Source organism: Geodermatophilus sp. SYSU D00079 (assembly GCF_054050635.1).
Genome location: NZ_JBJGZS010000005.1, coordinates 57,672 through 113,331 on the forward strand (window position 1 = coordinate 57,672; position 55,660 = coordinate 113,331).

General features: G+C 72.9%; 57 protein-coding genes, 2 tRNA genes and 1 other RNA gene (2 of these 60 only partly in view). 24 read left to right on the forward strand and 36 right to left on the reverse strand.

The features are described from left to right. Positions 1–922: the start of a DNA polymerase III subunit gamma and tau gene (locus tag ACI79E_RS06560; protein WP_456931720.1), read on the reverse strand. The gene continues 1,475 nt to the left of window position 1, outside the view; 922 of the gene's 2,397 nt are visible here — the first part of the coding sequence; it begins with the start codon at positions 920–922; the stop codon falls past the left edge of the window. A gap of 73 nt (positions 923–995) precedes the next feature. Further along, positions 996–1,091, reverse strand: an RNA gene (gene ffs, locus ACI79E_RS06565) — signal recognition particle sRNA small type. A gap of 203 nt (positions 1,092–1,294) precedes the next feature. On the opposite strand from ffs, the gene ACI79E_RS06570 reads away from it, so the two are divergent. Further along, on the forward strand, positions 1,295–2,251 hold the full coding sequence (locus tag ACI79E_RS06570; protein ID WP_456931721.1) for a DMT family transporter: 957 nt from the start codon (positions 1,295–1,297) through the stop codon (positions 2,249–2,251). 47 nt (positions 2,252–2,298) lie between these two features. On the opposite strand, the gene ACI79E_RS06575 is transcribed toward ACI79E_RS06570, so the two are convergent. Continuing rightward, positions 2,299–2,383 (reverse strand) — tRNA-Ser (locus tag ACI79E_RS06575). A gap of 163 nt (positions 2,384–2,546) precedes the next feature. On the opposite strand from ACI79E_RS06575, the gene ACI79E_RS06580 reads away from it, so the two are divergent. Together ACI79E_RS06580 and ACI79E_RS06585 are read left to right on the forward strand one after the other, a co-directional pair. Continuing rightward, the gene (locus ACI79E_RS06580) at positions 2,547–2,894 is read left to right on the forward strand and encodes a hypothetical protein (RefSeq protein ID WP_456931722.1); all 348 of its coding nucleotides are present in this window, start codon (positions 2,547–2,549) and stop codon (positions 2,892–2,894) included. Between the two features lie 41 nt (positions 2,895–2,935). Then, positions 2,936–4,585, forward strand: a complete 1,650-nt coding sequence (locus ACI79E_RS06585; RefSeq protein ID WP_456931723.1) for a serine/threonine-protein kinase — start codon at positions 2,936–2,938, stop codon at positions 4,583–4,585. Between the two features lie 133 nt (positions 4,586–4,718). Here the strand turns inward: ACI79E_RS06585 and ACI79E_RS06590 are convergent, their stop codons facing one another. After that, positions 4,719–6,350, reverse strand: coding sequence for an ABC transporter substrate-binding protein (locus ACI79E_RS06590; protein WP_456931724.1), 1,632 nt, complete (start codon positions 6,348–6,350; stop codon positions 4,719–4,721). A 229-nt stretch (positions 6,351–6,579) separates the two neighbouring features. On the opposite strand from ACI79E_RS06590, the gene ACI79E_RS06595 reads away from it, so the two are divergent. Beyond that, a complete protein-coding gene (locus tag ACI79E_RS06595; RefSeq protein WP_456931725.1) occupies positions 6,580–7,386 on the forward strand; it encodes an SDR family NAD(P)-dependent oxidoreductase in 807 nt (268 codons plus the stop codon). Next, on the forward strand, positions 7,383–9,191 hold the full coding sequence (locus ACI79E_RS06600; RefSeq protein ID WP_456931726.1) for a flavin-containing monooxygenase: 1,809 nt from the start codon (positions 7,383–7,385) through the stop codon (positions 9,189–9,191). Before ACI79E_RS06595 ends, ACI79E_RS06600 begins: the two co-directional genes overlap by 4 nt. A 734-nt stretch (positions 9,192–9,925) precedes the next feature. On the opposite strand, the gene ACI79E_RS06605 is transcribed toward ACI79E_RS06600, so the two are convergent. The 6 genes from ACI79E_RS06605 to ACI79E_RS06630 all read right to left on the reverse strand — a co-directional run bounded on the left by ACI79E_RS06605 (position 9,926) and on the right by ACI79E_RS06630 (position 14,803). Beyond that, positions 9,926–10,267, reverse strand: a complete 342-nt coding sequence (locus ACI79E_RS06605) for a hypothetical protein (protein WP_456931727.1) — start codon at positions 10,265–10,267, stop codon at positions 9,926–9,928. A 198-nt stretch (positions 10,268–10,465) separates the two neighbouring features. Beyond that, positions 10,466–11,338: a hypothetical protein gene (locus tag ACI79E_RS06610; protein WP_456931728.1), complete on the reverse strand. Its 873-nt coding sequence runs from the start codon at positions 11,336–11,338 to the stop codon at positions 10,466–10,468. Next, positions 11,338–11,907 (reverse strand): hypothetical protein, encoded by a 570-nt coding sequence (locus tag ACI79E_RS06615; RefSeq protein ID WP_456931729.1) that lies wholly within the window; start codon positions 11,905–11,907, stop codon positions 11,338–11,340. The genes ACI79E_RS06610 and ACI79E_RS06615 overlap by 1 nt, the downstream gene beginning before the upstream one ends. Before the next feature lie 17 nt (positions 11,908–11,924). Further along, positions 11,925–12,281 carry a hypothetical protein gene (locus ACI79E_RS06620; protein ID WP_456931730.1) on the reverse strand — a complete coding sequence of 119 codons (357 nt, stop codon included), beginning with the start codon at positions 12,279–12,281 and terminating at the stop codon, positions 11,925–11,927. A gap of 1,212 nt (positions 12,282–13,493) precedes the next feature. Further along, positions 13,494–13,889: a hypothetical protein gene (locus ACI79E_RS06625; protein ID WP_456931731.1), complete on the reverse strand. Its 396-nt coding sequence runs from the start codon at positions 13,887–13,889 to the stop codon at positions 13,494–13,496. A gap of 632 nt (positions 13,890–14,521) precedes the next feature. Continuing rightward, entirely contained in the window at positions 14,522–14,803 is a 282-nt protein-coding gene (locus ACI79E_RS06630; RefSeq protein ID WP_456931732.1) for a hypothetical protein, read from the reverse strand. A 250-nt stretch (positions 14,804–15,053) separates the two neighbouring features. On the opposite strand from ACI79E_RS06630, the gene ACI79E_RS06635 reads away from it, so the two are divergent. Beyond that, positions 15,054–15,395, forward strand: a complete 342-nt coding sequence (locus ACI79E_RS06635; RefSeq protein WP_456931733.1) for a hypothetical protein — start codon at positions 15,054–15,056, stop codon at positions 15,393–15,395. A 27-nt stretch (positions 15,396–15,422) separates the two neighbouring features. Here the strand turns inward: ACI79E_RS06635 and ACI79E_RS06640 are convergent, their stop codons facing one another. Genes ACI79E_RS06640 through ACI79E_RS06650 form a run of 3 tightly spaced genes read right to left on the reverse strand, consistent with a single transcriptional unit; the run spans position 15,423 to position 19,386 of the window. Beyond that, positions 15,423–16,793, reverse strand: a complete 1,371-nt coding sequence (locus ACI79E_RS06640) for a 5-methylcytosine restriction system specificity protein McrC (protein WP_456931734.1) — start codon at positions 16,791–16,793, stop codon at positions 15,423–15,425. After that, entirely contained in the window at positions 16,790–18,538 is a 1,749-nt protein-coding gene (locus ACI79E_RS06645; RefSeq protein WP_456931735.1) for an McrB family protein, read from the reverse strand. The genes ACI79E_RS06640 and ACI79E_RS06645 overlap by 4 nt, the downstream gene beginning before the upstream one ends. Further along, positions 18,535–19,386: a DNA adenine methylase gene (locus ACI79E_RS06650; protein ID WP_456931873.1), complete on the reverse strand. Its 852-nt coding sequence runs from the start codon at positions 19,384–19,386 to the stop codon at positions 18,535–18,537. The genes ACI79E_RS06645 and ACI79E_RS06650 overlap by 4 nt, the downstream gene beginning before the upstream one ends. Before the next feature lie 151 nt (positions 19,387–19,537). Between ACI79E_RS06650 and ACI79E_RS06655 the strand changes: the two genes are divergently transcribed. Both ACI79E_RS06655 and ACI79E_RS06660 read left to right on the forward strand, forming a co-directional pair. Next, positions 19,538–20,779, forward strand: a complete 1,242-nt coding sequence (locus ACI79E_RS06655; RefSeq protein ID WP_456931736.1) for a site-specific DNA-methyltransferase — start codon at positions 19,538–19,540, stop codon at positions 20,777–20,779. Positions 20,780–20,939: 160 nt separating this feature from the next. Further along, positions 20,940–21,167, forward strand: coding sequence for a helix-turn-helix domain-containing protein (locus ACI79E_RS06660; protein ID WP_456931737.1), 228 nt, complete (start codon positions 20,940–20,942; stop codon positions 21,165–21,167). A 193-nt stretch (positions 21,168–21,360) separates the two neighbouring features. Here the strand turns inward: ACI79E_RS06660 and ACI79E_RS06665 are convergent. The 9 genes from ACI79E_RS06665 to ACI79E_RS06705 all read right to left on the reverse strand — a co-directional run bounded on the left by ACI79E_RS06665 (position 21,361) and on the right by ACI79E_RS06705 (position 29,185). After that, positions 21,361–21,448 (reverse strand) — tRNA-Ser (locus ACI79E_RS06665). A gap of 10 nt (positions 21,449–21,458) precedes the next feature. Continuing rightward, positions 21,459–21,923: a nucleoside deaminase gene (locus ACI79E_RS06670; protein ID WP_456931738.1), complete on the reverse strand. Its 465-nt coding sequence runs from the start codon at positions 21,921–21,923 to the stop codon at positions 21,459–21,461. A 321-nt stretch (positions 21,924–22,244) separates the two neighbouring features. Continuing rightward, entirely contained in the window at positions 22,245–23,906 is a 1,662-nt protein-coding gene (locus ACI79E_RS06675; RefSeq protein ID WP_456931739.1) for a catalase, read from the reverse strand. Continuing rightward, positions 23,903–24,376, reverse strand: a complete 474-nt coding sequence (locus tag ACI79E_RS06680; protein WP_456931740.1) for a Fur family transcriptional regulator — start codon at positions 24,374–24,376, stop codon at positions 23,903–23,905. Before ACI79E_RS06680 ends, ACI79E_RS06675 begins: the two co-directional genes overlap by 4 nt. A gap of 136 nt (positions 24,377–24,512) precedes the next feature. Then, complete coding sequence (purU, locus tag ACI79E_RS06685) at positions 24,513–25,409, reverse strand: formyltetrahydrofolate deformylase (protein ID WP_456931741.1); 897 nt, start codon at positions 25,407–25,409, stop codon at positions 24,513–24,515. A 72-nt stretch (positions 25,410–25,481) separates the two neighbouring features. Then, a complete protein-coding gene (gene ligD / locus ACI79E_RS06690; RefSeq protein ID WP_456931742.1) occupies positions 25,482–26,402 on the reverse strand; it encodes a non-homologous end-joining DNA ligase in 921 nt (306 codons plus the stop codon). A gap of 25 nt (positions 26,403–26,427) precedes the next feature. Next, complete coding sequence (gene ligD, locus ACI79E_RS06695) at positions 26,428–27,366, reverse strand: non-homologous end-joining DNA ligase (RefSeq protein WP_456931743.1); 939 nt, start codon at positions 27,364–27,366, stop codon at positions 26,428–26,430. A gap of 31 nt (positions 27,367–27,397) precedes the next feature. Then, positions 27,398–28,492 carry a non-homologous end joining protein Ku gene (gene ku / locus ACI79E_RS06700; protein ID WP_456931744.1) on the reverse strand — a complete coding sequence of 365 codons (1,095 nt, stop codon included), beginning with the start codon at positions 28,490–28,492 and terminating at the stop codon, positions 27,398–27,400. Positions 28,493–28,621: 129 nt separating this feature from the next. Beyond that, positions 28,622–29,185, reverse strand: a complete 564-nt coding sequence (locus tag ACI79E_RS06705) for a DUF1360 domain-containing protein (protein WP_456931745.1) — start codon at positions 29,183–29,185, stop codon at positions 28,622–28,624. Positions 29,186–29,357: 172 nt separating this feature from the next. Between ACI79E_RS06705 and ACI79E_RS06710 the strand changes: the two genes are divergently transcribed. After that, on the forward strand, positions 29,358–29,768 hold the full coding sequence (locus ACI79E_RS06710; RefSeq protein WP_456931746.1) for a hypothetical protein: 411 nt from the start codon (positions 29,358–29,360) through the stop codon (positions 29,766–29,768). Between the two features lie 34 nt (positions 29,769–29,802). Here the strand turns inward: ACI79E_RS06710 and ACI79E_RS06715 are convergent, their stop codons facing one another. Next, positions 29,803–30,738, reverse strand: a complete 936-nt coding sequence (locus ACI79E_RS06715) for a hypothetical protein (RefSeq protein WP_456931747.1) — start codon at positions 30,736–30,738, stop codon at positions 29,803–29,805. 336 nt (positions 30,739–31,074) lie between these two features. On the opposite strand from ACI79E_RS06715, the gene ACI79E_RS06720 reads away from it, so the two are divergent. Then, on the forward strand, positions 31,075–31,473 hold the full coding sequence (locus tag ACI79E_RS06720; protein ID WP_456931748.1) for an STAS domain-containing protein: 399 nt from the start codon (positions 31,075–31,077) through the stop codon (positions 31,471–31,473). Between the two features lie 71 nt (positions 31,474–31,544). On the opposite strand, the gene ACI79E_RS06725 is transcribed toward ACI79E_RS06720, so the two are convergent. Together ACI79E_RS06725 and ACI79E_RS06730 are read right to left on the reverse strand one after the other, a co-directional pair. Beyond that, positions 31,545–32,567 carry a DNA topoisomerase IB gene (locus ACI79E_RS06725; protein ID WP_456931749.1) on the reverse strand — a complete coding sequence of 341 codons (1,023 nt, stop codon included), beginning with the start codon at positions 32,565–32,567 and terminating at the stop codon, positions 31,545–31,547. 58 nt (positions 32,568–32,625) lie between these two features. After that, positions 32,626–34,494, reverse strand: coding sequence for a SpoIIE family protein phosphatase (locus ACI79E_RS06730; RefSeq protein ID WP_456931750.1), 1,869 nt, complete (start codon positions 34,492–34,494; stop codon positions 32,626–32,628). Positions 34,495–34,717: 223 nt separating this feature from the next. Between ACI79E_RS06730 and ACI79E_RS06735 the strand changes: the two genes are divergently transcribed. Further along, positions 34,718–35,215 (forward strand): ATP-binding protein, encoded by a 498-nt coding sequence (locus ACI79E_RS06735; RefSeq protein ID WP_456931751.1) that lies wholly within the window; start codon positions 34,718–34,720, stop codon positions 35,213–35,215. Further along, positions 35,212–36,195 (forward strand): RNA polymerase sigma factor SigF, encoded by a 984-nt coding sequence (locus tag ACI79E_RS06740; RefSeq protein ID WP_456931752.1) that lies wholly within the window; start codon positions 35,212–35,214, stop codon positions 36,193–36,195. The genes ACI79E_RS06735 and ACI79E_RS06740 overlap by 4 nt, the downstream gene beginning before the upstream one ends. A 101-nt stretch (positions 36,196–36,296) precedes the next feature. Here the strand turns inward: ACI79E_RS06740 and ACI79E_RS06745 are convergent, their stop codons facing one another. Continuing rightward, on the reverse strand, positions 36,297–37,517 hold the full coding sequence (locus tag ACI79E_RS06745; RefSeq protein WP_456931753.1) for an SPFH domain-containing protein: 1,221 nt from the start codon (positions 37,515–37,517) through the stop codon (positions 36,297–36,299). A gap of 45 nt (positions 37,518–37,562) precedes the next feature. Next, complete coding sequence (locus ACI79E_RS06750; RefSeq protein ID WP_456931754.1) at positions 37,563–38,006, reverse strand: NfeD family protein; 444 nt, start codon at positions 38,004–38,006, stop codon at positions 37,563–37,565. Positions 38,007–38,092: 86 nt separating this feature from the next. On the opposite strand from ACI79E_RS06750, the gene ACI79E_RS06755 reads away from it, so the two are divergent. Next, entirely contained in the window at positions 38,093–38,830 is a 738-nt protein-coding gene (locus tag ACI79E_RS06755; protein WP_456931755.1) for a hypothetical protein, read from the forward strand. Positions 38,831–38,847: 17 nt separating this feature from the next. Here ACI79E_RS06755 and ACI79E_RS06760 read toward each other — a convergent pair whose 3' ends face one another. The 4 genes from ACI79E_RS06760 to ACI79E_RS06775 all read right to left on the reverse strand — a co-directional run bounded on the left by ACI79E_RS06760 (position 38,848) and on the right by ACI79E_RS06775 (position 42,434). Next, positions 38,848–39,975: a ferrochelatase gene (locus tag ACI79E_RS06760; protein ID WP_456931756.1), complete on the reverse strand. Its 1,128-nt coding sequence runs from the start codon at positions 39,973–39,975 to the stop codon at positions 38,848–38,850. Between the two features lie 40 nt (positions 39,976–40,015). Further along, complete coding sequence (fabI, locus tag ACI79E_RS06765; protein ID WP_456931757.1) at positions 40,016–40,789, reverse strand: enoyl-ACP reductase FabI; 774 nt, start codon at positions 40,787–40,789, stop codon at positions 40,016–40,018. After that, a complete protein-coding gene (fabG, locus tag ACI79E_RS06770; protein WP_456931758.1) occupies positions 40,789–41,475 on the reverse strand; it encodes a 3-oxoacyl-ACP reductase FabG in 687 nt (228 codons plus the stop codon). Before fabG ends, fabI begins: the two co-directional genes overlap by 1 nt. A gap of 188 nt (positions 41,476–41,663) precedes the next feature. Next, entirely contained in the window at positions 41,664–42,434 is a 771-nt protein-coding gene (locus ACI79E_RS06775; RefSeq protein WP_456931759.1) for a hypothetical protein, read from the reverse strand. A gap of 343 nt (positions 42,435–42,777) precedes the next feature. Here ACI79E_RS06775 and ACI79E_RS06780 point away from each other — a divergent pair, with 343 nt between their 5' ends. Continuing rightward, positions 42,778–43,218 carry a MarR family winged helix-turn-helix transcriptional regulator gene (locus tag ACI79E_RS06780; RefSeq protein ID WP_456931760.1) on the forward strand — a complete coding sequence of 147 codons (441 nt, stop codon included), beginning with the start codon at positions 42,778–42,780 and terminating at the stop codon, positions 43,216–43,218. Between the two features lie 69 nt (positions 43,219–43,287). Here the strand turns inward: ACI79E_RS06780 and ACI79E_RS06785 are convergent, their stop codons facing one another. After that, positions 43,288–44,688 (reverse strand): alpha/beta hydrolase family protein, encoded by a 1,401-nt coding sequence (locus ACI79E_RS06785; protein ID WP_456931761.1) that lies wholly within the window; start codon positions 44,686–44,688, stop codon positions 43,288–43,290. A gap of 187 nt (positions 44,689–44,875) precedes the next feature. On the opposite strand from ACI79E_RS06785, the gene ACI79E_RS06790 reads away from it, so the two are divergent. From ACI79E_RS06790 to ACI79E_RS06805, 4 genes are read left to right on the forward strand one after another with little or no spacing between them, the layout of a single operon-like run. Further along, complete coding sequence (locus ACI79E_RS06790) at positions 44,876–45,370, forward strand: DUF2975 domain-containing protein (protein WP_456931762.1); 495 nt, start codon at positions 44,876–44,878, stop codon at positions 45,368–45,370. Further along, positions 45,370–45,606: a helix-turn-helix domain-containing protein gene (locus ACI79E_RS06795; RefSeq protein WP_456931763.1), complete on the forward strand. Its 237-nt coding sequence runs from the start codon at positions 45,370–45,372 to the stop codon at positions 45,604–45,606. Before ACI79E_RS06790 ends, ACI79E_RS06795 begins: the two co-directional genes overlap by 1 nt. Next, positions 45,603–46,541 (forward strand): ATP-binding cassette domain-containing protein, encoded by a 939-nt coding sequence (locus tag ACI79E_RS06800; protein ID WP_456931764.1) that lies wholly within the window; start codon positions 45,603–45,605, stop codon positions 46,539–46,541. Before ACI79E_RS06795 ends, ACI79E_RS06800 begins: the two co-directional genes overlap by 4 nt. Next, the gene (locus tag ACI79E_RS06805) at positions 46,538–47,332 is read left to right on the forward strand and encodes a hypothetical protein (protein WP_456931765.1); all 795 of its coding nucleotides are present in this window, start codon (positions 46,538–46,540) and stop codon (positions 47,330–47,332) included. Before ACI79E_RS06800 ends, ACI79E_RS06805 begins: the two co-directional genes overlap by 4 nt. 13 nt (positions 47,333–47,345) lie before the next feature. Here ACI79E_RS06805 and ACI79E_RS06810 read toward each other — a convergent pair whose 3' ends face one another. After that, the gene (locus tag ACI79E_RS06810; protein ID WP_456931766.1) at positions 47,346–48,170 is read right to left on the reverse strand and encodes a class I SAM-dependent methyltransferase; all 825 of its coding nucleotides are present in this window, start codon (positions 48,168–48,170) and stop codon (positions 47,346–47,348) included. A gap of 221 nt (positions 48,171–48,391) precedes the next feature. Between ACI79E_RS06810 and ACI79E_RS06815 the strand changes: the two genes are divergently transcribed. From ACI79E_RS06815 to msrA, 4 genes are all read left to right on the forward strand, one after another. Then, positions 48,392–48,904, forward strand: coding sequence for a DinB family protein (locus ACI79E_RS06815; protein WP_456931767.1), 513 nt, complete (start codon positions 48,392–48,394; stop codon positions 48,902–48,904). An 87-nt stretch (positions 48,905–48,991) separates the two neighbouring features. Continuing rightward, on the forward strand, positions 48,992–49,795 hold the full coding sequence (locus ACI79E_RS06820; RefSeq protein ID WP_456931768.1) for an MBL fold metallo-hydrolase: 804 nt from the start codon (positions 48,992–48,994) through the stop codon (positions 49,793–49,795). Between the two features lie 215 nt (positions 49,796–50,010). Next, positions 50,011–50,928, forward strand: coding sequence for a hypothetical protein (locus ACI79E_RS06825; RefSeq protein WP_456931769.1), 918 nt, complete (start codon positions 50,011–50,013; stop codon positions 50,926–50,928). A gap of 178 nt (positions 50,929–51,106) precedes the next feature. Then, positions 51,107–51,622 carry a peptide-methionine (S)-S-oxide reductase MsrA gene (msrA, locus tag ACI79E_RS06830; RefSeq protein WP_456931770.1) on the forward strand — a complete coding sequence of 172 codons (516 nt, stop codon included), beginning with the start codon at positions 51,107–51,109 and terminating at the stop codon, positions 51,620–51,622. 110 nt (positions 51,623–51,732) lie between these two features. On the opposite strand, the gene ACI79E_RS06835 is transcribed toward msrA, so the two are convergent. Next, positions 51,733–52,557, reverse strand: a complete 825-nt coding sequence (locus ACI79E_RS06835; RefSeq protein ID WP_456931771.1) for an alpha/beta fold hydrolase — start codon at positions 52,555–52,557, stop codon at positions 51,733–51,735. 228 nt (positions 52,558–52,785) lie between these two features. On the opposite strand from ACI79E_RS06835, the gene ACI79E_RS06840 reads away from it, so the two are divergent. Further along, positions 52,786–53,409, forward strand: a complete 624-nt coding sequence (locus tag ACI79E_RS06840) for a hypothetical protein (protein WP_456931772.1) — start codon at positions 52,786–52,788, stop codon at positions 53,407–53,409. 9 nt (positions 53,410–53,418) lie between these two features. Then, on the forward strand, positions 53,419–54,390 hold the full coding sequence (locus ACI79E_RS06845; protein ID WP_456931773.1) for a quinone oxidoreductase family protein: 972 nt from the start codon (positions 53,419–53,421) through the stop codon (positions 54,388–54,390). 43 nt (positions 54,391–54,433) lie between these two features. On the opposite strand, the gene ACI79E_RS06850 is transcribed toward ACI79E_RS06845, so the two are convergent. Then, positions 54,434–55,390: a VWA domain-containing protein gene (locus ACI79E_RS06850; protein WP_456931774.1), complete on the reverse strand. Its 957-nt coding sequence runs from the start codon at positions 55,388–55,390 to the stop codon at positions 54,434–54,436. Beyond that, positions 55,387–55,660, reverse strand: the end of a protein-coding gene (locus ACI79E_RS06855) for a DUF58 domain-containing protein (RefSeq protein ID WP_456931775.1). Its footprint extends 740 nt past the window's final position; 274 of the gene's 1,014 nt are visible here — the last part of the coding sequence; its start codon lies beyond the right edge, outside the window — the gene reads right to left on this strand; it ends in the stop codon at positions 55,387–55,389. Before ACI79E_RS06855 ends, ACI79E_RS06850 begins: the two co-directional genes overlap by 4 nt.

Below are 55,660 nucleotides of genomic sequence, written 5' to 3' on the forward strand. Positions count from 1 at the left end.
ACCCGCTGCCGCCGGCGTCGGGGACGGCGTCGAGCACGATCAGGTCGCGCAGCCGGTCGAGCAGGTCGGTGGCGAAGCGGCGCGGGTCGTGCCCGGCCTCGACCACCCGGTCGACCGCGCGGAAGACGCCGGGCGCGTCGTGCGCGGCGAGGGCGTCGATCGTCTCGTCGAGCAGGGCGTCGTCGGTGACGCCGAGCAGCCCGACGGCGCTCTTGTAGGTGACCCCCTCGGGCCCGGCCCCGGCCAGCAGCTGGTCGAGGATCGACAGCGAGTCGCGCACCGAGCCACCCCCCGCGCGCACCACCAGCGGGAACACCGTGGGCTCGACCTGCACGCCCTCGGCGGCACAGGTCTTCTCCAGCAGGCCGCGCAGCGTCGTCGGCGGCACCAGCCGGAACGGGTAGTGGTGGGTGCGCGAGCGGATGGTGGGGAGCACCTTGTCCGGCTCGGTGGTGGCGAAGACGAAGACCAGGAACTCCGGCGGCTCCTCGACCACCTTGAGCAGGGCGTTGAAGCCCTGCGTGGTCACCATGTGCGCCTCGTCGACGATGTAGACCTTGTAGCGGCTGCTCACCGGCGCGAAGAAGGCCCGCTCGCGCAGGTCGCGCGCGTCGTCGACACCACCGTGGCTGGCCGCGTCGATCTCGATGACGTCGAGCGAGCCGGGGCCGTCGGGGGCCAGCGCGACACAGGAGGCGCACACCCCGCAGGGCGTGGACGTCGGCCCCTGCTCGCAGTTCAGCGACCGGGCGAGGATCCGCGCCGAGGAGGTCTTGCCGCACCCGCGAGGGCCGCTGAACAGGTAGGCGTGGTTGATCCGCCCGCCGTCGACGGCGTTGACCAGCGGGGTGGTCACGTGCTCCTGGCCCACCACCTCGGCGAAGGTCGCCGGGCGGTACTTCCGGTAGAGCGCCAGTGCCACGGGGCGAGGTTACGTGGGACGGGCGACGGATCGGCGCACCACCGGTGTGACCCCGTCGCGGCCGGGCCGGCAACGAAGGGACCCCCCGCGCACCCGCCAGAGCCCGCTTATCCTTGCTGCCTTCCGGCCCTGGGGAGGTTCACAGGATGACGCCACGCGAGGGGTCGCCTCCCACTGTAGGTCACAACTCGCGGGACGCCGTCGCAGCCCCCCACTACTCTTCGTCGGCATGACGCCCCGGCGCGCCCTCGTCCTGCCCCCGCCCCGCTCCTGACCCGGAGCACCGCGGGCTGACCCCGCCCGGCACCGCGCCGGGCACCTGCGCCGTGCTCCGGACCGCCTCCCCGATCCGGACCAGCGACCAGGAGCGTCATGTCCACCCCCACCCGCGCCGCGACCAGCGGCTCCCCGGCCGCGCCTGCGACCGGCGGTTTCCTCTTCGTCGTCCTCGCCGCCCTGTGCTGGGGGACGGCCGGTGTGAGCGGCCGCGTCGTCGCCGACCGCACCGACCTCGGTCCCCTCGACATCGCCTGGCACCGCATGGCGATCGGCGCCGTCGTGCTGCTCGCCGCGCACGTCCTCACCCGGCGCCGGCGCGCCGGCGCGGCCGTCCCGCTCACCCGCCCGGTCGCCGTGCGGCTCGCGCTGGTCGCCGCCGGGCTGGCCGCCTACCAGCTGGCCTACTTCGCCGCCGTCGCGGGGGCCGGGGTGAGCGTGGCCACCCTCGTCGCGCTCGGCCTGGCACCGCTGCTGATCGCCCTGGGCGCGGCCCTGCTGGGCCACGGCCGGCCGGACCGGGCGACGCTGCTGGCACTCGGCACCGCGCTCACCGGGCTGGGCCTGCTGGTGGGGCTCACCGCCGGCGCCTCGGCCGGGACGGCGGTGCTGCTGGGCGCCCTGCTCGCGGTCGGCTCCGCCCTCGGCTACGCCGTGGTGACCCTGGCCAGCGGGGCGGTGCCGGCCGGCGTCCCGGTGACGCTGGCCGGCTTTGCCGGTGGGGCGCTGCTGCTCACCCCGGTGGCGCTGGCGGCCGGCCTGCGGCTGACCGGCGAGCCGGTCGCCCTGCTCACGCTGCTGTACCTGGGGGCGGTGCCCAGCGCCGCCGCCTACGCGCTGTTCTTCCGGGGCCTGCGCACGGTGCCGGGCGCGGTGGCGGCGATCGTCACCCTGCTGGAGCCCGTGACGGCGACGGTGCTGGCCACCGCCTTCCTCGGCGAGCGGCTCCCGGTGGGCGCGCTGCTCGGCGGGCTGCTGGTGCTCGTCGCCGTGGCCGGGCTCTACCTGCGCCGGCTGGGCGCCCGGGACGTCGCCGCCGAACCGGGGGCCTGAGACGCACGGAGGCCGGGCCCCGCTGGTGCGGGACCCGGCCTCGGGTGCGGAGGATGGGAGATTCGAACTCCCGAGGGGTTGCCCCCAACCCGCTTTCCAAGCGAGCGCCATAGGCCACTAGGCGAATCCTCCAACTGCGCGGGCCAGGATACCGGGCGCCGTCCGGCCGGTCAGCCGCGGCACCCGGCCGGGGCCGGATCCGGGCGGGCGCGGGGCGGTGTTTCCCGGCGGTCGGGTGGGGCAGGGTGGTCCGGAACGGGATCACCCCGCCCGTGCAACACGAGAGGACGCCCCCATGAGCGAGACCGAACAGCTCCGTCCCGACGTCGTGGAGGCCATCGTCGCGGTGCTCCACGGCGCCGACCCCTCCGGCCTGCCGCCGACGGCGACCAAGGAGGAGAAGGACGCCGCGAAGGACCGCTACCTGTCGGAGTTCGTCGCCGAGCGCAGCAAGCGCGACCGGCAGACACGGGCGTGGGAGCTGCTGCTCACCCGCAGCTACGACGAGCCGCCGACCTGGGAGCGGCTCTTCGACGACCTCCCCCCCGACGCCGCCCACGAGCTCGGCGAGCTCTACGACGCACTGCCGGCCGGGGCACAGGAGGAGTACGCCCGCCGCTTCGGCGTCCCCAGCGGCGTCTGACCGGCACGCACGGCGGGTTCGCCGGACAGGACGCTGCCTCGATGACTGCACCGGGCCACCTGGTCGCCGGACGCTACCGGCTGGTCGCGCGCATCGGCGGTGGCGGCATGGGTGCGGTCTGGCTCGGCCGCGACGAGCGGCTCGGCCGCCAGGTGGCGGTCAAGCAGGTGCTGCCGCCGGCCGGTGCCGGCCCGTCGGCCGTCGACCAGCAGCGCCAGCGGGCGCTGCGGGAGGGGCGGATCGCCGCCCGGTTGAGTCACCCGCACGCCATCTCCGTGTTCGACGTGGCGGTCGAGGACGGCGCGCCGTGGCTGGTCATGGAGTACCTGCCCTCGCGCAGCCTGGCGGAGGTGGTGCAGGAGGACGGCGTCCTGCGGGTGGACCAGGTGGCGCAGATCGGGGCGCAGGTCGCCGACGCGCTGGTCGCCACGCACGCCGCGGGCATCGTGCACCGCGACGTGAAGCCGGCCAACGTGCTCATCGGGCAGGGGCCGGACGTGGAGGGCCTGGTCAAGATCACGGACTTCGGCATCTCCCACGCCACCGGGGACGTGACGCTCACGCAGACCGGCCAGATCACCGGCACGCCGGCGTTCCTCGCGCCCGAGGTGGCACAGGGCGCCGAGATGACGCCCGAGAGCGACGTGTTCTCCCTGGGCGCCACCCTGTACACCTGCCTGGAGGGCCAGCCCCCGTTCGGCATGGACGACAACGCCCTGCGGTTGCTGCACCGTGTGGCCGCGGGCGGCCCCCTGCCCCCGCGCCGCGCCGGCTCCCTCACCGGGCCGCTGACCCGGATGCTCGCCGACGACCCGGACCAGCGGCCGACGATGACCGAGGTCCGCGACGAGCTGGCCCGGCTGGCGGCCGGCCGGGACGGTGACCCGACCACGGTGCTGCTCGCCCGGACCATCCTGCGTTCCTCGACCAACCGGCAGCGGACCATGGAATGGGCCACCGGCGCAGCCCCGGCCGTCGCCGCCGGGGCCGGCGACACCGGGGTGCAGGGCGCGCCGCCCGCCGCATCGCCGCCCACGCCTCCTCCGTCCGCCGGCGGCCCGCCCCCGGCGACGCCGTCGCCGCCGGTGTCGGTGGGCAGCGCCCGGCCCCGACGGCGCCGGCCGTGGCTCGTCGCGGCGCTCGTGCTCGTGCTCCTGCTGGCCGGCGGTGGGCTCCTCTGGTCCACCACCCGCGGCGGCGATCCCGGGACGACGGCCGACGCAGGCGGCACGCCGTCCCCGTCGCAGGTCGACGACTCGCCGGGTTCCGCGCCGCCCGACAGCTCCGCCGCCGAGTCGACGTCCGCCGACGAGACCGCCTCCGCACCCGACGACGACTCCGCGGACGCTCCGGCCGACGAGCCGGAGGCCGTCGCCGAGCAGACGCTGGAGGAGTACTACGCGTTCCTGCCCGAGGACCCGGACGCGGCCTACGCGATGACCGGCCCCACCCTGCGGAACGCCGCCGGCCGCGACTACTACCGGGACTTCTGGGCGCCGTGGTCGGAGGTGGAACTGGCCGGCCTGCGTGACGTCGAGGAGGACGAAGGCGTGATCACCGCGACGTCGGAGGTGCGCTTCACGCGGGACGACGGCAGCTCGGAGGTGGAGTTGCACGAGCTGCGGTTCACCCAGGACGACGACGGCCGGTGGCTCGTCGACCTCGACCGGTACGTCCAGACCATCGGCTGACCACCGCCCCACGAACGACGGGAGGACGACACCAGCCGTCGACGGGTCCTGCGGTGCGGCTCGTTCGGCGTCGGTGCGCGGCCACACGCACGAGGGCCCGGGGGCGGGCTCGGCCACCGGGCCCTCCGCGCGATCAGCCGGTCACTCCCACGTACCGCAGGTCGGCGGAGTAGGCGGGGCGGTAGCCCTCCGGGAAGGCGGCCTCGTCGGTCCAGGCACTCGGCGGGGAGTGCGCCAGGATCGGGACGTTCTTCCGGATCTCCTTCTCCTCCTCGACCATCCTGTGGATGCCGGGGAGCCGGTCCTCCGGTGTCGCGCCCTCCAGTGCCCCCAGCCAGGCCTCCTGGAACTCGGGGGTGGTGGTGTTCCAGGGGTTGGAGAACTGGCCGGGGAGGTTGTGTTGGTAGGCGCTCGTCACGTCGTAGAACGGGGGTGCCATGCCGGGCATCACGTTGCCCTCCTGGCGACCGAAGAAGGTGACGCCGGCGCTCGATGCCTCGATGACCCGGCTGGTGCCCCGTAGGCCCACCTCGGCCAGCATCGGCAGGAGCGCCTCGGCCACGGCGCGGTGGTCGTCCAGGCTGGGCACGACCATCTCGAAGTCGACCCCGTCGGGGTACCCGGCCTCCGCCAGCAGCTGCCGGGCCTTGTCCGGGTCGTAGCTCCACCGCGGGTCGTCCGGGTGCACGTCCTCGTGGTGGGCCCAGTACTCCGGCGGCATGAACTGCGCCACCGGAGTGCTCAGCCCGAAGAACACGCCGTCGGCGATGGCCTGCCTGTCGATGGCGTGCTCCAGCGCCTGACGGACCCGGAAGTCGTCGAACGGCGCCTTCCCGGTGTTCATGTACATCTGCAGGACCGTCAGGCTCTCCGACGGTGCGGTGTTCAGGCCGAGCTGGGCCGTCTGCTCGGCCTGCGAGGGGTCGAGGTAGGTCAGCTCCGCCTGTCCGGTCTGCAGCATGTTCAGCCGGGTGGTGGCCGTCGTCTGGATGTAGATCTCGTAGTGGGCGGCACCGGCGGCCTCGGGATCCCAGTAGTCCTCGTTCCGGTCGTACCGGGAGACCTGGCCGGGGACGTACTCGGTCAGCGTGGCGAACCCGGAGCCGACCGGGTTCTGGTCCAGGTCGGGGTTGTCGAACGCCGCCGGGCTGGCCATCGAGCCGACGTTGCTGCTGAACATCGCGGGCAGGTTGCCACCCGGACCGGACAGGTTGACGCGCACGGTGTACTCGTCGACCACCTGCACGTCGGACACCCGCGCCAGCGCACCCTTGTGCACGCTCTCCGGCAGGGTCATCGCCCGGTCGAGGTTGGCCTTGACCGCTTCGGCGTCGAAGTGCGTGCCGTCGATGAAGTCGACGTCATCACGCAGTTTCATGACGAAGGCGGTCTCGTCGTCGACGAACTCCCACTCCGTGGCCAGCTGAGGAACGAGGTCGCCGTCCGCCTCCTCGCGGATCAACTGGTCGTAGACCAGCCGGAGGAAGATCATGTCGAAGGCGTTCGACGACCGGGCCGGGTCGAAGTTCGTCGGGTTCTGCACGAAGACGTACCGGAACGTGCCATCCGGATCGCGCTGGTCGTAGTTCGCGCCGATGGTGTCGAGGCCCTGCGAGACGCCTGCGGCCCGGCCGCCCTCGCTCTCACCCCCTGATCCGCCGTTCGAGGCGCCGCCGCAGGAGGTCACCGTCAATCCGGTGACCACCAGGGCGCTGAGCAGCCATCTGGTCCGCCGGCCGCGCATCGTCCTCGCTGGGTTCCTCATGAGACCTTCCTGCCGTCACGGAGAGCGGAGAGGTCGGCGGGGCCGTTCGGCCGGCGCGTTCCGTCGACCGACGCTAAGGGCGCGACGCCGGGCCGGACACGGACGCCCGCACACCCGATGGCCGCGGAAAGTGGCCCCGCGCACATGTCCCCCTCGTCGCCTCGCCAGCGACGGTGGTGCGCGACGTCGGGGACGTCGATCACCCATCCCTGCTGGAAGGAGGGCGACGATGGCGCAGCTCGAGGGGAAGACCGCCGTCATCACCGGCTCGGGTCGCGGCCAGGGTCTCGCCGCGGCGCTGTTGTTCGCCGCCGAGGGCGCGCGGGTCGTGGTCAACGACCTCGACCCGGGATCGGTGGACGAGGCCGTGGCGGAGATCCGTGGCGCGGGGGGCCAGGCGGTGGGCGTCGTGGGTGACGTCTCCGATCCCGACGACGTGCAGCGGATCCTGGGTGCGGCCCAGGGGTTGGGCGGCCTCGACGTCCTCTACAACAACGCCGGGATCGGCAACTCGGCGACCAGGCGGTTCGGCATCGGGATGAGCGACATCGTCAACTGCACCCTGGAGGACTGGAACCGCATCATCGCCATCAACCTCACCGGCTCCTTCCTGACCTGCAAGTACGGCATCCCGATGCTCATCGAGCGGGGTGGCGGCGCCATCATCAACACCGCCTCCATCCACGCGATCGTCGGCATGTCCAGCGCGCACGCCTATTCAGCGACCAAGGGCGGGCTGACGGCGATCACCCGCGCGATCGCCGTCACCTACGGGCCGCAGGGCGTCCGGTGCAACGCGATCCTGCCGGGCGTGGTGGAGACCGAGATGATCGGCGACGCGCTCGCCTCCCCGGAGATCCGCGACCGGTTCGTCCAGGGGACGCCGTCGCGCCGCGCCGGTACCGCCCAGGACATGGCCGACGTCGCCCTGTGGCTGGCCGGCGACGGCTCGTCGTTCGTCAACGGCCAGGACATCGTCGTCGACGGCGGGGCGTCGATCTACACGGCCCTGATCGCCGGCCGGAGCTCCCGGTGACCCCGGCGGTGCCGGCGGCCGCGACGCCGTTGACCCCCGAGGAGGCGCAGCGGAAGTACGCCGAGGAGCGGGCGAAGCGGCTGCGCGCCGACGGGCTCGACCAGTACGTCCACCTCGAGGGCGACCTGGAGCGCCTCGCCGAGGACCCGTGGGCGGAGACCGACGGATCGCGCGACCCGATCGAGGCCACCGTCGACGCGGTGCTGCTGGGCGCCGGCCTGGCCAACCTGCAGATGGCCGTGTGGCTGCGCGAGGTGGGCCTCGAGCGGATCATGATGATCGACAAGGCCGCCGACGTGGGCGGCACCTGGTACTGGAACCGCTACCCGGGCGCGCAGTGCGACACCGAGTCGCACGTCTACCTGCCGCTGCTCGAGGAGACCGGGTACATCCCGACCGAGAAGTACGCCCGGCAGCCGGAGATCCTGGAGCACTGCCGGCGGATCGCGCGGCACTTCGACCTGTACCGCGACGCCGTCTTCCAGACCGAGGTCCAGGAGGCCCGCTGGGACGACGCCGACTCCCGCTGGGTGGTCAGCACCAACCGCGGCGACACCATCCGCAGCCGGTACCTCGTCGTCGCCCCCGGACGCCTGCAGAACCCGAAGCTGCCCGGGATCAAGGGCATCGAGTCGTTCCGGGGCCGCAGTTGGCACACCAGCCGGTGGGACTCCGCCTTCACCGGGGAGGACCTGGAGAACCTGGCCGACAAGCGGGTGGGCGTCATCGGCACCGGCGCCACCGGCATCCAGGTCGTGCCGCGGCTCGCCGAGGCCGCGAAGGAGGTGTTCGTGTTCCAGCGGACGCCGGCCGCGCCCTGGGCGCGCAACAACGCCCCCACGCCCGAGGACTTCGGCAAGGACCTCGAGCCGGGCTGGCAGTACCGGCGCATGTGGAACTTCACCGCGGTGTCCACCGGTTTCCCCGCCCCGGACGGCGAGCCGGACATGGTGCAGGACGGCTGGACGGAGATCGCCCAGTTCCTCGCCTCGGCCACCGCCGCGGGGAAGCCCCTCCAGCACGCCGATCTCGAGGTCATGGAGCGGATCCGCAACCGGGTCGACGAGGTGGTCGAGGACCCCGACGTCGCGGCGGCGCTCAAGCCGTACTACAGCTACGGCTGCAAGCGCCCCAACTTCCACGACGAGTTCCTGACCTCGTTCAACCGGCCGAACGTGCACCTGGTCGACACCGACGGCCGGGGCCCGGACGAGATCACCGAGCACGCCGTGGTGGTGGACGGCCGGGCCCACGAGGTCGACGCCCTGGTGTTCGCCACCGGCTTCGACCTGGGCATGGGCTTCCTCTACGGCACCGGGCTGCGCATCATCGGCCGCAGCGGGGAGCTGCTGTCGGACAAGTGGTCAGCGGGTCTGCGGACGCTGCACGGGATGCACACCCACGACTACCCGAACGCGTTCTTCTTCGGCTTCACCCAGACGGCGTTCTCGGTCAGCTACACGCACATGGCGCTGGAGCAGACCAAGCACGCCGCGCACATCATCGCCGAGGCCGAGCGGCGCGGTGCGGTGATCGAGGCGACGAAGGAGGCGGAGGACGAGTACGTGCACCACGTCCGCAGCCGGAGCATGAGCCCGCAGGTGATCGCGGCGCTGAACGCCTGCACCCCCGCCGCGGGCAACAACGAGGGGAATGCCGCCGACCCGAACACGTTGGCGGCCGGGCGTTACCTCCCCGCCGGGAACACCTTCTTCGAGATGCTGCGGGCCTGGCGCGACGCGGGCGACTTCGCCGGGCTGACCCTCACCCCTCGGAACGGTTGCGGCGGTCAGCGCGCGTCGTAGTCCGGTGGTCGACGCGTCCAGCCGCGATCCCGGAGATGACGGACGCCCGGACCCACGTTCCGTGGGTCCGGGCGTCCGGGATGTCTCGCGACACCACATGGCGGCCCTTCGACAGAATCCCCATCCCCGCAGATCAACCGGCATTTCGACAGAAGGGGAATCGTGATCTTGCACAGGGTCGGTCCACGCGCTTGCACACCCTTGTGGTGCGCTGTGGCCCGCCCATTCGGGCGGGCCACAGCAGTGGAGCTAGGACGCCGATCGCATCCCCTCGGCCGGTGACGACCGCTCCCGACAGATCCGACAGACGTCGGGTGCGGGATTCTCCGTGGAGTGGAGCCGAGCTGCGTCAGTGGTGATCCACTCGTCCTGATGCCGTTCCCAGAGGCGCGGGTAGGACTTGCGTAGGGCCTTCTCTGTCTCGTGAACCGCCTGCCAGAGGAGGTCACCGCCCGGCAGGTCATGAGCGGTGTGCTCGATGGCGGCGACCGAGAGCCGTTCGCGTTGGGCCAGGAGGCGCCGCCGCAGGTAGTCGTGCAGCGGTTCGGGCTTCTGCGAGCCCGGGTCGTGTGGGTTGGAAGACATCGTGTTCTCCGTGCCGATCGGCGTCCTCGGCACCTGCTTCGTCGGTGCCGGGTGACGCGGACGGGGCCGGACCCCGTCCGCATCACCCCTGGGCGCGCCCCGCGAGATAACAACCCGCGCGGTGCCCCGGCCGGTGCTCAGTCCCTCAGCTAGCTCAAGATGAGCCGCGCCTCGTGGGCCAGGTTGGACAGCCGGGCCTCGAGCCTGCCGAGTTCGCGCGCACAGTCGAACGACTGATCGGTGCTGTCGCACTGCATGCAGGCTCGGGGAATCCGCTCGAGGCGCGCCAGCAGCAGCTCCGCAGCAGCGCGGAGCACGGCGAACTGCTGCGGGCCGGGCCCCCAGGACAGCGGGAGAGGCAGCCGTCCGGTGGGCAGCCCGAGGACCTCGGCGGCCCGGGCCAGCATGGCCCGGTCCGACAGCGTGGCGATCCGGTCCGAGGGCCACGGCTCGTGGCGGTCGGCGACGGACGGGAAGGGGAGCACGGACATTCCGGCACCTCCAACGATGGCGACCCTTCCGGGCCGTGGCGGGCGATCCGCGCCGACAGCCGTGCCGCCGCCTCAGTCCCCAGCATTCGACCGGCCGGGCTGCTCGGCGGCCTCGTAGCCTCGGCGGCGCAGAACGAGACCGACCCCTCGGTTCCTCGTGCGAGGGACCGAAGGGGTCGGTGGGGGTGCTGCAAGGAGCTACGCAGCCTCTGTGCCGTTATCAGGGGCCTCGCCGAGCTCCTCGGCGTCGACCTCGCGCCAGCCGTAGAACTGGGGATCGGGCCGCAGCAGCGAGTCCTCGCTACCGGCGGTCTCCTCGTTCCACCTGCGGGCGATGCGGAGGTTGTACGCGGCGGTCACGATCGCAACCATCAGTGCGGTGCGGGCATGGCCGACAACCTGGAGCCATCCGCGGGTCACGTGCTCGGTGTTCCGGTTTTTGAGGTTCCCGAACACGCCCTCGATGTGCGTCCGGCGGGCGAAGGACCGGATCCATTCGACGCTGCCCCAGTAGTAGCGCTGCCGCACCTTCGGCGTGACCGATCCCGGCAACTTCACGGTGCGCTGCGTGCAGATCTGCGGCGCGGTGTCGAGGTCCGGCGGGTTGTCGATGGTGGGGATCTGGCCGGCGGGCAGGTGCATGCTCAGCTCCTTGAGCGGGCATCGCACCTGTCCGGCGGTGGCCGGGCATTCGTACCGTTCCTTGCCCTTGTCCTTGCCCTTGCCCTTGCGGCTGGGGCCAGCGGTACGCCGGCAGGCGTAGGCGCGCCGTTCCTCGATCTGAGCGACGAACTCGCGTGTCCGTCGCTCGGTCTCCGACTCCAACTCCTCCTCGTTCGGGTCTCCCAGGACTGTGCCGTCGGCCAGCTTCAGCTTCACCGGCCGCTTGATGTCGACGAGGTCGTCGGGCAAGCAGGGGCAGTGCGGCCATCCGGCGACGATCCGCATCCCCTCGTGGTCGCGAACGCCGTGGTCGTTGGCGTGCAGATCGACGACCTGCTCGATCCACAGGTCACAGATGGGGAAGGCCCACCGTTCCGGCAGCTTGTAGGACCAGGCCCGGTCGACCATTAGCTGCTTGATCGGATAGCCCTCGGTCTGTATCCGCTCGATGACCGGCAGCGTGCTCTCCGGATCGTCGCTCGATGCCGGCCACAGAATGCACCGCTTAACCAGGTGGGGGTAGGGCTGCGTGTCACCGACATGCTCCACCCGGGCCAGCGCGTAGAAGTCCGGTCGATCACCGACTGCAGCAGCTCGCCCCGCTGCGCACGATCCGCGTCATCGAGTACAGGGTGTGACCCGGACAGGAAACCGAGCCGGTCGCCGATCTGGTTGACCATGTTCTCGATCGGACGGCGCGTGATGGTGCGCTCGACGCCCTGCTTGTCGCGGTAGCGGACGCCGAGTTCCCACTGCATCTCGAACCTGATCTGCCGGGTGAGGACGCGGTGGATGTTCTCGTAGGTCATCGCGGGCGCGTGCCAGCTGGTGAGCAGCATTCCGGCGAGTGCCGTCTCGACGGTCAGCCGGCTGCGGGCGCCCCGCCCGTCGGGACTGAGCACTGCGGCGAGGTGGGGTGCGACATCGGCGCGGCGTGCCCACTGGCACGCGCGGCCCACTTCGGTGTTGCGGATCATCGGGTACCTCCTACGAGCTAGATGAGGGACCCCGGCTGTGCGTTGAGCAGCCGGGTGGCGGTGTCGTCGTCGGGGAGGGGGGCGTAGGGCAGCAGGTCGACCAGCGGCCGGGCGGACCGCAGGCCTGCGGCCTGCAGCAGCACGGCGAGGGGAACGGGGACAGCCAGCAGCGCCGTCAGCCACGTGGTGCGCAGCCGGGCGACCTCGATGGCGATCTCGCTGCCGTCCGCGGTGACGGCGTTCTCGAAGGCGACGGTGCTGACGTTGCTGCGGCCGGGCTTCCGGCCGAGCAGGAGGCCGGACTTCCCGCGCCGCTCGCGCAGGTGCAGCTGGACGGCCTCGTGCAGGAGTTCGGCGTACTCGGCGCGGATCACGACGGTGCGCGGACGATCGCCACGCACACGCACACACGTCGCGGTCGTGCCGTCCGGCAGCTCCCGCACGAACACGTCGCAGGCGCGCACCCAGCGCAGGTCGCGGCCATCGAGTCCGCCGCCGTAGCCAGCGCGATCACCGCAGAGAGAGCACGACGGCGCCCCCTCGTCGGCTGATTGCGCGCCAGCCGGATGTGCCGCCTGCTCGGCCCGCGTGTACGGCGGCCGCACCGGCCGGTAGGGCAGCTTGGTGGGAGCCGGCCCGGGGCGCGCGGCCGCGAGCGCCGGCCGGATCTCCGACCTGCGAGTGGCGCGGGTTCCCGGCCGGGCGTCCGGCTGCCCCTCATGCTCGTACTGCCGAAACGTGACGTCGTCGAGGACGAGCGCGGCGAGGGAAACGGGGTCACCGCCGAACTGCGATGCCGTCCAGGCCAGGTAGTGGGCGAGGTGGCTGCCGAGGACCTTCGCCTTCCGGGCGTCTTGGGCGCCGCGGCGACGATGATCCGTCGGGCGAGGTCTTCCACCCGTCGCCACAGCACGGCGTCGACGTGCTTCGGCGTGTAGGCCGCGATCGCGCCCCGGACGTCCGGCTGCAGCTGCCGCCAGCCCTCGAGATCGGACAGCGGGGTGCTCAACAGGAGCGGGTCCGCCGCCGCCTGGTGCTGCTGCTGCGCGGCCTTCGCGGCCCGCAACAGCGCCGCGCGGCTCAGCCGCTGCGGCATCTGGGCCGCAGCGGGCGTCGTGGGAGTACCGGAAGTGGGCATGGGCAGCGCCTCCGGAGCCGCCGACGCGGGCACGTCACGTAGCGCCCTGACGACGTCAGCCCACTCGGGGCGACGGTGCTGCGGCCCCGCCTGATGGCATTCGACGCGAGGACGGGTGGCTCAGGCAGCAACGGCAGCAATGCGTCCAGTCGGATCCCGATCAGCGGCCGGAACGGCGTCACCGCCGCGGCGACCACGGACAGCGGGGTGTACGCGCGCTGGTGCGCGAGGAGCCACGCAGAGAGGGCCACCTCGTCGTCCAGACGGTCCCCGACGTCCGGCAGCAGCGGTTCGTGCCGGGCCAAGCCCTCGATGGCTCGCCGCAGCAGGGGGCCGCGTCGGTCAGCACGGCGACGGCGCGGTCACCGACCTAGACCACGCCGCCGGCCGCGTTGACGTCTGCGACGGTCACTCGGCCGGCAAGCGCCCCGGGAAGCGGGATGCCGAGCTACAGCGCAACCGCTGCTGCGGCCCGCCTGCCGGCCTCCCCCGGCGCCAGGCAGGAGGCCATGACCGCGGCCACGGGCCACAGGTCGACGGGCTTCTTCGCCGGCGGCCGATGGACGTCGACCTCCCGGCTGTGCTCCGGCGGCCGTCCCGCAAGTCCGCGCATCATCCGCCGCAGGCAGGCCCCGCGGATGGCGCGGGTCGACACGGACTTGCCCTCCCGCGCCAACTGCTCGCAGTGGGCTTTGATGGCCTCGTCGGTCAGCAGCGCGCGCAGATCCGGCGGCCTGGTGCGGTCCCAGTCGGTGGATCGTTGGAGGAACTGGCACAGGTAGGAGGCGAAGCCCTTGACCGATTCCGAACTGACGGGGTCCGCCTTGAAGACGGCTCCTTCCACCTGCTGCCGGGCAAGGAGCCACTCGCGTCCGCTGAGGCAGCTCGGGGTGTAGCTGGCAAACCGATCCCGCTTGGCGGTCTCGGATCGACGCGGGTCTGCGCCGTCGCGGCCCGGAGTGGGTCTTGGGCGTTCGCGGGGGTTCTGACGTGGTGACATGCCGACCCCGACGCGCGCCCAACCGACCTACCAACCGACCCGTTCATCGCGCAGCGGCACGATGAACAGGGGGAAAGAAGCGGGATGGTTGCCGGTGCCGGGTTCGCGTCCCGTCGGGGGCGCCGCAGACGGCGTCCCCGACGGCTGCAGGCCAGAGGTCAGCTCGTCCTATGAGGTATCCGCATCGCTGGCCGCCCGGACGCGTACCTGGCGCAGCCGCATCGGTTCGGGCAGAGGAAGAACCAGGACTCATGGGCGCTGCCCGCGGACGAGATCTCGCGCCTTGCCTCGCCACGCTCCAAGCGCGCGAAAGAGCGGATGGACGACCTCCTCTCCGATCTTCTGGCAGCTGCCACCCAGGACGGCTTCGCCTGGGGCGTCTTGACCGGCTTGAAGGACGCCGGCCTGACCCTTGAGCGGGGTGCGACCGGTTCGAACTGCCGTACACGTCCATGCAGCGTGTGGTGCACGGCGAATCATGGATGACCGCGGACGATCATGCCGAACTGATGCAGCTGGGCCCCAACGGCCAGACGACGCAAGTGGCCTTCAAGCGGGTCACGGCAGTCCGCAATCGGTTCCTCGAAACACGCCGCAGGGCTAGATCGAGACTGCGAGATGACGTTCATCACTTCGAGCCGGGAAGGTTGCGTGTCGCCGGAGGCCGCGGGTGGCGCTTCTCGGACCAGGTGCCCGTTCCTTGTGACGATGTCCTGGGTCGCCCCCATGTCGTGCGGGCCGACGGTGCTGTTGATCACCGCCTGCCGCCCCTACATCCCCGAATCGAGCAGGACCTGCGCGGCTACGCGCAGCGTCACCCTCGACAGCTGTACGAGTCGTTCCTGCTTCGGCCTTCCGAGAACTCAGCAGCCCGCCAGGTTGCTGGCGACCGTGCCCGGCGTGATCTGCTTCGCCTGTACCGGGAGGCGCGTGTCGGGCTTCTCGCATCGGAAGAACCGGTGGTGAGTCTCCGGATCTGGTTGGGGGGTCCCCTCTTCGTGGACCACCGTGCGAGAGGACGAAGACGGGGACTTGACGTGGGAGTCCGAGCCGCGCCGCCTTGTCGGTGTGGCTGTCGACGGGGTGTTCGGGCCGGAAGGGCTCGAGGCGAACATCCAGCTGGAGACGGCTTGGCTCGCGACCGTGTTGGCCGAAGGTCTGTCAGAAATCGACGGCCAGCTCGTCCTAGGGGTGACACGGACGAACGGTGAGATGCGGCCGACCCACGTCGCGGTGCTGGGCATCGGGCCAGACGTCACCGGCGACCTCGTCCCACGAGCGGTCGAGGTCGGGCTGGCCTGGGACGGGGACGGCCCGCCGCACCTAGGACCGATCAGCCCCTCGCCGTAGGCGAGAGCATCCGCGAATGCTCGATGCTCAGTGGTCCGAGCGATCAACGCTCGAAGCCGGATAGTCCACGGCAGATTCACTGGCGACTGCAGGCCAGGTCACGTCCATGCTTGGTAGTGGTGACAGCTCTGAATCTACTGACTGAAGCAGTTTGAGAATGCGACTGCCGCGCATGCGGTCCCCATCACCCCGGGCGTAGCCGTACATGTCCAATCCGAGGGCAGCAACCATCCGCGGCTCGCCGGCTGTCGTCACTCGCCACAGGACAGGATCAGACGCTTCGGGATAGATCAGCACCGCCAGAGGAGCTCTCACCGCGGTAGCGGTGGTCAGCGCTTGGAAGATGTGATCCCGCGATCGGTGGTAGTTGGGCACGCTGTACTTCGCCTCGAACGTCGCGACAACGGCGTCGCCACGGCGCATCAGCCCGTCTGGCTCGACGCTTCGAGCAGTGTGGATTCTGGATAGCGGCTGGTGTTGGGAACGACGTACCGGGGTCAACAACCCGTGGGTGCTGTGCGGCGAAGCGTGTAAGTCAAGGCCACCGGCTCGGCCTTGAATGGCCGCGCTCGTCAAGCTGCGGTGCAGCAGCGTCTCCAGAAGCGGCCATGGCTCGATGGCCAGGCTCAGTCCCTCGAGGACACCAGAGCGGTGCAGCGGGGAAAGACGTCGTAGAACCGCACATGCCGTCGCCCAGGCTGGCCCGTACGCCTTCCACTGTGGCGGGACATCCTTGGCTACGACGTTCGGCTCCACATGCGTGTGCTCCGGAAGCCCTGGTCGGAGAGCTCGCGCCAGGCCACGGAGCCGACTACGAAGCGAGGGATGTGAAGCACGAACAGCGAGCGCCTCCGCCACCCACGCCAACGCTCCGGTGAACTCGTTGTCCGCGGTCAACATTGTTCGCTGCTGTGGGAATCGGTGCGGCCGAATGGTCCGATGTCGAAGCCACGAGGTCACCTGTAGCCGGCCGGAAAGCAAGGAACTGGCCACGTCGGCGCGTCGGAGCAAAAGAAGTGGACCCTCCTGGCGGATCGCTTTGCCCAACTGGTCGACGTACACCCGCGCGAATGCATCAGGCAGAGATGCCTGTGATGATAACTCCGCTTTCGGTGTCAGACCGTCAAACGAGGCTCGCTCACCGCGCATCAGGTCAAGCAACGAGCTGGCCCAGTCCCGCCCAGGCTCGGTTTTCGGCTCGATCTCGAGCAGCAGGTGCGGCGTCACCTGGACCGTGCCGACCAAGTTCCAGATCGACAGCGCGGCCCCGCCACCGGAGAACGACAGACGCGGACGGAGCTCAGCTTCAAGGTCCGACAAGCGTCGACGGATGGCAGCTGCCGTCTCAATGTCGACGTCGAGCGGTTCTCCTTCGCGAACGGAGATGCGACGAATCACAACAGCGAGCTTAGAACCTGAACCAATTGCTTTTCGGGAAGTTCCGTGAAGGAAACCACCCTAAGCCGCGGACTTGCGACCTCACGAATGAGATCGTTCGGCGCATGCCAAGTGGCTGCTCCGTTGCCGCCCGTCTCATCCGTCTCGGCCGATCCACCCCCTGGGTCGACATTGAGCACTGCCGCCAGCGCGCCATCGTTATCGGTATAAGTTAGGGTCAAGGTGCCAATCACGCGGTCGTCCATGGCTCGCGCAAGCGACTTGAGCACCGAATTGCGGTCCGTACCACCCACTTGCCACAAGACACTCTGCCCGAGCAAGAAATCTCTTCCGGACACCGCTTCGATCCGCTCATTGATCCCCCGCAGGACTTGAACGCCCAGCGCCTTGATGTGGTCCGCAGTGTCCCAGCTTTCCAACTCTCCGAGTTCAAAGTCGCGAGGGATGCCGAGATGTTCACTGAGCACCTCGTAGTCGGGCTCGATGTACACGATCGAGAAGCGCCGTCGGAGCGCGGCATCAAGCGGTGCGACGCTGCGGTCGGCGCTGTTCATCGCGGCGAGGATGTAGAGCGACTTCGGGAGCGACATCTGGCTCGGCAACTTGTCGCCGGCGCTAGTCTCAGGATTTAGGTGTCCGTACGGCGTCTCAATCTCCGCCCCAGACTCCGGCCGTCCTGGCGTCGACCGTTTGTCGTGGTCTAGCAGGCCCAGTGTGTCGCCGAACGTGCTCGCTGCCGCGCCCCTGTTGAACTCGTCGCAGATGAGCAGCGCCCAGCGACCGGGGTGTGAGGCGTAGTGCGCCAACTCAAGTAGCGGCCCCACCCTTGGCTTCACCGTGACGCCGACGTCAGTCGGGTCCGGCAGAAGCCCCATGACGAAGTCCTCGTAGGCGTAGCTCGGATGGAAGACGACGGAGCGCACACGGGTCTCGCCCCCCTCCGCCGCTGGTGGGGCCGAGAAGGCACCGTGCAGGGCATCCGGGTCGAAGGCGACACCCCGCCCCTCCTTGAAGACCCGCTTCACGTCCTCCATGGCAACCGTCTTACCTGTGCCAGGCGGACCGACGAGTAGCACGTTCGGGTTCTCCGCGAACGCACGCATGATGCGGTCGACGATGGCGCCTGCGCGCGTCACATACCCCTCCTCGAACTCAACGTAATCGCCGGGCTTATTACGAGGCAGGACCGCCATCGCATTTCGAACCTCCTGGGGCAGGTTTTCCCATGCCGCGAACTGGCGCCCAGGAGCGGGGTTCTCCAGGACGACTCTCGCATGCAGGACCGGGCCCTCTCCGAACAAGTGAACGGCGATGAGCCAGGGCCGCTCATCCGACGCAATGAGCTGATCCCGTTGGGCGTCGGCCTGCGCCTCGGTTTCGAAGTCGGGGTCGCCCCGCAACGTCGACAGAGTCGTCTCATTCGGATGCTGCGTGAGCCGCCAGGGAGGAGGGGGATTGTCCGTCTGCCAGCGAAGGTTGAGTCGCCCGTTGCTCTCATGGAAATCCGCCGCGGGAAGCAGTTTGCCACCGGTATAGGACCCACCGGGCCATCGCCACTCAACCGGTCCTCCGACGCCTTCATCTAGGCCTAGCGCACGTTCAAGCGCCCGGGCCATGTTCCCCCGGGGTTGCAAGAAGTCCTTGGTGTAGCTCGTACTGCCCTGCAATCGGCCGTACGTCGCCTTGAACACGCTCGTCATCTCGGCACGCCAAAAGAAGACCGCCTGGACGGGCTTATGCGTCACGCGAGCGCTTCTCCGAGGATCAGCGCCTCGGGGGAGTCTACCTTTTCGACGTCTCTTCGATTCTGCGCGGCCACGGAGCGCCTCGCCGTGAAGCGGACGATCTTGTTGTTCGGGAAGAGCGCTCTGACCTGAGCAGTGTCGCGATTTGACATCATCCAGAGCACCCCACGGTCCGTCAGTTCCTGACAAATGGCGGCGAGCTCCGCAAGATCGGGGGCTCGGAACCGACGCTCCGTGTACAGGTAGAACTTGGATGTGTCCGAGATTGGCAGGTAGGGCGGATCGAGATACACGAAATCGCCGCGTCGAGGCAGGGACAACGTCTCTCGGAAGTCCTCCGAACTGATCTTGGCGTCAGCCAGCGCATCTGAAGTGCGCATGACCGAACTGGGGTCGAGGCCGCGGAACGGGCGGTCTCCCCACGGAACATTGAACTGTCCCCACCGGTTTACCCGCCAAAGTCCGTTCCACGACGTCTGATTCAAATAGATGAAGCGAGCAGCTTGGTCGAGGGGCGAGCTTGGCTCGGCAGTTCGCTGCTCGTAGTAAAAGTCCTTGGAGTCGTGCTGCAGGAAGTAGTTCAGAGCCGCGACCAACTCCTCCGGCTGCTCCTGGACACGGGTCCACACGTTCGTCAACTGGTCGTTGAGATCGTGGAGGTGGTGCACTCCGCGAGCTCGATCCCGCACGGCGAAGAACATCGCTCCACCACCCAGGAAGGGCTCGTGGTAGTCGTTGAAGGACTCAGGCACGTAGGGAAGGATCTTCGGCAGAAGGCGGGTCTTACCCCCTGCCCACTTTAGGAACGGGCGGATCGCCGGCGGCTTGCCGAGTCCCTCGTCGACCATCGCCACCGCAGACCGCGCCATCAAGATCCAGTCCCCTCTCGTTGCGTGCCCACGGACCCTAACGAGGGGGACTGACAACACGTGACCACCGAACGGCGTGCCGTGAGGGTTCTCCGAGGAACTGTCGGCGGGGGGTGCTTGGCTGTACCACGTGGCGGACCGCTCCCTCTTGTCATGGCCCAACGACGACCAGGTACTCTTGGCCTCTGGCGACACCGACTACGAGTGGGTCCGAGACAAGCCGGCGTGCCTGCCCGTGCAAGATCGCCGCGTGTCGGGGGAGGGATCCCCTACGGGTCTCGTGGCATGCGGCGATGCGCTGGACGTCATCGACGCCCTAACCGGCACAGGTGACCTTCAGCCAGGGACGGTGCGACTGCTCTACATCGACCCCCCGTTCGGCACGGGGAAGCGGTTCGGTCACTACACCGACCGGCTCGCTGAAGCCGCATGGCTCTCGATGCTGAAGGACCGTTTGGAGGCTGCTCGCCCGCTCCTCAGCGCCGACGCATCGGTGTGGGTACATCTGGACGAGACCATGAGCCACAGAGCTCGCATGGTGATGGACGAGGTCTTCGGCCGGGACGCCTACGTGGCCACCGTCATCTGGCAGAAGCGGCTGTCGGTTGAGTCCCGAGTTGCCATCTCCGTTGGCCACGACCCGATCTTGGTCTACGCCCCCATGGGCCCCAAGGCGTGGAAACTCGTCCGGAACCGCGTCACAGGCGTGGTTGCCGCAAGCAACAGGGACGGAGACCCCCGAGGCCCCTGGAGGGACGCCCCATTCACTGCTCCGGGGATCCGCCCGGGCCAGCAGTACAAGATCGTGAACCCCGCCGGGGACGAACTACTTCCGCCTCGGGGGAGGTCCTGGTTCGCCACTGAACCCGTGTTCCGCCGGATGCTTGAGGAAGACCGGATCTGGTGGACGAAGAAGGGCGCCGGCCAACCGCGCATGAAGAACTTCGCGATCGACGCCCTGCAGGTCCCGGGCACGATCTGGTCTGGCAAGGATGCAGGCACGAACGATGACGCCAAGCGCCATCTAGCGGCTCTGTTCCCCGAGGCCGCGGCACTGTTTGACACCCCCAAGCCAGAGCGACTTCTGCGCCGCATCATCCACGTCGCCACCAAACCCGGGGACCTGGTGATGGACCTCTTCGCGGGGTCTGGGTCAACCGCGTCTGCTGCTCACAAGATGGGGCGCCGGTGGGTCGTGGCAGAGCGACTCCCTGAGACCGTCGCACGAGTGCTCCTTCCGCGACTGTCCCGGGTTGTTGCCGGCGACGACCCGGGCGGCATCTCCTCGGAGGAGGAATGGCAGGGAGGAGGCGCTTTCGCATCGCTGCGCGTGCCAGCACGGATCGGAAGCGTGTCCGAGCTCAGCGCCTAACGATCAGAGGGCGCTGAGGCGGACGTCCCGCTGTGCCCGTAGGCGGCGCCCCCGCCGCTCCAGGCGATGGACGCCACCACGGTCAGCGCCGCTGTCGCCTTGGGCGCAGGCGCATCGCGCTCACATCGTCGGCGCAGTCAACGCGTGCCAGCATGTCGCCATGACGGACTCAGTGCCCGCGAAGGATCACGGTCGGCGACTCCGAGCCGGCGAGCGGGACCAAGCAGCGAAGATCCTGCTGAAGCGATACGAGTCTGGCGAGAGCATTCGAGACCTTGCTACGAGCAGCGGCTACAGCATCGGCCTAGTGCGAAACCTGCTCCTGGAGGCGGGAGCAACACTTCGCCCGAAGGGCGGCTCTGCGCGGGCACAGGGCTCGAAGCGGTAGTGCGGGAGCCGCCTCAAGGCAGCCTGGAGCTCGAACAGAGGAGCGGACGGCGGACCCTGCCGCGCCGGCTGGATGCCACCGGCGTCGATCAGAGGTGACCGCGGCCCCCTGGGGTTCCCTCACCAGAAAGGCCGGCCCCGGTTGGGGCCGGCCTTTCTGTCGATCCTTCGGGCCTCAATCTGTCGGAGCCCCATGGCGGTGGCGGTGGGATTTGAACCCACGGAGGCTTGCACCTCACACGCTTTCGAGGCGTGCTCCTTCGGCCGCTCGGACACGCCACCGCCGAAGAGACTACAGGCCCCGCTGGCGGCGGAAGAACTCGCGTAGGAGTGCGGCGGACTCCTCGGCCCGCACCCCGCCCGTGACCTGCGGTCGGTGGTTGAGCCGGCGGTCGCGGACGACGTCCCACAGCGACCCGGCCGCGCCCGCCTTGGGGTCGTCGGCGCCGTAGACGACGTGGCCGACACGGGCCAGGACGCTGGCGCCGGCGCACATGGTGCAGGGCTCGAGGGTGACCACGAGCGTCGTGCCGGTGAGCCGCCAGCCGTCGCCGTGCACCGGGGCGGCGGCGCGGAGAGCGAGCACCTCGGCGTGCGCCGTGGGGTCGCCCCGCCTCTCCCGCTCGTTGGCCGCCTCGGCCAGGACCGCACCGTCGGCGTCCAGGACGACGGCACCGATCGGCGTGTCGCCCCACTCCACCGCGGCCGCGGCGAGCTCCAGCGCCCGGCCCATCGCGGCGTCGAGGTCGAGGGTCACGGGGTCCACCGGCGGGGGGGGGGGGGGGGGGGGCGCGGCCCCGCGCCCGGCCGCCCGCCCGCGCCCCCCCCCCCCCCCCCCCCCCCCCCCCCCCCCCCCCCCCCCCCCCCCCCCCCCCCCCCCCCCCCCCCCCCCCCCCGCCGCCCCCCCCCCCGCCCCCCCCCCCCCCCCCCCCCCCCCCCCCCCCCCCCCCCCCCCCCCCCCCCCCCCCCGCCGCGTGGTACTGGTGCCGGTGTCAGCCGGCGACGATGCCGCAGGTCGCCTTCCGCGCCACGGTCCGCTCCTCGGTCGCTGGCGCTCCCTGCGATGCTCCCGCGGCTGTCAGGCGACGACGACGCGCTCGTTGGGCACGCAGTGCGTCATCTGGTGGCCGGTGACGTCCCGGGGACCGTTCTTGCCGAGGTTGGCCGCACGCTGCTGCTCCTCCTCGGAGAGGGTCTGCGTCTGCAGCGGGGGCAGGCCGCGGACGTCGTCCGCGGTGATGCCCAGGCCGTCGCCGACGCGCTGGCCCAGCTCGTCCTCGCACATGAAGAAGTGCCAGACCATCCGCTCCTGGATCTCCTGGTTGCACTGCTGCAGCGCACCCACCAGGTTGGCGACGAGCTCGTCCTTCTCCCACTGCTCCGACAGCAGGTAACGCTCGCCGGCCTGCGCGTAGTCGTTGGTCCGCGGGATCCGCTTGCGGGTGAGCCGGCCGGTGATGACCGGGCCCTGCTCGTCGTGGGTCGGGTACTGCGCCTCACGCAGGCCGCCGAGGATCGACGGCTCGTAGTTGACGTGCGGGTTGGTGCCCTCGGCCCGGTCCACGCCGTAGGCCATCTGGCCGTCGCGCTGGTTGGTGGCGACCCGGGCCTTCGGCGCGTTCACCGGCAGCTGCAGGTAGTTCGGGCCGACCCGGTAGCGCTGGGTGTCGGAGTAGGAGAACGTCCGGCCGACCAGCATCTTGTCGTCGGAGAAGTCCAGGCCGTCGACCAGCACACCGGTGCCGAACGCGATCTGCTCGTTCTCGGTGAAGTTGTCCACCGGCATGCGGTTGAGGGTCATCGTCCCGACCTTGCGGAGCGGGAAGACCTCCTCCGGCCACACCTTGGTGTCGTCGAGCGGGTCGAAGTCCAGCTCCGGGTGCTCGTCGTCGCTCATGATCTGCACGTGCAGGTCCCACGACGGGAAGTCGCCGGCGGCGATGGCGTCGTGGAGGTCCTTGGTGTGCGCACCCAGGGTCTGGGCCTGCACGGCCGAGGCGTCGGCGGCGGTCCAGGACTTCACGCCCTGCTTCGGCAGCCAGTGGTACTTGACCAGGACGGTCTCGCCCTGGGCGTTGACCCACTTGTAGGTGTTCACGCCGAAGCCCTGCATGTGCCGGTAGGTCGCCGGGGTGCCACGCGGGCTGAAGACCAGCGTGATCATGTGCATGGCCTCGGGCGTCTGGCTGAAGAAGTCGAACGCGCGCTGCGCGACGCTGGCCTCGAAGGTGACCGGGTCCGGCTTCTGCGAGTGGATGAAGTCGGGGAACTTGATGGCGTCACGGATGAAGAAGACGCCCAGGTTGTTGCCGACGAGGTCCCAGTTGCCGTCCTCGGTGTAGAACTTCACCGCGAAGCCGCGCGGGTCGCGAGCGGACTCCGAGGAGTCGCGGCCGCCGGCCACGGTGGAGAACCGCAGGGCGACGTCGGTGCGCTTGCCCTTCTCCTGGAACAGCTTGGCGCGGGTGTACTTCGCGACCGGCTCGTCGCCGACGGTGCCGTCGGCCTCGAAGTAGCCGAAGGCGGTGATGCCGCGGGCGTGCACCACGCGCTCGGGGATCCGCTCGCGGTCGAAGTGGCTGATCTTCTCGAGGAACTGGTAGTTCTCCAGGGTGGCCGGGCCACGGGCCCCGACCGTCCGCTGGTTCTGGTTGTCGTAGACCGGGTGGCCCTGACGGTTGGTCAGGACCGGGCGGTCGGCCTCGCTGGCCTCGGGGCCCTGCGATGCGACGTCGGTCATCCTCGTACTCCTCCTCGATTGTCCTGCTCGGGGACCTGCACTGCCTCCACCGGCGCCACTGCCCGGCAGTCCCGGCAGAGGCCCCAGAAGACGACCTCCGCCTCGTCCACGACGAAACCCGCCGTGTCCGAGGGCGTCAGGCACGGGGCCGCACCGACGGCACAGTCGACGTCCGCGACGGTGCCGCAGGAGCGGCAGACCAGGTGGTGGTGGTTGTCGCCGACCCGCAGCTCGAAGAGCGCGGGGGCACCCGCGGGCTCGATCCGGCGGGCGAGCCCGCGGGACACGAGCGCCTTCAGCACCCCGTACACCGCCTGGGGTGACAGCGACGGGTGCAGGTCACGGGCTCCGGTGACGATGGTGTCGGCGTCGGCGTGCGGGCGCTCGGAGAGAACGCTCAACACCGACAGGCGGGGCCGGGTGACCCGCAGCCCGGCGGCGCGCAGCCGCTCCTCCCACACCGTCTCCATCGGGGTCCACTCAACCCTGTTTTCTTGAATGAGTCAAGACAACGACCCACGGGCGGGCTGGGTGGACTCCGGCGTGCCGTCCCCCTACCCCGGCGTGGTCCCGGGAAACGGCCGGCGGGGAGGACGCGCCGACCGGTCAGGCGAAGACGATCGTCTTCTCGCCGTCGACGATCACGCGGTCCTCGACGTGCCAGGTCACCGCCTGCGCGAGCACCTGACGCTCGACGTAGCGGCCGATCCGTCGCATGTCCTCCACCGAGGCGCGGTGGTCCACGCGGGCGACCTCCTGCTCGATGATCGGCCCGGCGTCCAGCTCCGGCGTCACGTAGTGCGCCGTCGCCCCGATCAGCTTGACCCCGCGGTCGTGCGCCGCCTGGTAGGGGTTGGCGCCCACGAAGGCCGGCAGGAAGCTGTGGTGGATGTTGATCAGCCGCTCGGGGAACCGGCTGCAGAAGTCCGCCGACACGATCTGCATGTAGCGGGCCAGCACCACCAGGTCGACGTCGCCCACCAGCTCCAGGGCGCGGGCCTCGGCGTCCGCCTTGGTCTCCGGCGTCACCGGCACGTGGTGGAACGGGATGCCGTGCGCCTGCGCCACGGGCTCGAGGTCCCGGTGGTTGGACACGACGGCGGCGATCTCCGCCCGCAGGTCGCCGGAGCCCACCCGGTACAGCAGCTCCTGCAGCACGTGGTCGGTCTTGCTGACGAAGACCGCCAACCGCGGCCTGGCCGCCGCCTCGGTCAGCCGCCAGGTGAGCTGCCACTCGCGGGCCAGCAGCGCCAGCGCGCCCTCGAGCTGGTGGCGGCGGGCGGCCAGGTCGGCGAGGAAGAACTCCAGCCGCAGCGTGAAGGTGCCCCCCACCGGGTCGGAGGAGTGCTGCTGGGACTCGGTGATGTTCGCACCGGCGTCGGCCAGCAGGCGGGAGAGCACGGCGACGATCCCCGGCCGGTCCGGGCAGCGGACGACCAGGCGTCCGACGTCGGTCAGCCGGTCGTCGCGGGGACCGAGGGAGGGCAGCTCAGCAACGGACACGGGAAGCGAGGATGCCAGGCCCGTCCCTGCCCCCTCCACGGCACCGCCCCGAGGCCGCGGGGGGCGCCTCCCTCACACGGACGGCAGGACGGCGCGCTCGGCCCCGGCGATGTCGAAGAGGTCCCCGTACTCCTCGACCCGGGCGAGCACCTCCTCGGTGCGGAACCGCAGCGACCCCGGGTCGGCGCCGTCCACCACCGCCTCGACCTCGTCCCAGCCGATCGGCGTGGACACCGTGGCGTCCGGGCGGGCGCGCAGCGAGTAGGGCGCGACCGTCGTCTTGGCCGGGTTGTTCTGGCTCCAGTCGATGAGCACCTTGCCCGGGCGCAGCACCTTCTCCATCCGCCAGACGACTTCGTCCGGCGTCTCCGCCGACAGCTCCTGGGCGAGGTGCTTGGCGTAGCGGCTGGGGTGCTCGCGGTCGGTCACCCGGATCGGCGCGTACACCTGCATGCCCTTGGAGCCCGACGTCTTGACCACCGGGTCCAGCCCGTCCTGGACGAGGCGTTCCCGCAGCCGCTCGGCGACCTCGCAGCACTCGAGGATGCCCGTGTCGGGCCCCGGGTCGAGGTCGAGCACGAGCAGGTCCGGCAGCGCCGGCTGCAGCCTGCTGCCGACGCGCCACTGCGGCACGTGCAGCTCCAGCGCGGCGAGGTTGGCCGCCCACGCCAGGTCGGCGACGGTCTCCAGGACGACCATGTCGAGGGTCTCCCGGCCACGCGAGCTGCCCGGGCTCGGGACCGTCACCCGCCGCACCCAGTCGGGCGCGTGCCGGGCGCTGTTCTTCTCGAAGAACGCCTGCCCCTCCACCCCGTCGGGCCACCGGGTGAAGGTCACCGGCCGGCCGGACAGGTGCGGCAGCAGCACCGGGGCGATCCGCACGTAGTAGTCGATCACCTGCGCCTTGGTGAAGGAGACCTCCGGGAAGAGCACCTTCTCCAGGTTGGAGACGGTCAGCTGCCGCCCCTCCACCCGCACCAGCTGACGGCTCACGGACACCCCCGTACCCGCTGGGAGCTCACCACTCCTCCACGACGTCCTCGGGCGCGATGTCGTCACGCAGCCCCCGCCACGAGGGGTGCCGCAGCCGGCCGTCCGCCGTCCAGACGGCGAAGGCCACCTCGCCGACGAGCTCCGGCTCGACCCAGTGCGCGTCGCGGGTGACCTCCCGCGGGAGGCTGCCCACGAACGGGCTGTCGGCGCGCGGGGTGACCAGCGCCGCGAGGTCGCGCAGCGCCTGTGCGGTGAACCCGGTGCCGACGTGCCCGACGTAGACGAACCGCCCCGCGTCGTCGTGGACGCCGACGAGCACCGAGCCCACTCCCCCGGCACGCCGCCCCTGCCCCGGCCGCCAGCCCCCGACGACGACGGACTGGGTCCGGACGTTCTTCACCTTGACCCACTCCGGGCCGCGTTGGCCGGGCCGATAGGGGGAGTCCAGCCGCTTGGCCACCACGCCCTCCAGCCCGTTCTCGCGACTGGCGGCCAGCACGACCTCCCCGCCGCCGCGGAACCACGGCGTGCCCGTCCAGCGGTGGCCCCCGACGCCGAGGGCGTCCAGGCGCTCCCGCCGGCGCACGTAGGGCAGGCCGGAGAGGTCCTCGCCGTCGAGGGCGAGCAGGTCGAAGACCAGGTAGGTGACCGGCGCGGTGGCGGCCATGCGGGCCACCTCGGGGCCGGTGCGGTGCATCCGGCCCTGCAGGGTGCCGAAGTCCGGCCGGCCCCGGTCGTCGAGCGCCACCACCTCGCCGTCCAGGACGGCGTCGTGACCGGCCAGCTGGGCGGGCAGGCGGGCCAGCTCCGGGTAGCGCACCGTGATGTCGGTGCCGCTGCGCGCCCACAGCGTCAGCGCGCCCGCGCGCACGACGGCGACCGCGCGGACGCCGTCCCACTTGAACTCGTAGCCCCACTGCCCGTCCTGCTCCGGCGGCGGGAGCGCCGCCGCCGTGGCGAGCATCGGCGGGGGCACCGCGGCCGGCGCGGCCACCTCAGGCGGTGCGGCGGGCGCGCTTGGCCGGCTCGGCCGCCGCGGCCTTCTTCGCGGCCGCGGTCTTCTTGGCCGCCGTCGCCTTCCTGGCCGGCGTCGCCTTCCTGGCCGGCGTCGCCTTCTCGGCCCGGGTCCCCTCCTCCGCCGCGCTGGTGGCGGCCCGCTCCTCCGCCGTGGCCTTCCGCGCCGGCGCCTTCGGTGCCGTCGCCTTGCGGGCCGCGGTCTTCCGCGGCGGACGCTGCCCGGCGTCGTCGTCCGCGCGGGCCGCGGTGGCCTTCTTCGCCGGGGCGCGCCGGGCGGGGGCCTCCTCCTCGGCCGGGGCGCCGCCGCGGGCCTGCTCGACGCTGCGGCGCAGGGCGCTCATGAGGTCGACGACGGCGGCGCCGGAGTCGGCGGTCTCCGGCAGCGGCTGCACCTCACCGCCGCTCTGCTTGGCCTCCAGCAGGCTCGCCATGGCCTCGCGGTAGTCGTCGGTGAAGGCGGTGGGGTCGAACTCGCCGGTCATCGAGGTGATCAGCGCCTCGGCCATCTGCAGCTCCTGCGGCCGGACGGCGATGTCCTCGTCGAGGAAGGCGAAGTCCGGACGCCGGATCTCGTCGGGCCAGCGCATCGTGTGCAGCACCATGACGCCGTCTCGCACCCGCAGGGCCGCCAGCGACTCCCGCGACCGGATCGCGATCTTGGTGATGGCGACCTGCCCGGCGTTCTCCAGGGCGTCACGCAGCAGCACGTAGGGGCGGGTCGCCGAGGCGTCGGGCTCGAGGTAGTAGGTCTTCTCGAAGTGGATCGGGTCGATCTCGTCCTGGTCGACGAACTCCAGCACCTCGATCTCCCGGCGCGTGGTCAGCGGGAGGTCCTCGAAGTCCTCGTCGGTGAGGATGACCAGCTGACCGTCGGGCAGCTCGTAGCCCTTGGCGATCTCGGAGTACTCGACCTCCTCGCCGTCGATCGAGCAGACCCGCTTGTACTTGATCCGGCCGCCGTCGGTGGCGTGCACCTGGTTGAACCGGATGTCGTGGTCCTCGGTGGCGGTGTAGAGCTTCACGCCGATGCTCACCAGGCCGAAGGACACCGCGCCACGCCAGATCGACCGCATGCCGTACTCCTCCGGAGGTCCCGTCCCACGACCGCGGGCGGGGAAGGCCGGACGGTCAAGATCACAGGATAGGTCCGTCGTCCGGCCCGCGGCAGCTCGAACCGCCTCCGTCTCGCCCGTACGGAGGAGTCAGTCCTCCTCGTCCCCGGGGTCCAGCGCACCGTTCTGGATGGCGTCGTACACGAACTGCAGGACGTCGGAGCCGGCGACGGCGGTCATCGTCAGCGCGGCCAGCCGGGTGGCGTTGGGGGCCGCGACGTAGGCGAACACGAAGGCGGTGCCCACCCACTGGGCCAGGCAGAACGGGCAGGTGAGCAGCTCTCCGACGGCGTGCTTGACCCCGCCGTGCTCGCGCACCTCCTCGGCCACCTCCGCGTGCCCCGACGGGCCCTGGAACGCGGTGAACGGAGCCCGCAGGGGGCTGGTCACCGGGTCCTTGGCGATCCGGCGGGCCAGCCGGAAGGTGCCGACCGTCAGCAGCAGCGCGTCGCCCAGCGGGATCCGCCGTGGCAGCTCCCGGCCGGAGGCCCGCACCACCGCCGCGCCGGCGGCCACCACGGCGCTGTAGACGCCCATCGCCCCGAGGTCCCCGCCCAGCGGACGCGGCTCTCCCTGTGAGTACTCGCGCTTCTGGGTCCGGGCCCAGCGGCGGACCGGGGCCCCCAACCGCTGCACCTCGTCTGCGATGGCCATGGCGCCCCCGCTACCCCGCCCTGCCCGTGCCCATGCCGGAACGGGTCCGGCCGTCCGCGGGACGAGGGTCACGCATGGCCGGGCACGCCACGGGTAGGCCGGACCCAGACGTCGGCCGGCTCCCCGGCCGCATCCCCGAGCGCGCGGGCCGTCCCGCGCAGAGGAGGCACCGATGACGCAGCCCGAGGGCCAGACCGCCCGCGACGTGTTCCCCGAGGACGAGGGGATCCCGGAGGTCTCCCAGGACGACTCCCCCACCCAGGAGCGCGCCGAGGACCCCCAGTTCGCGCCCGTGCCGGGTGACGAGCCGGGAGCCAGCGTCGACTTCGGCACCACGTCGTTCGAGCAGGCCGAGGGCGAGTCGCTCACCGGCCGGCTGGAGCGCGAGGTGCCCGACGTCCAGCCCGGCGTCCGCGCCGCCGAGGACCCCCAGCGGGCCCACCTCCAGCTGGAGCAGGACACCTCCACCACGCCGGAGAGCGACTCGGGCACCAACCGCACCGCCGACGACGTCGAGGCCACCGGCGACCTGCCGGTCGGCGGCGAGGGCCCGGAGGAGGCCGCCGTCCACGTCATCGACTGACGGCCGGCGCGCCGGCCGGGCCCGGGCCCCGGGCTCAGCCGGCGGTCTCCAGCGCCATCCGCGCGGCGAAGGAGTCCGCCGTGTCGAACGTGAGGCGGTGGACGCGGTCGTAGCTGTGCTCGCTCTTGCGGACGACGGTCCGCCCGTGCAGCCACACCGCGTCGTCGACCAGGTAGCCCTCACCGCGGCGGTAGAGGATGCAGGTGGCCGCGGCGTTGCTGGCGGCGATCAGGCCGGAGTCGTCGGGGTGGTCGTGGTAGCCGAAGACCTCCTCGTAGGCCTCCATGTCCCACGGCAGCTCCCGGCGGATGAGGGTGAGCATCCGTGCGGCCCGTTCCTCGCCGAACGCGGCGGCGGCCAGCGTCCCGAACTCGGCCACCGACATCAGCAGCGACGCGCCCTGCCGGTCCGGCGCCGGCTCGTTGAAGACGTTGAGCAGGTAACGGCCGGGGAAGATGTCGGCGTGCAGCGGGAAGGACCCGTCCTCGCTGCCCGACCCCATGCCGATCGGCGCCTTCATGCTCGTCGTGTGGTGGTCCGACGCCTCGGCGATGGCGCCCTTGAGCGCGGCGAGGAACGCGCTGAGGTGGCTCCCGAGCGGCTGCGTCATCCGCGTCAGGTGCGCGAAGCCGCCGGTCGGCACCACCGGCACCCGCCACATCGACTCGCCCATGGCCCGGATCCCGGCGCGGACCTCCTCGGGCAGCGCCCCGAGGTCGATCGTCTCGTCCGGCGGGGCCCCGTAGGACTCGTTGCGGTACCACTCGAGCGCCACCCGGTGCGGCTGCGGCGGCTCCGCGGCGGCGAACGCCTCCAGCACCGGCACCCACGCCGGGTGCCAGGTCAGGCGCGGCTGACCGAGGCGGGTACCCGCCCGGGTCAGCACCGGGGTCGTCACGTCGGGCAGGGCCGGCGCCCCGCGGGACGGGGCCGGCCGGGCGAGGGCAGGCGCGGACGAGGTGCTGCTCATGGACGCTCCGGGGAGGCGACGGGACCGCCCGTGCCGGGGCGACCCGGGCGGTCCGGACGCTAACCGGGCGCCGCACCGCCGCCGGGCGCCACGCCCGCCGGACCTCGCGGTCCGCGCCGCGGCGGCCCCGGCCGGGGCGTGTTGGCGCGTCCCGGGACCGTTGTCTACGTTGGTACGGCGGTTGAGCAGGCAGCCGCGGCCACGCCGGCCCCGGGCCGGCGCGGGACACGTTCGACGACGAGCGCGTCCGGGGGCCACGACACCGGGGGGCCGCGCAGCGGTAGATTGACCGGGCGGTCGTGCCGTCGGGCACTGCCGTTGAGAGGAGCTCAGCCCGTGACCACATCCGACCTGCCTGCCGAGGGGCAGCCCGACGTGTCGACCGAAGGCACCGAGGCGCCCTTCGACGACGTGATCACGCTCTCCACCTCCACCGGGGACGACGGCGCGGTCACGGTGACGGTCGTCGGCGAAGTGGACACGTTCACCGCCCCGGTCCTCCGCTCGTCCCTGGACACCCAGCTGGAGCAGCAGCCGGCGAGCCTGGTCATCGACCTGTCCGGCGTGCAGTTCCTCGGCTCCGCCGGGCTCGCCGTCCTCGTCGAGACCCAGAAGTCGGCCCGCTCCCGCGACGTCGACCTGCGCCTGGTCGCCACGACCCGCGCGGTCACGCGGCCGCTGGAGGTCACCGGTCTGATCGACCTGTTCACCATCGTGGACGGCAGCGCCCGCTGACGACGGGCCCCTGCGGGGGCCGACACACGACGGAGGCCCCGCCATCGGCGGGGCCTCCGTCGTGTCCGGGCTCAGCTGGTGAGCATCTGGCAGACCGCCTGCTCGAGCACCTTCTGGGCCGTCCGGTCGTCGGGGGCCGACGCCGCCTCCCCCAGCGCGGGCGCGATGGTCTCGCCGTTCTCGAAGCGGTCCACGACCCGCGGGTCGACGTAGCTGGCCTTGCACACCGCCGGGGTGTTGCCCAACGTCTCGGACACCCGCTCGTAGGCCTGCTTGACCACGCGCTTGCGGGCGGTCTTCGTCGCCGGCTGCGGTGTCTCGGCCAGCGTCGCGGCCATCAGCACGGTCGCGTTCCAGGTGCGGAAGTCCTTCGCGGTGACCTCCGCGTCGCTGATCTCCTTGAGGTAGGCGTTGACCTCGGTGCTGGTCACGTCGTGCCACACCCGGCCGGGCCCGGTCGGGTCGTCCACCCAGTAGCCGAGCAGCTCGTCGCCGGTGTCGCCCGGTCGTCTGAGCAGCTCCCGGACCACGTCGGCGGTCGGCCGGTCGGTCAGCTCGAGCTCCCGCTCGATGCCGCCCTTGGCCGTGTAGGAGAAGAACACCCGCTCCCCCCGCACGCGCACGTGCTCCCGGCGCAGGGTGGCCAGGCCGTAGGTGCCGTTGTCCTCGGCGTACTGCTCGCTGCCCACCCGGAAGGCCCCGAGGTCCAGCAGCCGGACGGCGGCGGCGAGCACCCGTTCCCGGGTGAGCCCACTGCCGGTGACCGCCTCGACCACCGCCTCGCGGACGTCGGGCAGCTGGTGGGCGATCTCCAGCACCCGTTCGTGCTTCTCGGCGTCGCGCCGGGCGCGCCACTGGTCGTGGTAGCGGTACTGACGACGGCCGGCGGCGTCCACCCCCGTGGCCTGGATGTGCCCGTTGGGCCAGGGGCAGATCCAGACGTCCTTCCACGCCGGGGGGATGGCGAGGGCGCGCACCCGCTCCAGGCGCTCGTCCCTGATCAGGGAGCCGTCGGTGTCGTAGTAGGCGAAGCCGCGGCCGGCGCGCCGGCGCCGCCATCCGGGGCCGTGCACGTCGCTGCGGCGGAGTCTCACGCCCGGAGGATGCGCACCGGCGGCGTTCCCCAAACGGACCCGGCGGCGTCGTCCCCCGTCAGCGCAGCTCGACCAGCCCGGCCAGCCCGCTGATGTCCAGGATGTGCCGGGTGACGCCGCCGTCGGGGGCGTGCACGACCAGCCGCCACCCCTCGTCGCCGGCGATGCGGGCCATGGCCAGCACGACCCGGACCGCGGCGCTGCTGAACAGGGTGACGGCGGTGAGGTCGAGCTCCACGCGGCCGGTGCCGCCGTGGCTGGCCTCCAGGAGCCGGATGCGCATCTGCTCGGCGCCGACGAGGTCCACCTCGCCCGAGGCCCGCACCACGGGGCGCTCGGCGGTGCGGTCGACGACGACCTCCGCGGTGCTGGCGCTCGCGTGCCGCTCCTCGATCTCGTCCGGGCTGCGGCGCAACCGCATGCTGAGCGTGACGGTGGTGCCGTGCTCGCCCTGCAGCACCACGCCGTCCACCAGCTGCCGCATGATCAGCAGCCCCCGGCCGCGGTCGCCGGGGTCGCGGTCCGGCGGCCGCCAGGTCCCCTCGTCGCGGACGGTGACGGTCAGCAGCCCGTCGACGTCCACCGCGGCGGTGACGTACACGCGCCCCGGCTCGGTGCCGCGGTAGGCGTGCTCCACGGCGTTCGCGCACGCCTCGCCCACCGCGACCATGACCCCGACCCGGTCCTGCTCGCCCATGCCCAGCGCCGTCAGCCAGCCGCCCAGCCGGCGGCGAACCGCCGGCAGCGACGACGGGACGGCGGGCAGGTCCAGCTCGACGGGTTCGGTGGTCTCCGCGCGCCGGTGGGCGACCAGCACCGCGATGTCGTCGGGCCGCTCCCCCGAGTCCAGCAGCCGCTCGACGACGTCGGCGGCCAGGCCGGCCGCACCCTCCTCGTCGAGGCCGCCGGGGCCGGTCAGCGCGTCGCGGGTGACCTGGGCGAGCCGGTCCAGGCCCTGGGCCGGCGGCGGCCCGGAGGCCGCGACGGCGCCGTCGGAGTAGAGGACGAGCGTCGCGCCGGGCGGCAGCTCCGCGCTCCGGGCGACCGTGGGCGCGCCCGGGAGGCTGCCCAGCGGCGGACGGGGGGGCAGGGGCAGGAACGACGTCGTCCCGTCGGCCTGCACCACCAGCGGCGCGGGGTGCCCGGCGGCGGCGTAGGTCAGCCGGCCGGTGGCGGCCTCGAGGACCGCGTAGAACACCGAGGCCCCCTCGACGTCCTCCATCTGGGCGGCGAACGCGTCGAGGGCGGCGACGACCGCGGCGGGAGCGGGGTCCCGCAGCGCCACCGACCGCATCGCGCCGCGCAGGCGGCTCATCGCCCCGGCGGCCGGGACGCCGTGGCCGACGGCGTCGCCGATCACCAGCGCCACCCGGCCGCGCCCGAGCGGGACGGCGTCGTACCAGTCGCCGCCCGCGGCCCGCACCGAGCTGGCCCGGTGGTAGCTGCCCGACAGCCGCAGGTCGGGCAGCAGCGGCAGCGTCGGCGGCAGCAGCGAGTGCTGCGCCAGCTCCACCACGTCGGCCTCGGTGGCCGGGCGGCCGACCGGCGCCCGGGCCTCGGCGTCGGCGTCGTCCGCGGGCTCCACGACCAGCAGCACGCCCGGCCCGCCGGCGACGGTCAGCGGCTGCAGCACGACGCTGGTGGTCTGCCCGTCGGTCCCGACCGCGCCGTGCAGGGTCTCCGGCCGGCCGGTCCGCGCGACCGCGTCGGCCAGGTCGGCGACCCGGCGTCCGGCGACGGACGGGAGGTCGGCCCGGGTCGCCCCCAGCTGGCGGGCCCGGGCGTTGGCCCAGACCGGTTCCATGGCCGGCCCGGCGAGGCAGTAGATCGCCGCCGGGGCCTCCTCCATGGCCGCGACCAGCACGGCTCCACCCGCGTCCTCGACGGGACCGGACCCTGGCGGCGGGCTCTCCTGGCTGGCGTTCATCTGCGGCCAGGAAACAACAGCCCCAGGGGGGCGGCAACCGCGCTCCCCCAGGTGGGGCGGGGGGTTTGCCCGCTCCGCGGGTCGGGTACAGCCGCCCTTCGGGCGCCATGCCCGTCCGCGACGCGCCGGTGTCGGCCGCCGGTCGGGCAGGATGGGTGCAGAACCGCGCGCGCCGGGTCCCGGCGCGCGGGTGCGAACGCACGAGACGAGGAGCGGACGACGGATGGTGGACTCGAGGGGTGCCCTCGCGCACGACGGGCGGCGCGCCGAGCGACTGGAACTGCGGGTGCCCACCACCCCGACCCAGCTGCCCGCGGTGCGGGCCATGGCCGGTGACCTGGCGATGCGGATGGACTACGACCTGGACGCGGTCGAGGACCTCCGCCTGGCGGTGGACGAGGCCTGCGCGACGCTCGCCTCGGTGGTGTCCGACGACCGCCGCCTGACCGTCGTGTTCGAGACGACCCGGGCCGGCCTGCACATCGACGCCTGGGTGCCCACGACCGAGGGCACCGACGTCCCGCGCGACGGCTTCGGCTGGGCGGTGCTGCACACCCTGGTCGACAACGTGGAGGCCGGGCCGGCCACCCAGGCGACCGTGCCGGCCGGCGACGGCTCCGGCGCACCGGTCGCCCTCATCTCCATGGACAAGTTCCTGCCGGGCCAGCACCCCGACCAGGTGCTCGGTGGCGCGGGCCAGAACGTCTCGGTCGCGCGGTGACCCGGGGGGCTACCGCGAGGTCCCAGCCGGTCGAGGAGGACACCCTGCGCGACGACGACCCCTCCACCGCCCCCCGCGAGGGAGAGGCCGCGTCCGGGGAGCAGCCGGTCGTGGTGCCCGACCCCCGGACCGAGACGGTGCCGGCGGACGCCGCGGCCGAACCGGAGGCGGACGCCGAGCCGGAGGCCGCGGCCGAGCCCGACGCCGTCCCGGTGTCGGACAACCGCCGCCGCGCCGAGCGCACCGCCCCGCTGTTCGCGGAGTTGGCGACGCTGGAGAAGGGCGACCCCCGCCGGGAGCGGCTGCGCGAGATCCTGGTCGAGGAGCACCTGCCGCTCGTGCGGCACTTCGCCCGGCGGTTCAGCAACCGCGGTGAGCCGTTCGACGACCTGCTCCAGGTCGGCACCCTCGGCCTGATCGCGGCGATCGACCGGTTCGACCCGACCCGCGGCGTGGAGTTCCTCTCCTTCGCGGTGCCGACGATCACCGGGGAGATCAAGCGGCACTTCCGCGACCAGGGCTGGTCGGTGCGGGTGCCGCGCCGGCTGCAGGAGCTGCACCTGTCGCTCAACGCGGCGGTGGGTGAGCTGGCCCAGAAGAACGGCCGGGCCCCGACGCCGTCGGAGCTGGCCGAGCACCTGGGCATCCCGCGCGCGGAGGTCCTCGAGGGGCTCGCCGTCGCCAACGCCTACCGCAGCAGCTCCCTGGACGAGCGGCTCTCCGGCGAGGACGACTCCCCCACCCTGGCGGCCACCCTGGGCGAGGAGGACGCCGCGCTGGAGGGCGTGGAGTACCGCGAGTCGCTGCAGCCCCTGCTGGCCACGATCCCGGCCCGCGAGCGCCGCATCCTGATCCTGCGGTTCTTCGGCAACATGACCCAGTCCCAGATCGCCGCCGACATCGGCATCTCGCAGATGCACGTGTCGCGGCTGCTCAGCCAGACCCTCGCCAAGCTGCGCGAGGGCCTGCTCAAGGACTGAGGCCGGCCCCCTGCCCCGACCGCTCGCGGCGGGGTCTGCAGGGGGCCGGACGGCTGCGGCACCGGCGTGCCCGTGCCGCAGCCGTCGGGGACGGGGCCGCGCTACGCCCGGGGCCGGCCGTCGTCGGGGACGTCGAACTGCTCGCGCACCGCGGGGTCGGCGGCCGGGCCGCTGTCGCGCACGTCCTCGGTGACCTGCGCCAGCGACGGCGGGGCCGGCACGGCCGGTTCGGTGTCGGTGATGCTGGTCAGCTCGATCTTCGCCTCGGGCTGGTCGGCCGCCCGCGGCAGCTGTGACTCGAACCAGCTGCTGGTGTCCAGGCCGCCGTCCTTGGGTCCGGACCCGGCGCCGTTGGCCGCCGCGCCGACGTCCATCCACGACGACCCGCCCTGGGCGCCGCCCAGGTTGGCCAGCCCCTCCAGCGCCTTGCTGAACTCACTGGGGACGATCCACATCTTGTTGGCGTCGCCCTGCGCGATCTGCGGCAGCGTCTGCAGGTACTGGTAGGCCAGCAGGCCCTGGTCGGGCTTGCCGTCGTGGATGGCCTGGAACACCGTCTCGATCGACTTCGCCTGGCCCTGCGCCTGCAGGAACAGCGCCGCCCGCTCACCCTCGGCGCGCAGGATCCGGCTCTGCCGCTCGGCCTCCGCCTCGAGGATCGCCGCCTGCTTCTTGCCCTCCGCGGACAGGATCGCCGCGGCCTTCTGCCCCTCGGCGGTGGTGATCGCCGACTGCCGGGCGCCCTCGGCCTGCAGGATGATGGCGCGCTTGTCGCGGTCGGCGCGCATCTGCTTCTCCATCGAGTCCTGGATGGAGGGCGGCGGGTCGATCGCCTTGATCTCCACGCGGGCCACCCGCAGCCCCCACGGGCCGGTGGTGCCGTCGAGCACCGAGCGCAGCTGGCTGTTGATGCCGTCGCGGCCGGTGAGCGCGCCCTCGAGGTTCAGCCCGCCGACGACGTTGCGCAGCGTCGTGGTGGTGAGCTGCTCCATGCCGGTGATGTAGTTGGCGATGCCGTACACGGCCAGCCGCGGGTCGGTGACCTGGAAGTAGACGACGGTGTCGATGCCGACCTGCAGGTTGTCGGCGGTGATCACCGGCTGCGGCGGGAACGAGACGACCTGCTCACGCAGGTCGATGGTGGCGCGGACGCGGTCGATGAACGGCACGAGGATCGACAGGCCCGGTGAGAGCGTGCGGCTGTAGCGGCCGAGCCGCTCGACCACCTTGGCCTGCGCCTGCGGCACGATCGTCACGCTCTTGGCGATGACGACCACGACCAGCAGCGCGACCACGATGAGGGCGATCAGGGCGGGGGTCACGGGGAGCTCCCTTCGTCAGGGGTGGAACGGGTCCGGGGGTGCGCGTCACTCCAGTTCGAGGGCATCTCCCACGACGGCGGTGGCCCCGTCGACCTGGAGGATCCGCACGGTGGTGCCGACCGGGAAGTGCTCGCCGCCGTACTGGCTGCGGGCGGTCCACTCGTCGGCGCCCAACCGGATGCGCCCGCCGTGCCCGTCGACGGCCTCGGTGACCTTCGCCGTCCGGCCGATGAGGGTGGCGACGCCGTCGAGCTGCTCGGGCGTGCGGTCCACCAGGTGCCGTTTGGCCAGCGGGCGGACGACGACCAGCAGCAGCGCCGAGACGACGATGAACCCCACGAGTTGGAGCGCGACCGGACCGCCGAGCAGGGCGACGGTCATGCCGCCGAGCGCACCGCCGGCGAACATGAGCAGGACCAGGTCGAGACTGGCCATCTCACCCGCGGCGAACAGGCCCGATGCGATGAGCCACAACAGCCAGGCGTCCACCCTGACACTCTCGCAGACCGGAACCGGAGAGTGATCGATCTCAACACCATCGTCACCTCCACGGGCACTCGACATAACCTCGCTGGGTGCACGACTTCCCCGCCGGCCGGTTCGCGGTCTGGGCGACCGCCTGGCTCACCGGCCGCTCCTCCTACGACGAGGCGCTCGACGCGCTGCTCGGCGAGACCGCGCACCGGGTCACCGGGATGCCCGGCACCGAGGAGGCGGTCCCCCTCGGCTGGGCGCTGACCGGGCTGCGCGGCCTGGGCGAGCGCCGGTTCCGGCTGGTCCTCCCCGTGCCCGGCGACGTCCGCGGGCTCCCGCGGGCGCCGGGCCTGACCGAGCTGGCGCTGGAGGCGGGGCAGGCGGCCGTCGGGGAGCGCCTCGCGCTGGTCCCCGAGCAGCTGGGCCCCGAGGTGGTGCAGTGGACGGCGACCAGCCTGGACGGCGTCCCCCCGGCGCCGCCGCCGGTGGAGGGCTCCCTGCGCGCGGTGTCCGGCGCGCTGGACCTCGCGGTGGGCGACGCGGCGCGCACCCTGGTCGACCTCGACCTGGCCCGCTGGCACCCGGAGGTGCCGGCGCTGCTCGCCGGGCTCGCCCGGCCGGCCCACGTGCCGGGGATGCCGCCGGGCACCGACCCGCTGGCCCTGTCGGTGCTGGCCCGCGCGCAGCGGCTGGCGCGGGTGCTCGACCTGGCGCTCACCGACGCCCCCGGCGGGGCGGTCACCCACACCCAGGCCGCCGCCCGGGACGACGCGCTGCGACCGCTCGCCGACGCCGTCCGCGAGGCGGTCACCGCCGCCTTCAACGCGATCCCGCGGTAGTCCTCCCCGCGTTGCCCTCAGGCGGTCGGGCGGGCGGGCCGCTGCACGAGACAGCACGCCGCCGGGCAGTTGGTCCCCAGCCGCGGCGGGCCGCCGGCCCGGCGCTCCTGCACCAGCTCCCGGACCGTGGCGACGAACGCCGGGTGGGTGCCGGCCGTGCCCGCCCGGGCGAAGGCCAGGCCCAGCTCCGCGGCGGTCTCGCGGGCCTCGTTGTCGAGGTCCCAGACCACCTCGAGGTGGTCGCTGACGAAGCCGACCGGGAAGAGCACGACCGCCTCCTCCCCCGCCCCGGCGAGCGCGCGGAGGTGGTCGTTGACGTCGGGCTCCAGCCACGGCACCGACGGCGGGCCGCTGCGGCTCTGCCACACCAGGTCGAACGACCGCCCCGGCGCCACGGCGTCCACCACCTGCCGGGCGGCGGCCATGAGCTCGGCCTCGTAGGCGTGACCCTCGGGCCCGGCGACGGCGGCCATCGCGTCGGGGATGCTGTGCGCGGTGGCCACCAGCCGGGCGCCGTCCCGCAGGTGGTCCGGCAGCGACGCCAGCGCGGCGGCCAGGGCGTCGGCGTTGGCCCGCACGAAACCGGGGGCGTCGAAGTAGTGCGGCAGCTTCTCGGCGGTCGGCGCGCCGGGGCCGGACGCGGCGCGGGCCCGGGCGACGTCCTCGTGGTACTGCCGGCACCCCGACGCCGAGGCGTAGGCGGAGGTGGCGAAGACGTAGACGTGCTCGATGCCGTCGTCGGCCATCTGCCGCCAGGTGTCCTCGACGTAGGGCGCCCAGTTGCGGTTGCCCCAGTAGACCGGCAGCTCGACGCCGGCGGCGGCGAGCTCGGTCTCGACGGCGGCGATCAGCGCCTTGTTCTGGTCGTTGATCGGGCTGACGCCACCGAAGTGGTGGTAGTGCTCGGCGACCGCCTCGAGGCGCTCGCGCGGGATCCCGCGGCCGCGGGTGACGTTCTCGAGGAACGGCATCACGTCGTCCGGCCCCTCCGGACCGCCGAAGGACAGGACCAGCAGGGCCTCCCGCCGTCCCGGTGGCGCGGGCTCCGTGGACGGCGGGACGCCGCCGTTGTTGCGGACGGCGAGCGAGGGGTCCTCGTCGGGTCGCTGGCCGGGGTGGATGTCGACGTCGGTGGCGCGGGGCACGCTGCTTCTTCCTGGAGGGTGCGGAGGACGGATGCGGCTCTCACACGCCGACGGCGTGGAAGCCCCCGTCGACGTGCACGATCTCGCCGGTGGTGGCGGGGAACCAGTCCGACAGCAGGGCGACGACGGCCTTGCCGGCGGGCTCGGTGTCGGTGACCGACCAGCCCAGCGGGGCGCGGCCCTCCCAGGCCTCCTCGAACTGCGCGCTGCCCGGGATGGACTTCATGGCCATGCTCCGGAGCGGGCCGGCGGCGACGATGTTGGACCGAACGCCCTCGGGGCCGAGCTCGCGCGCCAGGTAGCGGCTGACGGACTCCAGCGCCGCCTTGGCCGCGCCCATCCAGCCGTAGACCGGCCAGGCGACGGAGGCGTCGAAGGTGAGTCCGACGACCGAGGACGGGTTGGCCAGCAGCGGCCGGCAGGCCTGGGTGAGTGAGGCGTAGGACCAGGACGAGACCTGGAACGCCGTCGCCGCGTGCTCCCACGCGACCTCGGGGAAGCCCTCCCCCATGGCCTCCTGCGGGGCGAAGCCGATGGAGTGGACGACGCCGTCGAGGGTGTCGAAGCCCTGCTCCCGCAGCCGGTCGGCCAGCGTCGACAGGTGCTCGGTGTCGGTGACGTCCAGCTCGACCACCGCGGCCTCGGCCGGCAGCCGCCTGGCGATGCGCTGGCACAGCGACAGGGCGCGGCCGAAGTTGGACAGCACCACGGTGGCGCCCTGCTCCTGCGCGATCCGGGCGGTCGCGTACGCGATCGACGCCTCGGTCAGGACCCCCGTGACCAGGATCTTCTTGCCCTCGAGGATGCCGCTCATCAGTGCCCCATTCCCAGTCCGCCGTCGACCGGGACGACCGCCCCGGTGATGTAGCCGGCCGCGTCGCTCGCGAGGAAGCGCACCACGCCCGCGATCTCCTCCGCCGAGGCGTACCGGCCCAGCGGCACCTGCCCGAGGATCTCCTGCTGCCGCTTCTCCGGCAGCGCCGCCGTCATGTCGGTCTCCACGAAGCCGGGTGCGACGACGTTGGCGGTGATCCCGCGGCTGCCCAGCTCCCGGGCGATCGACCGGGCCAGGCCCACCAGCCCCGCCTTCGACGCCGCGTAGTTGGTCTGCCCGGCCGAGCCGAGCAGCCCGACGACGGAGGAGATGAACACGATGCGGCCGCTGCGGGCCCGGACCATCTTGGCCGCGGCCCGCTTCGACACCCGGTAGGCGGCGGTGAGGTTGGCGTCGAGGACGTCGGTGAAGTCCGCCTCCTTCATCCGCATGAGCAGGCCGTCGCGGGTGATGCCGGCGTTGCTCACCAGCACCTCCACCGGCCCCTGGTGCTCCTCGACCTCGCCGAACGCCCGGTCGACGTCCTCGGTGCTGGTGACGTCGCACCGCACGCCGAACAGCCCGTCGGGGACGCCGCTGCCGCGGTGGGTGACCGCCACCGAGTCGCCCTGCTCGGCGAAGGAGCGGGCGATGGCCAGCCCGATCCCCCGGTTCCCCCCGGTCACGAGCACCGATCTGCCCACTGCGTCACTCCCCTGCGCCGGCGGCACCGTCGGGCACCGAACCTAGTCGGTGGGCGCAGGTCACACCTCCGCGCGGCGGCGAGCGGGCCGGCGCCGGGTCAGCCCCGGCAGGAGCGCCACGCCGCGGGGCCGCGCCGTGGCGGGGGTCGCCGACGTGCAGCGCCGCGCGGTCAGGACCTCGTGATGGACCAGGGCCCGTCCGCCTCGACCGTCAGCACCACCGTGCCGGAGGGGATGAGCGTCTGCCCCGAGTAGGCGCCGATCTCGTTGACGAGCAGGTCCTGGGAGTCGCCGTAGGCCCACACCGCGAAGTTGGACTCCCCCTGGTGGGCGAACGTGACCGGGGTGAGCCCCTCGGCCGCGCCGGCGACGAGGACGACGCCGGCCCCCTCCCCGGTGAACGGCGCCCCTCCGTCCCACGAGGGTGCCGAGGCCAGCGGCGCGGAGGTGACGCTCCACTGGCCGTCGGCCTCGATCCGCAGGGCCGCCGCCTCCTCCCCGACGAGGAAGTTGAGCGGGTGCACTCCGGAGTACGACCCGATCTCGTTGACGAGCAGGTCGATGTCCCGTCCCTGCTCGTCGACGGCCCACACGGCGAAGTTGGAGGTCCCGGCGTGGGTGATCGTGACGGCCCGCGCATCGCGGGCGGTGAGCGTCTGCACCGTCGTGCCCGCGCCGGAGTACTGCTCGGTCGGCGCCGGCTCCGGTTCCGGGGCGGGGGGCGGCGGTGGTGCGGGGGTCGACCGCCGCGGCGACGTCGTCGTCGGTGCCGCGCTCGGGGACGGCGGGTCCTCCGCCATCGTCGCCGTGCCGGCGCGGTCGGCCGGTGACACCCCGGGGCTGACACCGTCACCCCCGCCGACGACGACGGCGACCACGACGACCGCGGCCACCAGCGCGCCCAGGCCGGCCACCCACCAGCTCCGGTACCAGGGGCCCACCGGTGCCGGGTGCTGAGCCCGGGCCGGCACACCGGCCGGGACCGGCACGCCGTCGTGGAGCCAGAGCGGCCAGCCGGGTGGCGGTGGCCCCCAGGCCGGGTCCGGCTGCCATCCCGGCGGAGGCGTCCACCCCTCGGGCGGTCGCGGCCAGTTCGGCGGCGGGTTGAAGCGCGTGGACATGGGAGCCACCCCCGTGGTCTCGGGTCGAGGATCCCGCACGCTACGGGCCGGTTCCGCCCTCCACCCGTCGCCGACGGTCACGGATCGGGAACGTCCGTCCCGTCCCGGTGGTGCCGCCCCTCGCGCCGACTCCCGGCCCCGCGGGGTGGGCGAAGATGAGGGGGTGTCCACGCCCGGCCGCCCGTCCACCCTCTACCTGGTCAAACAGCTGGAGCAGGCCGTGCGCGCCCGGCTGGACGAGGTGCTGCGCCCGGCCGGCATCACGCCCCTGCAGTACACGGCGCTGACCGTGCTGGAGCGGCACACGGACCTGAGCACCGCGGAGCTGGCCCGCAACTCGTTCGTCACCGACCAGAGCGCCGCGGACATGGTGGCCGCCCTGGAGGAGCGGGGCCTGCTGTCCCGGGTGCCCGACCCGCGCGACCGGCGCCGTCGGGTGCTGCGACTCACGGGGCCGGGTCGGGATCTCCTGGACCGCTACCGGGACGAGGTGGGCCGCCTCGAGTCGCGGATGGTGGCCCCGCTGAGCTCGGGTCAGGCCGAGGACCTCCGCCGGTACGTGCTGCTGTGCCGGGCCGCCCTGGACAGCCAGCCGCCGCGCTGAGCGGGCCGGCCGGGGTGCCGCGCCCGGCCGGGTGGGGCGCACCGCCCCTCACCCGGCCGGACCGGCCGCTCACTCGTCCCCGTGCCGCCCCGGCTCGCCGAGCCCGCCGACCAGGCGCGCCGGGTCGAAGCGGGTGTACCGCGCCGTGGTGCCGAGCTCGAGTGCGTCGGCGGCCGCGTTCAGCTGCCGCGGGGAGGCGACGTCGCCCCAGCGGCCGGTGTCGAGCCGCTGCTCCAGGGCCTGGAGTGCCGCGACCTGCTCCGCCGGCTGGAACTCGCAGTGGCCGGCGCCCTCGACGTAGGCCTGCCGCAGCAGCCGGGTCTCACCGGCCCGGTGCACCTGCTCGGCGTACCAGTCCTCGTGCTCGACCGGGACCAGCTCGTCGGCCACGGTGTGGATGGCCAGCTGCGGGACCTCCAGCTCCCCGGTCACCATCGACGACCGGGTGAGGTCGTCCACGGCGTCGGGGTCGGCCTCGACGTCGGCCTCGCCGGTCAGCGTGGCCAGGTCGGCGTCCAGGTCCAGGCCGGCATCGCGGTACAGCGCGCGCACCTGGCGGGCGTGCGGGCTGCTGTCCAGCAGCTCCCGGTAGTCCACCCCGGCGTTGTAGGCGCTGTTGCCGCCGGCGACGAGCTCGATCTGCTGCCGGCCGGTGACGTACCGCTCGAGGCCGCCACCGACCAGGGCCTCGTACTGCTGCACCTGCTCGGCCGCCGGGTCGCGCGGGTCCGCCGGGGCGTCCCCGGAGTACCAGGTGGCCGTGTTGAGGAACGCCGCGGCCAGGGCGATCCGCGCGCGGCCCTCGGGGCTCTCCTGGGCGGCGGTGACCGCGGCGGTCAGGTCGGCCGCCGCCCGGGCGGCCTGCTCCGGGCCGTCGTACCGGACCAGGGGGATGTCCTGCCCCGGGGCCAGCAGCGTGGCCAGGGCGTGGACGCCGTCGAGCTGGTAGTTGTTCAGGTTGAGCGCACCGGCGACCAGCCCGCAGGTGGTCAGCACGCCGTCGATCTCGCCCCGCGGGTCCTCCGCCTGCCGGGCACTGACCAGGCCGCCCATGGACCGGCCGAAGGCGATCGTCCGCTCCGGCTCGACACCCAGCGTGGCCTCGAAGGCCGCCAGCGCGGCGTACTGGTCGTCGACCGCGGATTCCAGTGCCCACATCGACGGGCCGGAGTACGACGAGCCCACGAGGGCGTAGCCCTGGTCCAGAAGCTCCTGCCGGGTCGCGTCGTCCGGGGCGTCACGCGCCACCAACGGCCCGAAGCCGTGCGCGAACAGGACGACGGTGCCGTTCCACTGCTCCGGCACGTGCCCCAGCCACGTGGCGCCGCTGCCCAGGTCGCCGCGGTACTCCCCCGGCGGGACGACCGGATCGGCCGCCGGTGCGGCGTTCGCCGCGGTGACCGCTCCTCCGCCGCCCACCAGCGCGACGGCCCCCGCCACGGCCGCCAGCCGGGTCCCCCACCTGTCCACGTCTCCCCCACTCCCGCCGGACGGCGTCCGGCACCGCTGTGCTGTGACGCCGACCACCCTGGCACGCGATCGAGGGAGGAGTACAGGTTTCCTGGACTTCTCCACGGTGGGTGACGAACCCATGCCACGCGGCGACCTCACGGCGTGGTCTATTGACAATCGATAGGAACCAGCTGATCGTCGATCCATGCTGACGGAACACCGGGCCGTGGGCCCGCTCCGGGTCCTGCTCGCGCTGGTCTTCGCCGCCCTGGTGGTGGCGCAGATCTGGGCCCTGCCCGGGCTGCTGCCCGACATCGCCGACCCGTCGCTGGAGCAGTCGGTCGTGCGGGGGACGATGCTGACGGTCTCGGTGCTGGGGCTGGTGTGCGTCCAGGTCGTCATCGTCTGCACCTGGCAGCTGCTGACACTTGTCCGCCACGACCGCATCTTCAGCGCCAGCGCCCTGCCGTGGGTGAACGCGATCGTGGGGGCGATCGCCGTGGGGTGGCTGATGCTCCTCGGCGCCTTCGTCTGCGCCTACTACTTCATCGTCGACGAGGTCAGCGACGACCCGGTGCTGCCCGCGCTGCTGCTGGTGCTGCTGCTCGTCGGCGCCGTGGTGGGTCTGCTCATGGTCGTGATGCGGGCACTGCTGCGGCAGGCCACGACCCTGCGGACCGACATGGAAGCGGTCATCTGATGCCCATCGTCGTGCGCATCGACGTCGAACTGGCCAAGCGCAAGATGAGCGTCGGCGAGTTCGCCGAGCGCGTGGGGCTCACCCCCGCGAACGTCGCCGTCCTGAAGAACGGCCGCGCCAAGGCCGTCCGCTTCAGCACCCTGGAGGCGATGTGCCGGGTGCTCGGCTGCCAGCCCGGGGACCTGCTCGAGTGGGTCCCGGAGGACTCCGCCGCCCCGCACGAGGCCCGCCGGTGATCGAGGTCCGGGGGCTCACCAAGCGCTACGGCGACGTCCTGGCCGTCGACGACCTCGGCTTCGACGTCCGGCCGGGGGCGGTGACCGGTTTCCTGGGTCCGAACGGTGCCGGGAAGTCCACGACCATGCGGGTGGTGCTGGGCCTGGACCGGCCCACGTCCGGGCAGGCCCTCGTCAACGGGCGCCCGTTCGCCACCCTGCCCGAACCGCTGCGCGAGGTCGGCGCGCTCCTCGACCCCGGCGCCGTGCACCCCGGCCGCACCGGGCGCGACCACCTGCGCGTGGCCGCCCGGACCAACGGCGTCCCGCTGCGCCGGGTGGAGGAGGTGGTCGAGCAGGTCGGGCTCGGCCGCGCGGCCCGCCGCCGGATCAGGGGCTACTCCCTCGGGATGCGCCAGCGCCTGGGCATCGCCGCGGCGCTGCTCGGCGACCCCGGTGTGCTGGTGTTCGACGAGCCGGTCAACGGCCTGGACCTCGACGGCGTCCGCTGGATCCGCGGACTGCTGCGCCGGCTCGCCGACGAGGGGCGCACCGTGCTGGTCTCCAGCCACCTGCTCAGCGAGATGCAGCAGACCGCCGACCGGCTGGTGGTCATCGGCCGCGGCCGGCTGATCGCGGACGCGACGACGGAGGAGATCCTCCGGGGGCTGGGCAACCGCACGGTGCGGGTGCGCACCGCACAGGCCGGGGTCCTGCTCGCCCGGCTCCGCGCGTGCGGCCTGACGGTGCAGCGCGTCGACGCGCACGAGCTGCAGGTCGACGGCAGCACCGCCGAGGACGTCGGGGAGCTCGCCCACGCCGCCGACGTCCCGCTGCACCACCTCTCCGAGGTGACCCAGTCCCTCGAGGAGGCCTACCTCGCGCTCACCGGCGAGGGCGTCGAGCACGCCAGTGCCCGGGTGGAGCCGGTACCGACGACGGAGGGAGCACCGTGACCGCGACGCCGACCCCCGCAGCCTCCGACGTCTCCCGTGGACGGGTGCTCGCCCGCACCTGCGCGGCCGAGTGGACCCGGCTGTGGACGGTCCGGGCGACCTGGTGGTCCCTCCTGGCGGCCGCCGTGGTCATGGTGGGGATCGCCACCGTCGCCGGCCTCGACGTGGCCGGGGACCCGGGTCCACCCGGGAGCGCCGTGGCCTGGGCGGTCGTGACGGTGACGGTGGTACCGGCGCAGTTCGGCCTGCTCGCCCTGGCCCTCACCGCCGTCACGTCCGACTACGCGACCGGCGGGATCGTCCCGGCCCTGCAGTGGACGCCACGACGCGGCGTCCTGCTGCTGGCCCGCACCGGCGTGACGGTCGCCGCGACCACGGGTGCCGGCGTGCTGCTGGCACTGGCCGCCGGCCTCGCGGCCACCGTCGCGGGACGCCCGGTCGTCGGCCTGCCCGCCGACGAGGGCCTCGACGCGCTCGGCACCGTGGCCCTCGTCGTCGCGGCGGGCACCGCCCTCGCGGTCGGGCTCGGCTTCCTGCTGCGCAGCACGGCCGGGGCCCTGGTCACGGTCTTCCTCGTGGTGCTGGTGCTCCCGGTGCTGCTGCCCCAGTTCGGGTACGCGTGGACCTCCGCGCTGGCCGAGGTGCTGCCCGGGTCCGGCGCGGCGTTCCTGCTCCTCGGCGAGGTGCCGGGGATGACCGAGGCGTCGTCGGTGACGACGCTGCTCGCCTGGGCCGGGGGCGCCCTCCTGCTCGGCTGGCTCCGGTTGGCGCGCGACGACGCCAACCGGTGACCAGCCCCCGGGGTCAGCGCCGGGTGCCGACGGCGACCAGGTACTCCATCTCGAACCGGGCCTGGTCGGACGTGCCGCGGTTCCACTCGTCGCAGAAGCGGTCGAGCGCCTCGTCGAACTCGGCCGCGCGGCCCTCGCGTTCGGCGTTGGCGCGGGCGGCGATCGTCGGCCCGTAGTAGGCCCGGAAGTGCTGGGCGTACTCGTGCGGCTCGCGGAAGGCGGTGACCTCGAGGACGCCGGGGGTGGACGTCCGCCACTCGACCCGGTCGCCGAACAGCTCCCGGAGGTGGTCCTCGCTGCCCCACAGCGGCGGCGGCTGCGCGCCCGGTGGGGGCGGCGGGGCGAAGGGCTTCATCGTCGCGAAGAGCGCGCCGATCATGCCCTGCGGCGTCCAGCACAGCAGGCCGATGCGGCCGCCGGGCCGGCACACGCGCACGAGCTGGTCGGCGGCGTCCTGGTGGTGCGGCGCGAACATGACCCCGATCGCGGACATGACCACGTCGAAGGACCCGTCCTCGAAGGGCAGGTTCTCCGCGTCCGCCTCCGTCCACTCCAGGTCCAGCCCCTGCGCCTCGGCGCGGCGCCGGCCCGCCTCCAGCAGCTCGGGGGTCAGGTCGCTGGCGGTCACCCGCGCACCGCGCTCGGCGGCGGGCAGCGAGGCGTTGCCGGTGCCGGCCGCGACGTCGAGGACCTGCTGCCCCGCGCGGATGTCGCAGGCCTCCACCAGCCGGGGCCCGAGCGGCAGCAGGAACGTCTCGACCATCCGGGGGTAGTCGCCGGAGGCCCACATCTTCCGGTGCCGCGCCTTGAGTTCGGTGTCGTTGAGCGTGACGGACATGCCAGTTCCTCCCGCGGAGTCGGCCGGACCCCCCAGAGGATGGCCAGCCCGGCTCCTGCCGGACAGGGACGAACTGCCCCGCTCGGGTCGCGGTTCGGTGCCCCGCGAACCCGGGGACCAGGGACGGGGCAGGCGGGGTGACGACGCCGCCGTCCATCCCGAGAGACCCCCGCTGCCCCTAGCGTCGGCACGGACCACCGGAGGACGACGGAGGCGATCCCATGACCGGCACGACCACCCTCACCCGCGAGCGGACCGACCTGATCGAGTCACTGCGGCGACACCGCGCCTTCCTCCGGTTCACCGTCCGCGACCTGACCGACGAGCAGGCGCAGCGGCGACCGACCCGCAGCGCGCTGGACCTCGCCGGCCTGGTCAAGCACGTCGCGGCCACGGAGGCGGGGTGGGCCCGCTTCGCCGAGGGTGGCGCCGAGGCGATGCACCGCAACTGGGGCCCCGACGCCGCGGCCCGGCACTGGCACCTGGCCCGCGGGGAGACGCTGGCCGGCGTGCTCACCGACTACGAGCAGGTGGCGCGGCGCACCGACGACCTCGTGGCCGCCCTGCCCGACCTGGACGCCGAGCACGCGCTGCCCGAGGCACCGTGGTTCGAGCCGGGCGCCCGCTGGTCGGCCCGGCGGGTGTTCCTGCACATCATCGCGGAGACCGCCCAGCACGCCGGGCACGCCGACATCCTGCGGGAGGCGATCGACGGCCAGAAGACGATGGGCTGATCCGGTAGCACCCCCGAGCCGGGTTCGGTTGGACGTCGCCGCCGACCTACGGGAACGTCGTCACAGGCACCGCGGGGAGGAGAGCTCATGAGGGTCGGCGACATCGACGTGCACCCGATCGCCGACGGCACCTTCCGCGCCAGCCCCGGCTACTTCGGCGACCACGTCACCGCGCACGGCCACGAGGACTTCTTCGACCGGCACGGCCAGGCGTGGCTGCCGATCGGCACCTTCCTCGTCCGGACCGGCTCCACCGTGGTCCTGGTCGACACGGGCCTGGGCCCCGACCTGCACGACGACGGGCCCCGGAGGCTGCTCGTCGGCGGGCAGTTGATGGTCGGCCTGCGGGCCGCCGGGGTGAGTCCGGAGGACATCGACGTCGTCATCTGCACGCACCTGCACCTCGACCACTGCGGGTGGCTGTTCGACCTGGCCGGCCGGCCGGTCTTCCCGCGGGCCCACCTCTGGTTCGGGGCGGCCGACTGGCGGCACTTCGTCCTCGACCCGGGCAGCCGGATGCTCGACCACATCCGGCACGGGATGCAGACCACCGACGGCGCCCGCATCCACCTGGTCAGCGACGACACCACCGTCGTCCCCGGCGTCGACCTCATGCCGACCCCCGGGCACACCCCGGGCCACCTGTCGGTCGTCGTGTCCTCCGGGGTGCACCGGGCGCTGCTCCTCGGGGACGCGATCACGTGTCCCGTGCAGCTGGACGAGCCCTCGTGGCACGCCATGGGCGACGTCGATCCGCAGCTCGCCGCGCAGGTGCGGGAACGGCTGTTCCGGGAGCTGGAGGGCGACACGACCTACGGGGCCGGCGCCCACTTCCCCGAGCTCCAGTTCGGCCGCGTCCTGACCGGCCAGGTGCGCAGGTGGATCGGCTGAGACCCCCGCCGGGCTGACGCACCGGACCCGCCGGCCGCCCACCGGCCGGTACCGGACGGTGCCCTGAGCGGTTGCGCCCGCCGGGCGGCAGGACCCGGGCGGACGCCGGCCGGGGCTCGCACCAGCCCCCCGCGCCGGACGTGACCGGTGGGGCGCGTGGGACCCGTGGGGCGCGGCGCCACCACCGGCGCGGAGCCCGTGCGCACGATGGGGGCGTGCCCGCCCGACCGGACGCCGTCGCCGCACTGCCGGCCGCTCCCGGCGTGTACCGCTTCCGGGACGACGGCGGCCGGGTGCTGTACGTGGGGCGGGCCGGGGAGCTGCGCCGCCGGGTCAGCTCCTACTGGGGCGATCTGCGGGACCGCCGCCACCTGCGGCGGATGGTGCTCCGGGTCGCCCGGATCGAGGCGCTGGTCTGCGACTCCGCGCACGAGGCCGCCTGGGCCGAACGCAACCTGCTCGAGCGGTCGCTGCCACCCTGGAACCGGATCGTCGGCGGCCTGGAGGTGCCCGTCAGCATCCGCCTGGACCCCTCACCGGAGGCGCCGCGCCTCGGCCTCGCCTCCGCGCACCGGCCGGCACCGGGTGTCCGCCTCTTCGGGCCCTATCTCGGGGCGCGCAGGGTGCGGCTGGCCGTGTCCGGCCTGGAACGGCTCTACCCGCTGGGCCACGCCGGCCCGACCCGCACCGCCGGCGAGCGGGAGCTGGCGCGGCTGCGCGGCGGGCAGGACACCCCCGTCGCGCAGCTGGCGAGCGCCGTGGCCGCCGTGCTGGACCGCGAGCCGACCGCGGTCGCCGACGCACTGGCGGCACTGACCGCCCGGCGCGACGCCGCTGCCGGGGCGCAGGCATACGAGGCCGCGGCGCGGCTCCAGGAGGAGATCGAGGCGGTCGAGTGGGTGGTCGCGCCGCAGCGGGTCACCGCGCCCGGCGGGGAGGGCGACGAGGACGTCACCGCCTGGGCCGACGACGTCCTGGTCCGGCTCCGGATCCGCGACGGCCGACTCCGCGCCTGGGAGCAGGAGTCCTGCACCCGGTCGGTGCCCGGCACCCGGGCGCCGACCGGATGGGTCCCCTTCCTGCGTCGCAACGCGGAACTGGCCGCCCGGCTCGCCGCGCTGCCCGTCGGCTGAGCTGCTCCGCAGCGGGCGGTGGTCCCCGCCGCGTCCGGCCGCCGGGCCTGGCCGGCGCCCCGCGCAGCACCCCCGCCGGCCGGACCCGCCGACCGGGCCGGAGGCGAGACGCGAGGTGGGAAGCCCGGGCACCGGTCGCGGTGTTCACCCGTCGTGCTGGACACAGAAGGAGGCACACGTGACCACTGAGACCGCGATCCTCGCCGGCGGCTGCTTCTGGGGCGCCCAGGAGCTGCTGCGCAAGCGCCCCGGGGTGCTCTCCACCCGCGTCGGCTACTCCGGGGGCGACACGCCCAACGCGACGTACCGCGACCACGGCGACCACGCCGAGGCGGTCGAGATCGTCTTCGACCCCGAGGTGATCTCGTTCCGGGAGCTGCTGGAGTTCTTCTTCCAGATCCACGACCCGTCGACGAAGGACCGGCAGGGCAACGACGTCGGCCGGAGCTACCGCTCGGCGATCTTCTACACCAGCGACGAGCAGCACCGCGTGGCGCTCGACACGATCGCCGACGTCGACGCGTCGGGTCTGTGGCCCGGCAAGGTCGTCACCGAGGTGGCGCCGGCCGGTGCGTTCTGGGAGGCCGAGGAGGAGCACCAGGACTACCTGCAGAAGATCCCCTTCGGCTACACCTGCCACTACGTGCGGCCCGACTGGGTGCTGCCGCGCCGGGAGGCGCAGACCGCCCGATGACCTGACGTACCGATGGGCGTCCCGGGCGGTGCACCCGGGACGCCCGTCGAGGTCGTCGTTGCGACGGCGTCGAGGGGTGGTCGTCCCCGTTGAGGGGACCCACGTCGAGATCAGTCCTGGATGAAGGCCAGCAGGTCGGCGTTGATCGTCTCGGCCTGCGTGGTCGGCATGCCGTGCGGGAAGCCGGCGTAGGTCTTCAACGTCCCGTTCGGCAGGAGCTCGGCCGAGAGCGGGCCGGAGTCGGCATAGGGCACGACCTGGTCGTCGTCGCCGTGCATGACCAGCACGGGCACGGTGATCTTCTCCAGGTCGTCGGTGAAGTCGGTCTGGGAGAACGCGACGACACCGTCGTAGTGGGCCTTGGCGCCGCCCATCATCCCCTGCCGCCACCAGTTCTGGATGACCGCCTCGATCGGTTCCACGCCAGGGCGGTTGAACCCGTAGAACGCGGTGGCGGCGAGATCGCGGTAGAACGCCGACCGGTTGGCGGCCACCTGCTCCTGGATGCCGTCGAAGACGCTCTTGGGCAGCCCGCCCGGGTTGGCGTCGGTCTGCACCATGATCGGCGGCACCGCGCTGATCAGGACCGCCTTCGCGACCCGGTCCTGGCCGTGCCGGGCGACGTAGTGCGCGACCTCGCCCCCGCCGGTGGAGTGGCCGACGTGGACGGCGTCGCGTAGGTCGAGGTGCGCGACGAGCGCGGCCAGGTCGTCGGCGTAGTGGTCCATGTCGTGCCCGTCGCTGACCTGCGCCGAGCGACCGTGGCCCCGCCGGTCGTGCGCGATGACGCGGTAGCCCTGCCGCAGGAAGAACATCATCTGGGTGTCCCAGTCGTCCGCCGACAGCGGCCAGCCGTGGCTGAAGACGATCGGCTGGCCGCTGCCCCAGTCCTTGTAGTAGATCTCGGTTCCATCGGCGGTCGTGATGACGGGCATGGGTGAGCCTCCTGCTCCCGGTGTCGTGGACACCGACCTGTGGCCCGGCGGTCCGCGAGCCGCTCCCGACGCTAGGGCCGGCGGATGTCCGGGAGGTGTGCCCTGAGTGACCGACTTCGGGCCCTGCCTGCCGCCCCTGCGCCGCTCCCGGGCGCCTCCACACCGGAACCGCCGGGAACCACCACCGCCCCGGTCCCGACCCGCCGTGTCCTCGCGCAGGGAGCCCCGGTGGTCACCCTCCTCGACACCGACCGACTGGACCCCGCCGCACGCCGGCCCGCCCAGGTGGCCGAGCGGCTCGAGGCCGCTCCGGTCTCCCGCACCCGCTTCCACGACCCGCGTCAGCCCGCCCGGGCACGGCTCGACACCTGGGACCTCGGCGGCGTCTCGGTGGTGCGGCTGGAACTGTCCGGGGAGCTGACGCTGAGCCGCTCGCGCCGCCAGATCGGCACCGACGCCGCGCCGGTGGTCTCCTTCGCCGTCCAGGTGGACGATCCGCCAGCGGCTGGAGGGAGCGCGGCGGGACCTGTCCGACCTCGCCCACCGCGATCGTCCGATCGCCGTCGTCGCACGGTGCTGGGGGTTCACCGATCCGTCGTACTCCAGCCGCCGCTCCCGGCAGGCCTCCGGGACGACGCCTCGCGACTGGCGGCGCAGCGCCTCGACCGCCTCTGCGCCGCCGGTCTGGTGGTCCGGGCGGGCCACCCCGGCGGCCGCGAGCGTCCGACCGTGAGCGCGTCGCGCCGACGCTCCTCGGCAGCGGTGATGGGCGGGCCGCCCGCTCCGCCCTCATCGGCCGCGAGCATCGACCTCGGTCCGCTCCCCGTCCCGCTCGCCCCACGGGAGCCCTAGCCTCCGACCATGCGAGCCGTGCAGATCACCCGCTTCGGCGGGCCCGAGGTCCTCGACGTCGTCGACCTGCCCGACCCCGTCCCCGGTGACGGCCAGCAGCTGTTCGACGTCTCCTCCGCCGGCGTGAACTTCGCCGACACCCACCAGGTCGAGGACAGCTATCTGGCGCCACAGCAGCTGCCGCTCGTCCCCGGCGCGGAGTTCGTCGGGACGCCGGCCGGCGGCGGACCGCGGGTGGTCGGGCTGCTCGACGGAGGCGGGTACGCGCAGCGGGTCGCCGCCCATCCGCGGCTGACCTGGGAGGTCCCCGACGGCGTGACCGACGAGCAGGCGCTGGCCGTCGTCCTCCAGGGGTCGACCGCCTGGCACCTGCTGCGCACCAGCGCGCACCTGGCCACCGGCGAGACCGTCGTGGTGGTCGCCGGCGCCGGTGGGGTCGGTTCGCTGGCGGTCCAGCTCGCCCGCCGCTGGGGCGCCGGTCGGGTGATCGCCACCGCCTCCAGCGCGGAGAAGCGGGCGCTGACCGAGGAGCTCGGCGCCGACGCGAGCATCGACCCGGCTCTCGCCGACGACGACCCGAAGGCGTTCACCGCCGCGCTGCGCGAGGCCAACGGCGGCAGGCCCGTGGACGTCGTCCTGGAGATGACCGGCGGCAACGTCTTCACCGGCGCGCTGTCGGCGCTGGCCCCCTTCGGCCGGCTGGTCACCTACGGCATGGCCGCCCGCCAGGAGACCCGGGCGGTGCCGCCGGGGGCGCTCATGCAGCGGAGCCGCGCGGTCATCGGCTTCTGGCTGGCCCACTGCATGACCCGGCCGCACATGATGGACGCCGCGATGACCGAGCTGCTGGCCCTGGTCGCCGACGGGTCGCTGCGGCCGATCCCCGGGGGCCGCTACCCGCTGACCGCCGTCCGCGAGGCGCACCAGGACCTGCTCGCCCGCCGCACCACCGGCAAGCTCACCCTCGACCCCGCGCGCTGAGCGGAGTGGCCGGGCCGCGGGAACCGCTCCCCGGCCACTCCGCTCACACGATGCGGCTGGTCCAGAGCAGGCTGAGGACGAGGCCGACCAGGGCGGCGAGCACACCTCCGCGGACGAACCAGTAGCTCACGTCGCGGGGCTCGGTGGTGTAGCCGATCTGGCTGCCGAGGTCCTCGTAGACCTGCTCGAGCTCCGCGGCGCTGGCCGCCTCGCTGTAGCTGCCGCCGGTCTCGTCGGCGACCCGCTCCAGGGTCTCGCGGTCCACCGGCACCGGCACCCGCTCGCCGTCGAGGTCGAGGGTGCCGTAGTCGGTGCCGAACGCGATGGTGGAGACCGGGATGCCCGCGTCGACGGCGGCGTCGATGGCCTGGGTGTCGTCGCGGCCGACGGTGTTGTACCCGTCGGAGAGCAGCACGATCCGCGCCGGCGGCAGCTCCTCCTCGGTGGAGTCCAGCGCCGCCTGGTAGTTCTGGATGGCGGTCAGCGAGGTGAACACCGCCTCGCCGATGGCGGTCGACTCGGCCAGGTCGAGGTTGTCGATCGCGGCCCGCACCTGACCGCGGTCGGTGGTGGGCGTGACCAGCGTGGTCGCCGTCCCGGCGAAGGACACCAGCCCGAGGTTGATCCGCGGCGGCAGGACGTCGACGAACTCCTTGGCCGCCTTCTGCATCGCCTCGAACCGGCTGGGCTCGATGTCGGTGGCCTGCATGGACAGCGACACGTCGACGGCCATGACCACCGTCGCCCGTTCCCGCGGCACCCGGACCTCGGTGGAGGGGACGGCGAGCGACACCAGCAGCGCGGCCATGCCGAGCGCGACCAGGGCGAAGGCCAGGTGCCGCCGCCACCCCGGCCGCCTGGGCACGAGCGTGTCGAGCAGGGCGACGTTGGTGAACCGGGCGGCGTAGGCCTTGCGGCGCAGCTGCAGCACCACGTACAGCGCGACCAGCGCCACGACGGCGAGCAGGGCCAGCAGCCACAGCGGGGCCTGGAAGGTCATCGTGCGGCTCCTCCGCTGCCGGCACGCCGGCGCTCGGCGACGAACCGGACGACGTCCATGAGCCAGTCGCGGTCCGTGCGCAGCTGCAGGTGCCCGGCGCCGGCCCGGCGCAGGGCCGCGGCGATGCCCCGGCGCTGGGCGGCGGCGCCGGCGGCGAACCGGGCGCGGAACTCCGCGTCGCCGGTCGGCACCTCCAGCGTCTGCCCGCTCTCGGGGTCGACGACGGTGAGCAGGCCGACGTCGGGCAGCTCCAGCTCCCGCGGGTCGACC

Coding starts and splice junctions, on each gene's coding strand:
- ACI79E_RS06570 (WP_456931721.1), top strand. CDS start 1,295: ATGTCCACCCCCACCCGCGCCGCGACCAGCGGCTCCCCGGCCGCGCCT.
- ACI79E_RS06580 (WP_456931722.1), top strand. CDS start 2,547: ATGAGCGAGACCGAACAGCTCCGTCCCGACGTCGTGGAGGCCATCGTC.
- ACI79E_RS06585 (WP_456931723.1), top strand. CDS start 2,936: ATGACTGCACCGGGCCACCTGGTCGCCGGACGCTACCGGCTGGTCGCG.
- ACI79E_RS06590 (WP_456931724.1), bottom strand. CDS start 6,350: ATGAGGAACCCAGCGAGGACGATGCGCGGCCGGCGGACCAGATGGCTG.
- ACI79E_RS06595 (WP_456931725.1), top strand. CDS start 6,580: ATGGCGCAGCTCGAGGGGAAGACCGCCGTCATCACCGGCTCGGGTCGC.
- ACI79E_RS06605 (WP_456931727.1), bottom strand. CDS start 10,267: ATGTCCGTGCTCCCCTTCCCGTCCGTCGCCGACCGCCACGAGCCGTGG.
- ACI79E_RS06610 (WP_456931728.1), bottom strand. CDS start 11,338: ATGGTCGACCGGGCCTGGTCCTACAAGCTGCCGGAACGGTGGGCCTTC.
- ACI79E_RS06615 (WP_456931729.1), bottom strand. CDS start 11,907: ATGATCCGCAACACCGAAGTGGGCCGCGCGTGCCAGTGGGCACGCCGC.
- ACI79E_RS06650 (WP_456931873.1), bottom strand. CDS start 19,386: ATGGTCGACGAGGGACTCGGCAAGCCGCCGGCGATCCGCCCGTTCCTA.
- ACI79E_RS06660 (WP_456931737.1), top strand. CDS start 20,940: ATGACGGACTCAGTGCCCGCGAAGGATCACGGTCGGCGACTCCGAGCC.
- ACI79E_RS06675 (WP_456931739.1), bottom strand. CDS start 23,906: ATGACCGACGTCGCATCGCAGGGCCCCGAGGCCAGCGAGGCCGACCGC.
- ACI79E_RS06680 (WP_456931740.1), bottom strand. CDS start 24,376: ATGGAGACGGTGTGGGAGGAGCGGCTGCGCGCCGCCGGGCTGCGGGTC.
- ligD (WP_456931743.1), bottom strand. CDS start 27,366: ATGCTCGCCACGGCGGCGGCGCTCCCGCCGCCGGAGCAGGACGGGCAG.
- ku (WP_456931744.1), bottom strand. CDS start 28,492: ATGCGGTCGATCTGGCGTGGCGCGGTGTCCTTCGGCCTGGTGAGCATC.
- ACI79E_RS06705 (WP_456931745.1), bottom strand. CDS start 29,185: ATGGCCATCGCAGACGAGGTGCAGCGGTTGGGGGCCCCGGTCCGCCGC.
- ACI79E_RS06710 (WP_456931746.1), top strand. CDS start 29,358: ATGACGCAGCCCGAGGGCCAGACCGCCCGCGACGTGTTCCCCGAGGAC.
- ACI79E_RS06715 (WP_456931747.1), bottom strand. CDS start 30,738: ATGAGCAGCACCTCGTCCGCGCCTGCCCTCGCCCGGCCGGCCCCGTCC.
- ACI79E_RS06730 (WP_456931750.1), bottom strand. CDS start 34,494: ATGAACGCCAGCCAGGAGAGCCCGCCGCCAGGGTCCGGTCCCGTCGAG.
- ACI79E_RS06735 (WP_456931751.1), top strand. CDS start 34,718: ATGGTGGACTCGAGGGGTGCCCTCGCGCACGACGGGCGGCGCGCCGAG.
- fabI (WP_456931757.1), bottom strand. CDS start 40,789: ATGAGCGGCATCCTCGAGGGCAAGAAGATCCTGGTCACGGGGGTCCTG.
- ACI79E_RS06790 (WP_456931762.1), top strand. CDS start 44,876: ATGCTGACGGAACACCGGGCCGTGGGCCCGCTCCGGGTCCTGCTCGCG.
- ACI79E_RS06795 (WP_456931763.1), top strand. CDS start 45,370: ATGCCCATCGTCGTGCGCATCGACGTCGAACTGGCCAAGCGCAAGATG.
- ACI79E_RS06810 (WP_456931766.1), bottom strand. CDS start 48,170: ATGTCCGTCACGCTCAACGACACCGAACTCAAGGCGCGGCACCGGAAG.
- ACI79E_RS06815 (WP_456931767.1), top strand. CDS start 48,392: ATGACCGGCACGACCACCCTCACCCGCGAGCGGACCGACCTGATCGAG.
- ACI79E_RS06820 (WP_456931768.1), top strand. CDS start 48,992: ATGAGGGTCGGCGACATCGACGTGCACCCGATCGCCGACGGCACCTTC.
- ACI79E_RS06835 (WP_456931771.1), bottom strand. CDS start 52,557: ATGCCCGTCATCACGACCGCCGATGGAACCGAGATCTACTACAAGGAC.
- ACI79E_RS06845 (WP_456931773.1), top strand. CDS start 53,419: ATGCGAGCCGTGCAGATCACCCGCTTCGGCGGGCCCGAGGTCCTCGAC.
- ACI79E_RS06850 (WP_456931774.1), bottom strand. CDS start 55,390: ATGACCTTCCAGGCCCCGCTGTGGCTGCTGGCCCTGCTCGCCGTCGTG.